The sequence below is a fragment of the Sphingomonas turrisvirgatae genome, assembly GCF_001721295.1.
In the GTDB taxonomy this organism is placed as follows: Bacteria; Pseudomonadota; Alphaproteobacteria; order Sphingomonadales; family Sphingomonadaceae; genus Sphingomonas; species Sphingomonas turrisvirgatae.
The window spans coordinates 52,444-109,150 of sequence record NZ_MDDS01000006.1; the positions used below are offsets into that span (position 1 = coordinate 52,444).

At 66.4% G+C, this 56,707-nt stretch carries 54 protein-coding genes (2 of these 54 running past the window's edge); 25 read left to right on the top strand and 29 right to left on the bottom strand.

The annotated features are described in order from the left end of the window. The 9 genes from BFL28_RS02485 to BFL28_RS02525 form a co-directional block, all read right to left on the bottom strand. Positions 1 to 33: the 5' end (the start) of a class I SAM-dependent RNA methyltransferase gene (locus BFL28_RS02485; protein ID WP_069319071.1), read on the bottom strand. 1,164 nt of this gene lie to the left of the window's left edge; the window shows 33 of its 1,197 coding nt (coding positions 1-33); it begins with the start codon at positions 31 to 33; its stop codon lies beyond the left edge, outside the window. Further along, a complete protein-coding gene (locus tag BFL28_RS02490) occupies positions 30 to 1,424 on the bottom strand; it encodes an NAD(P)H-hydrate dehydratase (RefSeq protein ID WP_069319072.1) in 1,395 nt (464 codons plus the stop codon). Before BFL28_RS02490 ends, BFL28_RS02485 begins: the two co-directional genes overlap by 4 nt. After that, entirely contained in the window at positions 1,421 to 1,825 is a 405-nt protein-coding gene (locus BFL28_RS02495; RefSeq protein ID WP_069319073.1) for a hypothetical protein, read from the bottom strand. The genes BFL28_RS02490 and BFL28_RS02495 overlap by 4 nt, the downstream gene beginning before the upstream one ends. Then, complete coding sequence (gene ilvD, locus BFL28_RS02500) at positions 1,806 to 3,527, bottom strand: dihydroxy-acid dehydratase (RefSeq protein ID WP_069319074.1); 1,722 nt, start codon at positions 3,525 to 3,527, stop codon at positions 1,806 to 1,808. The genes BFL28_RS02495 and ilvD overlap by 20 nt, the downstream gene beginning before the upstream one ends. Positions 3,528 to 3,534: 7 nt before the next feature. Continuing rightward, positions 3,535 to 4,266 carry an N-formylglutamate amidohydrolase gene (locus BFL28_RS02505; protein WP_069319075.1) on the bottom strand — a complete coding sequence of 244 codons (732 nt, stop codon included), beginning with the start codon at positions 4,264 to 4,266 and terminating at the stop codon, positions 3,535 to 3,537. After that, entirely contained in the window at positions 4,263 to 4,991 is a 729-nt protein-coding gene (locus BFL28_RS02510) for an enoyl-CoA hydratase/isomerase family protein (RefSeq protein WP_069319076.1), read from the bottom strand. The genes BFL28_RS02505 and BFL28_RS02510 overlap by 4 nt, the downstream gene beginning before the upstream one ends. Before the next feature lie 184 nt (positions 4,992 to 5,175). Beyond that, entirely contained in the window at positions 5,176 to 6,003 is an 828-nt protein-coding gene (locus tag BFL28_RS02515) for a 4-(cytidine 5'-diphospho)-2-C-methyl-D-erythritol kinase (RefSeq protein ID WP_069319077.1), read from the bottom strand. Continuing rightward, positions 6,003 to 7,415, bottom strand: a complete 1,413-nt coding sequence (locus BFL28_RS02520) for a tetratricopeptide repeat protein (protein ID WP_069319078.1) — start codon at positions 7,413 to 7,415, stop codon at positions 6,003 to 6,005. The genes BFL28_RS02515 and BFL28_RS02520 overlap by 1 nt, the downstream gene beginning before the upstream one ends. 262 nt (positions 7,416 to 7,677) lie before the next feature. After that, a complete protein-coding gene (locus BFL28_RS02525) occupies positions 7,678 to 9,339 on the bottom strand; it encodes an electron transfer flavoprotein-ubiquinone oxidoreductase (RefSeq protein ID WP_069319079.1) in 1,662 nt (553 codons plus the stop codon). A gap of 85 nt (positions 9,340 to 9,424) precedes the next feature. Between BFL28_RS02525 and BFL28_RS02530 the strand changes: the two genes are divergently transcribed. The 3 genes from BFL28_RS02530 to moaB are packed head-to-tail and all read left to right on the top strand — an operon-like array spanning position 9,425 to position 12,479. After that, the gene (locus BFL28_RS02530) at positions 9,425 to 10,177 is read left to right on the top strand and encodes a uracil-DNA glycosylase (protein WP_241527190.1); all 753 of its coding nucleotides are present in this window, start codon (positions 9,425 to 9,427) and stop codon (positions 10,175 to 10,177) included. Positions 10,178 to 10,200: 23 nt separating this feature from the next. Beyond that, positions 10,201 to 11,946: a lytic transglycosylase domain-containing protein gene (locus tag BFL28_RS02535; protein WP_069319081.1), complete on the top strand. Its 1,746-nt coding sequence runs from the start codon at positions 10,201 to 10,203 to the stop codon at positions 11,944 to 11,946. A gap of 5 nt (positions 11,947 to 11,951) precedes the next feature. Beyond that, on the top strand, positions 11,952 to 12,479 hold the full coding sequence (gene moaB, locus BFL28_RS02540) for a molybdenum cofactor biosynthesis protein B (protein WP_069319082.1): 528 nt from the start codon (positions 11,952 to 11,954) through the stop codon (positions 12,477 to 12,479). A gap of 114 nt (positions 12,480 to 12,593) precedes the next feature. Here moaB and BFL28_RS02545 read toward each other — a convergent pair whose 3' ends face one another. Beyond that, complete coding sequence (locus BFL28_RS02545; RefSeq protein WP_079246885.1) at positions 12,594 to 13,802, bottom strand: MFS transporter; 1,209 nt, start codon at positions 13,800 to 13,802, stop codon at positions 12,594 to 12,596. Between the two features lie 75 nt (positions 13,803 to 13,877). On the opposite strand from BFL28_RS02545, the gene BFL28_RS02550 reads away from it, so the two are divergent. Beyond that, positions 13,878 to 14,951, top strand: a complete 1,074-nt coding sequence (locus BFL28_RS02550; protein ID WP_069319083.1) for a PA0069 family radical SAM protein — start codon at positions 13,878 to 13,880, stop codon at positions 14,949 to 14,951. A gap of 46 nt (positions 14,952 to 14,997) precedes the next feature. Here BFL28_RS02550 and BFL28_RS02555 read toward each other — a convergent pair whose 3' ends face one another. The 6 genes from BFL28_RS02555 to BFL28_RS02580 form a co-directional block, all read right to left on the bottom strand. Beyond that, entirely contained in the window at positions 14,998 to 16,593 is a 1,596-nt protein-coding gene (locus BFL28_RS02555; protein ID WP_069319084.1) for a long-chain fatty acid--CoA ligase, read from the bottom strand. An 84-nt stretch (positions 16,594 to 16,677) separates the two neighbouring features. Then, positions 16,678 to 20,160, bottom strand: a complete 3,483-nt coding sequence (gene dnaE, locus BFL28_RS02560; protein WP_069319085.1) for a DNA polymerase III subunit alpha — start codon at positions 20,158 to 20,160, stop codon at positions 16,678 to 16,680. Between the two features lie 177 nt (positions 20,161 to 20,337). Then, the gene (locus BFL28_RS02565) at positions 20,338 to 20,817 is read right to left on the bottom strand and encodes a glutathione peroxidase (protein ID WP_069319086.1); all 480 of its coding nucleotides are present in this window, start codon (positions 20,815 to 20,817) and stop codon (positions 20,338 to 20,340) included. Next, positions 20,814 to 21,416 (bottom strand): GNAT family N-acetyltransferase, encoded by a 603-nt coding sequence (locus BFL28_RS02570; RefSeq protein WP_069319087.1) that lies wholly within the window; start codon positions 21,414 to 21,416, stop codon positions 20,814 to 20,816. Before BFL28_RS02570 ends, BFL28_RS02565 begins: the two co-directional genes overlap by 4 nt. After that, positions 21,413 to 22,087: an ABC transporter ATP-binding protein gene (locus BFL28_RS02575; RefSeq protein WP_069319088.1), complete on the bottom strand. Its 675-nt coding sequence runs from the start codon at positions 22,085 to 22,087 to the stop codon at positions 21,413 to 21,415. Before BFL28_RS02575 ends, BFL28_RS02570 begins: the two co-directional genes overlap by 4 nt. After that, the gene (locus BFL28_RS02580; protein ID WP_069319089.1) at positions 22,080 to 23,330 is read right to left on the bottom strand and encodes a lipoprotein-releasing ABC transporter permease subunit; all 1,251 of its coding nucleotides are present in this window, start codon (positions 23,328 to 23,330) and stop codon (positions 22,080 to 22,082) included. Before BFL28_RS02580 ends, BFL28_RS02575 begins: the two co-directional genes overlap by 8 nt. 445 nt (positions 23,331 to 23,775) lie before the next feature. On the opposite strand from BFL28_RS02580, the gene BFL28_RS02585 reads away from it, so the two are divergent. Beyond that, on the top strand, positions 23,776 to 24,240 hold the full coding sequence (locus tag BFL28_RS02585; protein WP_069319090.1) for an Hsp20 family protein: 465 nt from the start codon (positions 23,776 to 23,778) through the stop codon (positions 24,238 to 24,240). Positions 24,241 to 24,319: 79 nt separating this feature from the next. Here BFL28_RS02585 and BFL28_RS02590 read toward each other — a convergent pair whose 3' ends face one another. Next, positions 24,320 to 25,543, bottom strand: a complete 1,224-nt coding sequence (locus BFL28_RS02590) for an NAD(P)/FAD-dependent oxidoreductase (RefSeq protein WP_069319091.1) — start codon at positions 25,541 to 25,543, stop codon at positions 24,320 to 24,322. A gap of 95 nt (positions 25,544 to 25,638) precedes the next feature. Then, on the bottom strand, positions 25,639 to 29,238 hold the full coding sequence (putA, locus tag BFL28_RS02595; protein ID WP_069319092.1) for a trifunctional transcriptional regulator/proline dehydrogenase/L-glutamate gamma-semialdehyde dehydrogenase: 3,600 nt from the start codon (positions 29,236 to 29,238) through the stop codon (positions 25,639 to 25,641). 119 nt (positions 29,239 to 29,357) lie between these two features. Between putA and BFL28_RS02600 the strand changes: the two genes are divergently transcribed. From BFL28_RS02600 to BFL28_RS02610, 3 genes are read left to right on the top strand one after another with little or no spacing between them, the layout of a single operon-like run. After that, entirely contained in the window at positions 29,358 to 29,831 is a 474-nt protein-coding gene (locus BFL28_RS02600; RefSeq protein ID WP_119184524.1) for an Lrp/AsnC family transcriptional regulator, read from the top strand. Positions 29,832 to 29,876: 45 nt separating this feature from the next. Then, positions 29,877 to 31,340: an ABC transporter substrate-binding protein gene (locus BFL28_RS02605; protein WP_069319094.1), complete on the top strand. Its 1,464-nt coding sequence runs from the start codon at positions 29,877 to 29,879 to the stop codon at positions 31,338 to 31,340. Between the two features lie 9 nt (positions 31,341 to 31,349). Then, a complete protein-coding gene (locus tag BFL28_RS02610; RefSeq protein ID WP_069319095.1) occupies positions 31,350 to 31,778 on the top strand; it encodes a DUF4112 domain-containing protein in 429 nt (142 codons plus the stop codon). Here BFL28_RS02610 and BFL28_RS02615 read toward each other — a convergent pair. The 3 genes from BFL28_RS02615 to nadC are packed head-to-tail and all read right to left on the bottom strand — an operon-like array spanning position 31,775 to position 33,786. Continuing rightward, the gene (locus tag BFL28_RS02615; RefSeq protein ID WP_069319096.1) at positions 31,775 to 32,455 is read right to left on the bottom strand and encodes a ribonuclease T2 family protein; all 681 of its coding nucleotides are present in this window, start codon (positions 32,453 to 32,455) and stop codon (positions 31,775 to 31,777) included. The two genes, BFL28_RS02610 and BFL28_RS02615, sit on opposite strands and share 4 nt — an antisense overlap. Beyond that, entirely contained in the window at positions 32,452 to 32,907 is a 456-nt protein-coding gene (locus tag BFL28_RS02620; RefSeq protein ID WP_069319097.1) for a hypothetical protein, read from the bottom strand. The genes BFL28_RS02615 and BFL28_RS02620 overlap by 4 nt, the downstream gene beginning before the upstream one ends. A gap of 33 nt (positions 32,908 to 32,940) precedes the next feature. Continuing rightward, positions 32,941 to 33,786: a carboxylating nicotinate-nucleotide diphosphorylase gene (gene nadC / locus BFL28_RS02625; protein WP_069319098.1), complete on the bottom strand. Its 846-nt coding sequence runs from the start codon at positions 33,784 to 33,786 to the stop codon at positions 32,941 to 32,943. A gap of 137 nt (positions 33,787 to 33,923) precedes the next feature. Here nadC and BFL28_RS02630 point away from each other — a divergent pair, with 137 nt between their 5' ends. The 10 genes from BFL28_RS02630 (at position 33,924) to nadA (ending at position 42,013) form a co-directional block, all read left to right on the top strand. After that, complete coding sequence (locus tag BFL28_RS02630) at positions 33,924 to 34,247, top strand: DUF1476 domain-containing protein (protein ID WP_069319099.1); 324 nt, start codon at positions 33,924 to 33,926, stop codon at positions 34,245 to 34,247. Between the two features lies 1 nt (position 34,248). Continuing rightward, positions 34,249 to 34,500 carry a BolA/IbaG family iron-sulfur metabolism protein gene (locus BFL28_RS02635; RefSeq protein ID WP_069319100.1) on the top strand — a complete coding sequence of 84 codons (252 nt, stop codon included), beginning with the start codon at positions 34,249 to 34,251 and terminating at the stop codon, positions 34,498 to 34,500. 5 nt (positions 34,501 to 34,505) lie between these two features. Continuing rightward, positions 34,506 to 34,835, top strand: a complete 330-nt coding sequence (gene grxD / locus BFL28_RS02640; RefSeq protein WP_069319101.1) for a Grx4 family monothiol glutaredoxin — start codon at positions 34,506 to 34,508, stop codon at positions 34,833 to 34,835. 33 nt (positions 34,836 to 34,868) lie between these two features. Further along, complete coding sequence (locus BFL28_RS02645) at positions 34,869 to 36,170, top strand: glycosyltransferase (protein WP_069319102.1); 1,302 nt, start codon at positions 34,869 to 34,871, stop codon at positions 36,168 to 36,170. Between the two features lie 272 nt (positions 36,171 to 36,442). Beyond that, positions 36,443 to 36,811 carry a BlaI/MecI/CopY family transcriptional regulator gene (locus BFL28_RS02650; protein WP_069319103.1) on the top strand — a complete coding sequence of 123 codons (369 nt, stop codon included), beginning with the start codon at positions 36,443 to 36,445 and terminating at the stop codon, positions 36,809 to 36,811. Continuing rightward, positions 36,808 to 38,415, top strand: coding sequence for a M56 family metallopeptidase (locus BFL28_RS02655; RefSeq protein WP_069319104.1), 1,608 nt, complete (start codon positions 36,808 to 36,810; stop codon positions 38,413 to 38,415). Before BFL28_RS02650 ends, BFL28_RS02655 begins: the two co-directional genes overlap by 4 nt. A 150-nt stretch (positions 38,416 to 38,565) precedes the next feature. Further along, complete coding sequence (locus BFL28_RS02660) at positions 38,566 to 39,420, top strand: MBL fold metallo-hydrolase (RefSeq protein WP_069319144.1); 855 nt, start codon at positions 38,566 to 38,568, stop codon at positions 39,418 to 39,420. After that, complete coding sequence (locus tag BFL28_RS02665; protein ID WP_241527191.1) at positions 39,405 to 40,136, top strand: DUF4230 domain-containing protein; 732 nt, start codon at positions 39,405 to 39,407, stop codon at positions 40,134 to 40,136. Before BFL28_RS02660 ends, BFL28_RS02665 begins: the two co-directional genes overlap by 16 nt. Positions 40,137 to 40,193: 57 nt before the next feature. After that, on the top strand, positions 40,194 to 40,964 hold the full coding sequence (locus BFL28_RS02670; protein WP_079246886.1) for a hypothetical protein: 771 nt from the start codon (positions 40,194 to 40,196) through the stop codon (positions 40,962 to 40,964). 50 nt (positions 40,965 to 41,014) lie between these two features. Then, positions 41,015 to 42,013: a quinolinate synthase NadA gene (gene nadA / locus BFL28_RS02675; RefSeq protein WP_069319106.1), complete on the top strand. Its 999-nt coding sequence runs from the start codon at positions 41,015 to 41,017 to the stop codon at positions 42,011 to 42,013. Between the two features lie 43 nt (positions 42,014 to 42,056). Here the strand turns inward: nadA and ettA are convergent, their stop codons facing one another. Next, positions 42,057 to 43,736 (bottom strand): energy-dependent translational throttle protein EttA, encoded by a 1,680-nt coding sequence (gene ettA / locus BFL28_RS02680; RefSeq protein WP_069319146.1) that lies wholly within the window; start codon positions 43,734 to 43,736, stop codon positions 42,057 to 42,059. Positions 43,737 to 43,839: 103 nt separating this feature from the next. Between ettA and BFL28_RS02685 the strand changes: the two genes are divergently transcribed. From BFL28_RS02685 to BFL28_RS02715, 7 genes are all read left to right on the top strand, one after another. Next, positions 43,840 to 45,198 (top strand): M28 family peptidase, encoded by a 1,359-nt coding sequence (locus tag BFL28_RS02685; RefSeq protein WP_069319107.1) that lies wholly within the window; start codon positions 43,840 to 43,842, stop codon positions 45,196 to 45,198. Between the two features lie 140 nt (positions 45,199 to 45,338). Then, positions 45,339 to 45,575 (top strand): hypothetical protein, encoded by a 237-nt coding sequence (locus BFL28_RS02690; protein ID WP_069319108.1) that lies wholly within the window; start codon positions 45,339 to 45,341, stop codon positions 45,573 to 45,575. A 174-nt stretch (positions 45,576 to 45,749) separates the two neighbouring features. Continuing rightward, entirely contained in the window at positions 45,750 to 46,235 is a 486-nt protein-coding gene (locus BFL28_RS02695) for a pyridoxamine 5'-phosphate oxidase family protein (protein ID WP_069319109.1), read from the top strand. 40 nt (positions 46,236 to 46,275) lie between these two features. Further along, positions 46,276 to 47,181 (top strand): alpha/beta fold hydrolase, encoded by a 906-nt coding sequence (locus BFL28_RS02700; protein ID WP_079246887.1) that lies wholly within the window; start codon positions 46,276 to 46,278, stop codon positions 47,179 to 47,181. A 43-nt stretch (positions 47,182 to 47,224) separates the two neighbouring features. After that, the gene (locus BFL28_RS02705) at positions 47,225 to 48,550 is read left to right on the top strand and encodes an MFS transporter (protein WP_069319110.1); all 1,326 of its coding nucleotides are present in this window, start codon (positions 47,225 to 47,227) and stop codon (positions 48,548 to 48,550) included. Beyond that, the gene (gene cysK, locus BFL28_RS02710) at positions 48,547 to 49,467 is read left to right on the top strand and encodes a cysteine synthase A (protein ID WP_069319111.1); all 921 of its coding nucleotides are present in this window, start codon (positions 48,547 to 48,549) and stop codon (positions 49,465 to 49,467) included. The genes BFL28_RS02705 and cysK overlap by 4 nt, the downstream gene beginning before the upstream one ends. A gap of 126 nt (positions 49,468 to 49,593) precedes the next feature. After that, positions 49,594 to 50,940: a cell wall hydrolase gene (locus BFL28_RS02715; RefSeq protein WP_069319112.1), complete on the top strand. Its 1,347-nt coding sequence runs from the start codon at positions 49,594 to 49,596 to the stop codon at positions 50,938 to 50,940. On the opposite strand, the gene BFL28_RS02720 is transcribed toward BFL28_RS02715, so the two are convergent. The 7 genes from BFL28_RS02720 to katG form a co-directional block, all read right to left on the bottom strand. Next, a complete protein-coding gene (locus tag BFL28_RS02720) occupies positions 50,937 to 52,388 on the bottom strand; it encodes a PH domain-containing protein (RefSeq protein WP_069319113.1) in 1,452 nt (483 codons plus the stop codon). The two genes, BFL28_RS02715 and BFL28_RS02720, sit on opposite strands and share 4 nt — an antisense overlap. Then, positions 52,382 to 52,867: a PH domain-containing protein gene (locus BFL28_RS02725; protein ID WP_069319114.1), complete on the bottom strand. Its 486-nt coding sequence runs from the start codon at positions 52,865 to 52,867 to the stop codon at positions 52,382 to 52,384. The genes BFL28_RS02720 and BFL28_RS02725 overlap by 7 nt, the downstream gene beginning before the upstream one ends. A gap of 43 nt (positions 52,868 to 52,910) precedes the next feature. Further along, entirely contained in the window at positions 52,911 to 54,713 is a 1,803-nt protein-coding gene (locus tag BFL28_RS02730) for an acyl-CoA dehydrogenase C-terminal domain-containing protein (protein WP_069319115.1), read from the bottom strand. A 9-nt stretch (positions 54,714 to 54,722) separates the two neighbouring features. Further along, positions 54,723 to 55,154 (bottom strand): MerR family transcriptional regulator, encoded by a 432-nt coding sequence (locus BFL28_RS02735; protein WP_069319116.1) that lies wholly within the window; start codon positions 55,152 to 55,154, stop codon positions 54,723 to 54,725. Between the two features lie 31 nt (positions 55,155 to 55,185). Beyond that, on the bottom strand, positions 55,186 to 55,692 hold the full coding sequence (locus tag BFL28_RS02740) for a hypothetical protein (RefSeq protein WP_069319117.1): 507 nt from the start codon (positions 55,690 to 55,692) through the stop codon (positions 55,186 to 55,188). Beyond that, on the bottom strand, positions 55,689 to 56,051 hold the full coding sequence (gene hisI / locus BFL28_RS02745) for a phosphoribosyl-AMP cyclohydrolase (RefSeq protein WP_069319118.1): 363 nt from the start codon (positions 56,049 to 56,051) through the stop codon (positions 55,689 to 55,691). Before hisI ends, BFL28_RS02740 begins: the two co-directional genes overlap by 4 nt. Before the next feature lie 76 nt (positions 56,052 to 56,127). Then, positions 56,128 to 56,707, bottom strand: partial view of a catalase/peroxidase HPI gene (katG, locus tag BFL28_RS02750; RefSeq protein ID WP_069319119.1) — the end only. Its footprint extends 1,637 nt past the window's final position; the window shows 580 of its 2,217 coding nt (coding positions 1,638-2,217); its start codon lies beyond the right edge, outside the window; it ends in the stop codon at positions 56,128 to 56,130.

A 56,707-nucleotide genomic window follows, 5' to 3' on the forward strand; every position in this document is an offset into this window, starting at 1 on the left:
TGCAACCTGAAGGATGAGACCCGATTCGTTCATCGGCTGGCCCCAAGCACGATCGGCAGCGCGGCGGCAAGCTCGTCGGCCAGGAACGGCCGGCCGATCTGCCGCGCGGCTTCACCGTGCAGCCACACGCCGGCTGCGGCGGCTTCAAACGGCGAGGCCTGGTTTTGAGCGAGCATCGCGCCAATCGCGCCGGCGAGCACGTCGCCGGTCCCGGCGACCGCCAGATCGAAGGGCGCGCCGCTCGCAACCTGTACGTGGCCGGATGGATCGGCGATCACCGTGTCCGCGCCCTTGAAGACGACGACGGCCGGGGCCTGTTCGGCGGCTTCCTGCGCCCGGACGATCTTGCTGGCAGACCCGTGGCCGAACAGCGCGCCGAACTCCCCGGCATGTGGGGTCAGAACGGTCGCGACCGCGCGATTGCGCAACTCTGCGCGATCGATCAGGTGCAGCGCGTCGCCATCGATCACCAGCGGATGGGAGCTGCCGAGCGCCGTCGCAAGCTTGGCCCGCGCATGATCGTCACGGCCAAGCCCGGGTCCCACGATCACGGCGCCGATCCGCGTATCCGCCAGCGCATCCGGGCTCCAGCGCCGCCGGACGATCGCATGCGGGGGATGCGGCAAGGCGCCGCTCAGCAGCACGACATAGCCCGCCCCCGCGCCATAGGCGGCACGCGCGGCAAGTTCAGCGGCGCCATGCATGGGACCGCCGATGATGGCGACGATCCCGCGGCTGTATTTATGCGAGCAATATTGCGGCTGCGCGATGCCAGGCGCGCCAAGGGTGCGGACGGAATGCACGGTTTCCGGCAGGCCAAGGTCGATGACGCGCACCGTGCCGCATTGCGCGGCCATCGGGTAAAGGACATGCGCCGGCTTGCGCGCGCCCAGCGCCAGCGTGATCCCGTAGCGCGGGACGGCGAGCGTGGCGCGGTCACCGCCATGATCGGCATCGGCGCCGCTCGGGACATCGACGGCGATCGCCAGCTGCGCTGCTTCGACCAGCCGTCGGAGCGACGAAGCCAAGTCGTGATCGAGCGGGCGTGTAAGCCCGGTGCCGAACAGCGCGTCGACGAGGATGGGTTCGGCGGGAAGGTCCGCGGTGAAAGGCTCGACCGGGCCGGTCCACCGGCCACGCGCCGCGATCGCCGCCGGTGTCCGTGGTTCTGCCAGCGCGGCGACTCGCACGCCGAGACCGCGCGCCGCCAGCAAGCGTGCCGCGAGATAGCCGTCGCCGCCATTATTGCCCGGGCCGCACAGGATCAGGACGGGCGCGCCGAACGCCAGCCGCTGTACCCAGTCGGCGATCCCCCGCCCCGCGCGTTCCATCAATTCCTCGACGCTCGCGCCGGCCGCGATGGCGGCTGCTTCCGCCGCGCGCATCTGCCCGGCGGTGAGGATCGGATCGCCCCGATCGTTCATCGCGCCGCGCCGGGTCGGATCGTCGCCGGGAGCCGATAGCGCGCTTCGTCGATCGCCACCTCGATCGCGTCCTGATCGATCACCCTGACCACGGCCTGCGCCGCGCCGTCGGCGGCAACGACGCCGCGACCATCGCCGGTGATGCGCAGGCGGTGGAAGCCGCCATCGGGGTGGCGGATGGTGAGGATCAGGCCGTCCTGCGTCTGGCTGCGGTCGATCGTGCAGGTGAGGTCGAAGGCCGTGCCGGCACCGAGCGCGCAGGGAATGCGCCCCTCGGCCAGCGCGCGCGCTTCCTCGCCCCGCTCGATCGCGACGGCTTCGGCCTTGGTCTCAATCTTCTGCTCACAGCCTGCAAGCAGCAGGGCCGCGAGCGCAAACCCCTTAAATATCCGCGTAGACATGCGTCTCAGACTTGGCCCCAGGATGCGTGACCGCTCCCTGATAGGCCGGGCCGACCGTCTGCGCAAAGCGCCACAGCGCGCCGGACTGATAGTCGTTGACGCGCGGCTGCCATTTGGCGCGGCGTTCGGTCAGCGTGGCTTCGTCGACAAGCAGGTCGATCGTGCCGGCTTCGGCATCGATGCGGATGGTGTCGCCGTCCTCGACCAGCGCGATCGGCCCACCCTCGGCGGCTTCCGGCCCAACATGGCCGATGCAGAAGCCCCGCGTCGCGCCCGAGAAGCGCCCGTCGGTGATCAGCGCGACCTGTTCGCCCATGCCAAGGCCATAGAGCGCGGCAGTGGTCGAGAGCATCTCGCGCATCCCGGGACCGCCCTTGGGTCCTTCGTAGCGGATCACGACGACCTCGCCGGGCTGGATCGCGCGCGCCTCGACCGCGGCGAAGGCGTCTTCCTCGCAGTCGAAGCAGCGCGCCGGCCCTTCGAACTGAAGCCGCGCCATGCCGGCGACCTTCACGATCGCGCCATTGGGGGCAAGGCTGCCGCGCAGACCGACGACGCCGCCGGTGGGCGTGATCGGCGACTTGACGTCGTAGATCACCTTCTGATCGGGGTTCCAGGTGACCTGGTCGATATTCTCGCCAAGCGTCTTGCCGGTGACGGTCATGCAATCGCCGTTGAGGAGGTCATTGGCGAGCAGCGTCTTCATCAGCATGTAGACGCCGCCGGCCTCGTACATGTCCTTTGCGACATACTTCCCGCCGGGTTTAAGATCGGCGATGTAAGGCGTTGATTTGAATATCTCGGCAACGTCGAACAGGTCGAAGTCGATGCCTGCTTCATTCGCCATGGCCGGCAGATGCAGCGCGCCGTTGGTCGAGCCGCCGGTCGCCGCGACGATGCGCGCGGCGTTGACGAAGGCGTCGCGCGTGCAGATGTCGCGCGGGCGGATGTTCTTTTCCAGCAGGTCCATGACCTGATAGCCGGCCGCGACGGCGATCTGCTCGCGGCTGGTATAGGGCGCCGGCACCATGTTGCTGTTAGGCAGGCTGAGCCCGATCGCTTCACCGACACAGGCCATGGTGTTGGCGGTATATTGCCCGCCGCACGCGCCGTGGCCGGGACATGCGACCTTTTCGAGCGCATGGACTTCGCTGATCGGGCAAGTGCCGGCGGCGAACTTGCCGACCACCTCGAACACATCGACCACGGTGACGTCGCGGTCCTGATACCGCCCGGGCAGGATCGAGCCGCCATAGACGAAGATCGACGGGATATTCAGGCGCAGCATCGCCATCATCATGCCGGGCAGTGACTTGTCGCAGCCGGCAAAGCCGACCAGCGCGTCATAGCAATGTCCGCGCACGCTGAGCTCGACCGAGTCGGCGATGACTTCGCGGCTGGCGAGCGAGGACTTCATGCCCTGGTGCCCCATGGCGATGCCGTCCGTCACCGTGATCGTATTGAAGCGGCGCGGCATGCCCCCATTGTCGATCACGCCCTTGCGCGCGGCATCGGCCTGCGCGTCGAGCGTGGTGTTGCAGGGAGCCGAGTCGTTGCCGGCGCTGGCGAGTGCGACGAACGGGCGCGCAATCTCCTCCTCCGACAAGCCCATGGCGTAGTAATAGCTGCGGTGCGGCGCCCGCTCGGGTCCGACGGAGACATGGCGGGACGGCAGGCGGGATTTGTCGAAACGGTCGGTCATGCGGAGCCTATGGCTCCCGCCCTGCCCCTTCCGCAAGGTGATCGCGCACGGATGATACTATCTGTGAACAAATTTCAGCCCAGTGCGCGACGCCGGCAGGGTTACCGATCAGGTCATTGCGGATTTCGATGCCGATATACGGGATGCCATTCGCCTCGGCATGGCGGTTCATCGTCGCGTTGAGGATGCGGCCGGAATAGGGTTCATTGTCGCCGGTGACCACGCCGGCGGCGGTAAAGGCAGCAATCGCCCGTCGCGCGGCTCGCGCATCGCGATTGTAGAGAATGCCGATCTCCCACGGCCGATCCGGCCCGTCATGGCGTTCGAGCCGCTGGGTGAAGCTGTGCACCGAGACGAGCAGCCTGGGGCGGCACGCGCGGATCGCGCTGGCGATCGCGGCATGATAGGGCGCGTGGAAGCGAGCGATGCGGTCGGTGCGATCGGCAGCCTGGTTGCCGGGAATTGCGTGGCCGTCGCTGACCAGCGGGATTAGCCCGGCGCTGTCAGGCTCACGGTTCAGGTCGATCACGAGGCGCGAAACGGTGGCGAGGATCGCGGGCGCATCGAGCAGCGTCGCCATTGCTTCACTGACGGCGCCGGCACCGATGTCGATGGCGATATGCTTGTTCAGCAGCATGGGATCGATGCCGAGGTCGATCCCGGCGGGAACGCCGTTCGATGCATGATCGCACAAGATCAGCAGATCGGCGGCGCCATCGATGCGATGGGGCATGGTCATCGATTGCCATCCAGGAAGGCGTTGAGGCGCGCGGCGAACTCGGGTGAGGCAAAGGAGTCGTCGAACGCCTGATCGTGTTGCGATGCGGCGGGATCGCGAAGGACCGCCTTGAGCGACCGCAGCGCGCCATCGGCGTTCCGAACGACACCTTCCGCCCAGGCAGTGGCGACCGCGAGCGCCTGTTCGGCCCGGCGATGGGCGAGGCCGATGCGCAGTGCGGCATCGGCGTCCACGGGACCGCCGCTGAACAGCATGAGCGAGGCTTGGCCCCGACCGACCCGGTCGATGAGTCGCGAGACGTCGGTGGCAGGATAGCTGAGCCCCAGCTTGGCCGGCGTCGTCGCGAAGACGGCGTCGTCGCCGGCGAAGACGATATCGCAGGCCAGCGTCAGGGCCACTGCAGCGCCGAAGCATGCGCCGTCCACCGCCGCGACGACGGGGACCGGCAGGGCCGCGACAGCCTCGATCCCCGCGCGCATGGCTTCGCGGAACCGCACCCGCATCCTGGGATCGTCGATCAACTGGCGAAACTCGCCAAGGTCGGCGCCGGCCGAGAAGATGCCGGGCATGGCGGAGCTGAGGATGACGAGCCGCGCATCGCTGCGCGCAATCTCGCCTGCGGCCTCGGCCAGCGCTTCCCAGCCAGCAATCGGAATCGCATTGCGAGCACTACCACGGTCGAGGACGAGATGCGCGACCTGGTCGCGCTGTTCCCAGTGGATCATGCCGGCCACCGCAGGTCGGGATGGCGCCCGCGCCCGCCTTGCGAGCGCGGGGGCCATCCGCGGACGTTTCGCTCCCGGCGCCTGGCCCGCACCGCCGCCGTCGCAAGATCGGGGCCAATCGGATTTCCCCAGCGCGCAGCCGAAGCGCGGAAGACTAGCCGTTCCAATGCGGCACATTCATGTGTCACAACAGCACCGTTTCGAGACACCACCAGTTAGGATGCGAGCGCCGGACAGCCGCCGCAGCGGCGGCGCGGTCATGCGCATCCGCGAAGAGCGCGAAGCAGGTCGCGCCCGAGCCGGACATGCGAGCCACCATGACGCCGGATCGCGAATTCAGCAGATCGAGCACGTCGCCGATGACCGGCGCAATTGCTTTGGCGGGCGCTTCGAGATCGTTGCGACCGTCGCGCGCGATGGTGAGCAGGTCACCATCGGGAAGTGGCCCGCGATCCTGGCCGTCCCAGCCGGCAAAGACCGGCGCAGTGGCGACGGCGACGCGGGGATTGACCAGCAGCACCGGCGTCCCGGCCGCGCCAGCGATGGGCGTCAGCGATTCACCCCGCCCCGACCCCAGCGCGGTGCGGCTGTACAGGCAGGCCGGCACGTCCGAGCCCAGGCGATCGGCGCAGTCGAACAGGCGGGGGTCATCGAGCGCGATGCCATGACGACGCGCCAGCAGCCGCAGCGTGGCCGCGGCATCGGCCGAGCCGCCGCCAAGACCGGAAGCGACCGGCAGGCATTTGGTCAGCGTGATGCCTCCCCCATGAGGGATGCCGAACGTCTCTGCAAACCGGGCGGCGGCGCGCGGGACGAGGTTGTCGCCATCGCCATCGAGCGCGCCGGCGAAGGGGCCGGCGATGGCGCACCCCGACGCGGTATCGTCCAGCGCGACCGTGTCACCATCGGCGACGAACGCGAACAGCGTCTCAAGCGAATGATAGCCGTCCTCCCGCCGCTGCCGCACATGCAGGGCGAGGTTGAGTTTGGCCGGCGCAGGTTCGGTGAAGATCAGGGTGCCGCCATCCGTTGCTGGTCGGTGAGATCGCGGGCAGCGACGCGGCGCTGTGCCCGCGCGCCGAGCCAGCGGCTCGTCTCGACGCCGTTACCGACTTTCGGCGAATTGCGCGTCAGGCCGTTAGCGAGCTTGCCGGCGATGCGCGCCTGCTGCTCCCCCTCGGCATGGAGCGCGGCGGCGCGCCAGGCATAGCGCGCCTCGAACCGGCGGCCTGCGGTCCAATAGGCATCGCCGAGATGTTCGTTGATCGTCGCACTGGCCGGATTGCCCTGTGCCGCGCGTTCCAGCAGCGGCAGCGCGCGGGCATTGTCGCCGGTACGGAAATAAGACCAGCCAAGCGAATCGGTAATCGAGGGATCGTCCGGGCGCAGCTTGCTGGCACGTTCGAGCAGTTGCCGTCCGGCGGCGACATCCTGTCCGCGATCGACCAGCGCATAGCCGAGATAATTGAGCGCGACCGGCTGATTGGGGCCGAGTTCGACCGCGCGGCGCAGGTGCGGCAGTGCCTGGTCCCACCGGCCGGCGCGTCCCGGCGCGCCGCCGAGCTGGAGGTGGATCGTCCAGTCGGGCGCGTCATCCCGCCGATCCAGCAGTTGCGCGTAGACAGTCGCGGCTTCCGCATCCCGCCCGGCTTCGACCAGCATGTCGGCATAAAGCTGTCGGTCGCCCGGTACCGCATCGGGCAGGGCCGCGCGGGCGGCGGCGCTGTCGAGCGCGACCTTTTCCTCGCCGCGCGCCTGGATCAGCCGGATTCGTTCGCCTTGCGCGGCGGCGTAAGCGGGGCTGCCAGATGGCACCGACGCCAGCGTGGCGAGCGCGCTGTCGATCGCGCCGTCGGCCTTCAGCGCCTCGGCAAGCAGCAGACGGGAACGATCGTCGGCGGGGTCGAGCAGCAATGTCGCGCGCATCAGGGCGATCGTCAGCGTCTCGGCATTCTGGCCCGCAAGGTCGCTGCCAAGCCGAGCGAACAGACGGCTGGCCCCGAACGCCGCGCCGAGCCTGACCTTGCGGATCCTGGTCTGAGCCGCGTCCTCACCCAGCAGGTCGCGGGCGGCGCTGCGCTGTCCCCGGGCCGCAAGCGCCATGGCGGCGGTGGTGCGCAGGTCCTGCGGTTCGCCATCCAGTGCCGCCTGCGCGCGGATTGCCGCCAGCCCCTCATCGGTGCGGCGCGTGGCGATCAGCAACAGGGCGCGATGTTCAACGATATAGCGGCGGGCCAGGCCATCGGTGCGTGCGGCGTCGAGCAGCGCCACCGGATCGCCGCCAGCGTCCGCCGCCATCCAGGCACGCACGATGGGCACCACGAAATCGAGCGGGCCGGCACCAAGCTTGCCCAGGGCATCGCCGGCCATGACGCGATTGCCGGTTCGCAGCGCTTCGGCAAGGTCGAGGATCGCAACGTCCATAGGGGCGACATCGGCACGTTTCAGCACCGCGGCCGCGCGGCGTGCCAGTACCAGATCGCCCGCGGCGAGCGCGTTGCGATAGGCGCGGATCGCTACGACGGGGTCGTCGGGCGATTGCGTCAGGACTGTACCATAGCCCGATGCCGCCGCGCTGACCGCGCCGTTCGCAGCCGCGGCGCGCGCGCGGACATAGGCACCAGCGTCCGCCCGCGCCGCGCCGGGCAGGCCGATCGCCAGGGCGGCGAGCGGCAGCAGCAGGCGCTTACATGTTGGGATAGTTCGGTCCCCCGCCGCCCTCCGGCACCACCCAGTTGATGTTCTGGGTCGGGTCCTTGATGTCGCAGGTCTTGCAGTGCACGCAGTTCTGCGCGTTGATCACGAATTTGGGATCGCCGGTATCTTCGCCCACAATCTCGTACACGCCGGCCGGACAATAGCGCTGCGCCGGCTCGTCATAGAGCGGCAGGTCGTATTCGACCGGAATGTCCGGGTCCGCCAGCGTCAGGTGGACCGGCTGATCCTCCTCGTGGTTCGTGTTCGACAGGAACACCGAGGAGAGGCGGTCGAAGGTCAGCACGCCGTCGGGCTTGGGATAGTCGATCGGCTTGACCATGTCCTTGCGCCACAGGCTTTCGTGATCGGGATGATGGCCCATGGTGAAGGGCATCTTGATGCCCCAGTTCTCGAGCCACATCGTGACGTTGGCGAGGCCCGATCCGACGAGATCTCCGAACTTCTTTACCAGCGGCACGACGTTGCGCACGATGCTGAGCTCGCGATGCATCCAGCTCGCCTCGAACGCCGCGGGATAAGCAGTCAGCTCGTCGCTGGTGCGATCGGCCTGAACTGCCTCGAATGCGGCTTCGGCGGCGAGCATGCCGCTCTTCATCGCCGTATGCGTGCCCTTGATGCGCGGCACGTTGAGGAAGCCGGCGCTGTCGCCGATCAGCACGCCGCCCGGGAAGGTCAGCTTCGGGATCGACTGCAGCCCGCCGTCGCTGATCGCGCGCGCGCCATAGCTGATGCGCTTGCCGCCCCTCAGGATCTCGGCGATCGCCGGATGGGTCTTCCAGCGCTGCATTTCCTGGAACGGCGAGAGATAGGGGTTGGTGTAGTTGAGCCAGGTGACGAAGCCCAAGGCGACCTGACCGTTGGCCTGGTGATAGAGGAAGCCGCCGCCGTTCGACCCTTCGGTCTCATTGAGCGGCCAGCCCTGGGTATGGATCACGCGGCCGGGCTGATGTTGTGCCGGATCTATGTCCCACAGTTCCTTGATGCCAAGGCCGTAGACTTGCGGCTCGACGCCCTGGCACAGGCCGAACTGGCGCTGGACCTGCTTGGACAGATGTCCGCGGACGCCTTCGCCGAAGAAGGTGTAGCGCGCGTGGAGTTCGAGGCCGGGCTGATAGTCGGGCTTGCGCGTGCCGTCGCGCGCGACGCCCATGTCGCCGGTTGCGACGCCCTTTACCGAGCCATCGTCGTTATAGAGGATTTCGGCGGCGGCGAAGCCCGGGAATATCTCGACCCCCAGCCCCTCGGCCTGTTCGGCGAGCCAGCGGCACAGGCTGCCGAGGCTGCCGGTATAGGTGCCCTTGTTGTGCATGAAGCCGGGCGTGATGAAGTGGGGGACGCCGATCTTGCCCTGCTTCGTCAGCATCCAGTGCTGGTTGTCGGTGACCGGCACCTGCGCCAGCGGGCAACCCATGTCGCGCCACTCGGGCAGCAATTCGTCGAGCGCCTTGGGATCGATGACCGCACCCGAGAGGATGTGCGCGCCGACTTCCGAACCCTTTTCGAGGATGCAGACGCTGATCTCCCCGCCCTTTTCGGCGGCAAGCTGCTTGAGACGGATCGCGGCAGACAGCCCGGCCGGGCCGGCGCCGACGATCACGACGTCATAGGGCATCGAGTCGCGTTCGCTCACTTTTCTTCTCCTCCGGGCTTCTGTCGCACGTGGCGCGCGCCCTGTCCGCATCCCGATGAAAGCAGATTGACGCCGGCGTCAAGGCATGACTCTTAGAGCCATGGGTATCGAGGGGGTGACAGACTGGCGCGAAGCCATGGTCAGCGCGCTGGCATGGTGGGACGAGGTCGGGGTCGACACGCTGGTCGATGAAGCGCCGCGCGACTGGACCGCGCGCGAGACGTCCCTGCCCGCCAAGGGCGAGGCCCCGGCCCCGGTGGCGCCAAGCGAACCTGAAGCGATCCCCCTGCCCGCGACGCTTGAGGCGTTCGTCGACTGGCGGTTCGGCGGCGATGCGCCCGAGGCGGCGTGGGGCGAACCGATCGTGCATGCGATGGGTGACCCTGCTTCGCCGCTGATGATCCTGACCGACATGCCCGAGGCCGGCGATTGCGACCTTGGCACATTGCTGACCGGCGATGCCGGGCGACTGTTCGACCGGATGCTCGCGGCCATCGGGCAGACCCGCGCTTCGGTCTATATCGCGGCGCTGTGCATCGCGCGGCCGGTCACCGCGCAGGTCCCGCGCGAACTGGAACAGCGGCTGGGCGAACTTGCGCTGCATCATGTCGCGCTGGCCGCGCCCAAGCGGCTGCTGCTGCTCGGACAGACGGTGAGCCGTTCGCTACTCGGGTCGAATGCGGGCGCGGGGCGTGGTCGTTTACAGCCCATTAACTATCAGGGTGGACAATCGGAGGTGGTTGCGACCTTCCACCCGCGGTTTCTGTTGAACAAGCCTGCGGTGAAGGCCGACGCCTGGAAAGACCTGCAGTTGCTTATCGGGGGGCAGAACCAGTGAAAGCTCGACTTCTTCTCGCCGCAATGGCGATCATCGCACCGCTTGCCGCGCAAGCCGAGGATCGCGGCACCGACCGCGCGACGCAGCGCGAGGCCGGCGACGGCGTTCCCGCGCAGCTCGATGAGATGCAGCGCGCCGGCTATCGCACCGTCTTCACGGCCATACGCGAAAGCCGCTGGACCGACGCGCAGATCGCGCTCGACTCGATCAAGCCGGGACCGCTTCACGCCATCGCCCGCGCCGAACTTTACCTGGCCAAGGGTTCGCCCAAGGTCGAGCTTCCGCAGATCATGGCCTTGCTGGCCGAAGCGCCCGAGCTGCCGCAAGGCGAGCAGCTGGCGCGCCTTGCCAAGCTGCGCGGGGCGACCGAGCTGCCCATGCTGCCTTCGACCCAGCGGCTGATCTGGCACGAAGCGCCGGCGGTGCGCACGCGTGCCAAGTCGATCCGATCCGATGCGGCCTCGGCGCAGATCGCAACCGAAATGCAGCCGCTGATCAAGGCCGACGATGCCCCCACCGCTGAAGCACTGGTCGAAGCGAAGGCCGGCGAACTGACGCCCGAGGCGCTGACCGAATGGCGGCAGAAGGTCGCCTGGATGTACTATACGCTTGGCCGCGACGCCGATGCCCGCCGCGTTGCCGCGCTTGCTCAGGCCGGCAGCGGCGAGTTCGCGCCGCTGGCCGACTGGGTGCAGGGGCTGGCGGCGTTCCGGCAGAAGGATTGCGCCGGCGCGCAGAACGCCTTTGCCGCCGTTGCGCAGCGCGCCAGCGATACCGAGAAGCGTTCGGCCGGACTGTACTGGGCATCGCGCGCCGACATGGCGTGCGGCCGCCCCGACCTGGTCGGCCAGCGGCTGAAGATCGCGGCCCAGCATGGCGAGACCTTCTATGGGTTGCTCGCCCGGCAGGCGCTGGGGATCAAGGAAATGCCGAGCAAGGCCGAGAAGTTCGTCCATGCCGACTGGCGTGCGTTGGAGCGTCGCCCCAATGTCCGGGTTGCCGCCGCGCTGGTAGAGATTGGCGAAGACGACCTTGCCGCCGCGGTCATCCGGCAGCAGGCGAAGATCGGCGATGCCGGCGAGCATGCGTCGCTCACTCGCCTGTCGGGCCGGCTGGGGCTGCCGGGGACGCAGCTGTGGCTCACGCACAACTGCCCGCAGGGCGCGCGTCCGATCAGCGAGGCGCGGTATCCTACCCCCGACTGGACGCCGGACCGCGGCTGGCGCGTCGACAAGAGCCTGGTCTTTGCCCACACGCTCCAGGAATCGCGCTTCAACCCCACCGTTCAAAGCCCCGCCGGCGCCTATGGGCTGATGCAGATCATGCCTGCCGCCGCGACCGACATCGGGCGCAAGCAAGGCCGGGTGATCGCCCGGACCGACCTCTCGCGTCCATCGGTCAACATGGAGGTCGGGCAAAGCTATATCGAGCAGCTGCGCGACCAGCCGTTCACCAGCGGCCTGCTGCCCAAGGTGATCGCGGCCTATAATGCCGGGCCGACGCCGGTCAGCAACTGGAATTACCAGATCCGGGACAATGGCGACCCGCTGCTGTACATCGAGAGCATCCCCTATTGGGAGACGCGCGGTTACGTCATGACGGTGCTGCGCAACTACTGGATGTACGAGAAGAAGGACGGGCGCGACAGTTCGAGCCGCGCGGCGCTGAGCCAAGGCCTGTGGCCCAAGGTGCCGGGCACGAGCGGCGGGACGGCGGTGCGGATGCAAGCGTCGGTCGCCGGGATGACGAGCACCGTGCGTGCCAACTGACGCTTATGCCAATTGACGAAGCCGCCGCGTTCCGCCCGGTGCGGATTGCGGTGCTCACCATATCGGACACGCGATCCTTCGCGGACGATCGCTCGGGCGACACGCTGGTCGGTCGGCTGATGTCGGCCGGTCACGAGCTGGCCGATCGCGCGATCGTGCCGGATGACCCCGAGCTGATCATGGGCAAGCTTCACGCCTGGATCGACGACCCGCTGGTCGACTGCATCATCACCACCGGCGGCACCGGCGTGACCGGGCGCGACGTCACGCCCGAGGCGCTGGAGCGCGTGGCGGACAAGATGATCCCCGGCTTTGGCGAGCTGTTCCGCTGGCTGAGCTATGCCAAGATCGGCACCTCCACCATCCAGTCGCGCGCAACCGCCTGTGTCGCGCGCGGGACCTATATTTTTGCCCTGCCCGGGTCGACCGGCGCGGTGAAGGACGGGTGGGACGACATTCTGGCGCACCAGCTCGACAGCCGCTTTCGGCCGTGCAACTTGGTCGAGCTGATGCCGCGACTGATGGAGCGCTGACGCTTCAGCCGCACCATTGCAGGGCAACGTTAAGCAGCACGTCGGGGCCGACACGCTGCCATAGCCACCAGCCCGCACCCAGCACCGCGACAAGTGCGATGATGCCGACTGCCTTCATGCCGGTTGCAGCCGCGCCACCGGCGCTTCGCGGATCGGCAGATGAACCAGCGCCGCGAACAGTCCGAGCGCGACCGACGCGGTCCAGATGCTGTCGTAGCTGCCGGTGAGGTCGAACATCAGCCCGGCGCTCCACGCGCCGAAGAAGCTGCCGACCTGATGGCTGAGGAACACGATGCCGTAGAGCATCGAGAGGTAACGGATGCCGAAGATGCCGCCGATCAGACCGCTCGTCAGCGGGACGGTGCCAAGCCACAGGAATCCCATCGCCCCGGCAAAGGCGAGCGCCGTCACTGGCGTCAGCGGCAGGGCGAGGAAAGCCAGCATGACCGCACTTCGCGCGGCGTAGAGCCCGGCAAGCAGCCCCTTCTTGCTCCACCGATCGCCCATGATGCCGAAGAACCACGAGCCGGCGATGTTGAACAGTCCGACCAGCGCCAGCGCATTGGCGCCAGTCGCGAGGCTCAGCCCCTTGTCGGTCAGATAGGCCGGAAAGTGCGTGCCGATGAACGCGATATGGAATCCGCAGACGAAGAAGCCGGCGTTGAGCAGCCAGAAGCTGCGTTCGCCGGAGGCTTCCCGCAGCGCGTCGCGCACGCTTTGGTCGCGCCCGGATTCCGCCGGTAGCTGCGGCCGCCCTGCAACGCCGAGCGACAGGATCACCATGACCGAAATCAGTCCGGCAAGCCCGATCAGCGCCATCCGCCAGCCAAGTTCGGCAATCATCAGCTGTCCACCCGGAACCACCAGGAACTGGCCAAGCGACCCCCCGGCAGTGACAAGCCCGAACGCCAGGCTGCGCCGTTCCGGCGGCACCACCCGGCCGACGGCGCCCAGCACGGTGACAAAGGTGCAGGCCGACATGGCAAGCCCGACGAGCACGCCGAACGAGAGATAAAGGCCCAGGGCTCCGCTCGCCAGCGACGCGCCGACAAGACCGAGCGCATAAACGACCGCACCCGCCACGACGAGCCGCCCGGCACCATATTTGTCCCCCAGTGCGCCGGTGATCGGCTGAAGCAAGCCGAACAGCAGGTTCTGCAGCGCCAGCGCCAGGCCGAAATCGCTGCGGCCGATGCCCAGCCCCATGCTCATGTCGGGCAGGAACAACCCGAACGCCTGCCGCACGCCCATCGAGATCGTGACGATCGCGGCGGCGCAGAAGATGACGATCGAGGGGCGACGCATGGCCATGATCGGTTCCATGCGCCCGCCATGGCGGCTTGTCACCCCCGGGGCATATGTTCTTGTATTGTTCCTGTCCGGCGCTACGCTGGGCGCATGGCGAAGACTCGTCCGGTGCGCGGCGCCACGCTCAATTGCGAAAGCAGCCGCTTCAACCTGCTGCAACGCGAAGCGGAGGGGGACTGGCTCGATGCGCGGACAGTGATCGACGGCGAGCTGCCTGCGGTGCGGACGAGTGTTACGGTGGAGAAGCCGCGAACGATCATCGCTCGCAACAACTCGCCCGACATTGCCTTCGATCGTTCGGTGAACCCCTATCGCGGGTGCGAACATGGCTGCATCTACTGCTTCGCGCGGCCGAGCCATGCCTATCATGACCTGTCGCCAGGACTGGACTTCGAAACCAAGCTGTTCGCCAAGCCCGACGCCCCCGCCCTGCTGCGCGAGGCGTTGGGCAAGCGCGGCTATGTCTGCCAGCCGATCGCGTTCGGGACGAACACCGACCCATATCAGCCGATCGAGGCGACGTGGCGGATCACGCGTGGGTGCATCGAGGTGCTGGCCGCTTGCGACCATCCGATCACCATGACAACCAAGTCGAACCGCGTGGTGCGCGACATCGACCTGCTGGCACCGATGGCGGCGCGGGGGCTTGCGGCGGTGATGATCTCGATCACCTCGCTCGACCCGAAGATCGCGGGCACGGTCGAGCCGCGCGCGCCGCACCCGGAGCGGCGGTTGGAGGCGGTGGCGAAGCTGCGCGCTGCGGGGATCCCGACCTATGTCTCGCTCTCACCGGTCATCCCGCAGATCACCGATCACGAGATGGAACATATCATGGAACGCGCGGCGGAGGCGGGCGCGCTCGGCTGCTTCTTCCTGCCGGTGCGCCTGCCGCATGAAGTCGCGCCACTGTTTCGCGCCTGGCTGGACACGCACTTCCCCGATCGCGCGGCCAAGGTGATGGCGACGATCCAGTCGATCCGCGGCGGTCGCGACAATGACCCCAACTTCCATACCAGGATGAAGGGACAAGGGCCGTGGGCCGACCTGTTGCGCACGCGGTTCAAGATCGCGGCGAGACGCCATGGGCTCGATCGGCCCTATATCGCGCTGCGGCGCGACCTGTTCCGACCGCCCGCGGGAGCGCAAGGCGAGCTGTTCGGCTAAGGCGGTCGTCGCAATGGCAGTGCTACACGCGGTGCGCGCGTTTCACTCAAGCCGGGGCGAAGCGAAAATCCTTGAACTGTTCGCGCAGCGCCGTCTTGAGCAGCTTGCCCGTCGCGGTGTGCGGCAGGGAATCGACGAACACGATCTCGTCCGGCAGCCACCATTTGGCGACCTGAGTCGCCAGATGCGCGCGGATCTGGTCCGGGGTGACGTCACTGTCGGGCTTGCGGACGACGACCAGCAGCGGACGCTCGTCCCATTTGGGGTGCGCGATACCGATCGCCGCCGCCTCGGCAACGCCGGCACATCCCACCGCCGCATTTTCAAGATCAACCGAACTGATCCATTCGCCGCCCGACTTGATGACGTCCTTCGCGCGGTCGGTAATCTGCATAACGCCATCGGGATGCAGCGCGGCGACGTCGCCCGTGTCGAAAAAGCCGTCGTCGGTCAGGCAGGGCCCCGCCTCGTCCTTGAAATATTGTTTGATGACCCATGGCCCCCTGACCTGCAGGCGGCCCGAGCTTTGGCCATCGCGGGGCAGGACGCGGCCTTCATCGTCGACCGTCCGCATCTCGACACCGAAGGGCGAGCGGCCCTGATACACGGTGCGATCAACCTTCTGATCGAAGGACAGCTCGTCCCAGTTCCAGCTGGGGGCACCGGCCGTCCCCATCGGCGATGTTTCAGTCATCCCCCAGGCATGGTTGACGCGCGCACCCATCTTCATGATCCGCTCGATCATCGATCGCGGCGCGGCCGAGCCGCCGATCGTCACCAGTTTCAGATGCTGCGGCGCCTCGCCGGTCGCGTCGATATGTTGGAACATGGCGAGCCAGACGGTCGGCACGCCAGCGGTATGCGTCACCTTCTCACGGTTCATCAGCTCGCACAGCACCTTGCCGTCGTAGCTCGCCGAGAAGACGAGCTTCAGGCCGACCATCGGCGAGGCGAACGGCATGCCCCAGCCGACCGCGTGGAACATCGGCACGATCGGGAGCGACACGGCCTTGCCGGAAAGTTCGAACACGTCCGGCTGGATGATGCCGAACGCATGCAGCAGCGACGAGCGATGGGTGTACAGCACCCCCTTCGGATTGCCGGTGGTGCCCGAGGTGTAGCAGAGCATGCAGGGTTCACGCTCGTCACCTTCGACCCAGGCATAATCGCCATCCTCGCGGCCGATCACGGCCTCGAAGCTGTCTTCACCCTCCCCGTCATAGACAATGTAATGCTCGATGCTGGTCCAGTGCGGCTTCAGCCGATCGACAATGGGCTGGAACAGCTTGTCATAGATGAGGACGCGGTCTTCGGCATGGTTGGCGATGTAGACGAGCTGGTCGTCGAACAGACGCGGGTTGATGGTGTGGACGATGCCGCCCAAGCCGATCGTGCCGTACCAGGTGACAAGATGGCGGCTGTGATTCATCGCCAGCGTCGCCACGCGATCGCCCCGCTTGAGCCCCATCCGCTCCAATGCCTGGGCAAGCTTGCGCGCGTCGCGGGCGACCTCGGCCCAATTGGTCCGCGTCTCGCTCCCATCAGCCCAGCGGCTGACGATTTCCCGGCTGCCATGTTCGCGCTCGGCATGTTCGACGACCCGGGGTACCCGAAGCTCGAAATCCTGCATCGCGCCAAGCATCGCACTCTCCTGTAACCGCACGGGTTTCCGTAGCCGGAAACCATCCTGCGGGTTCGAGGCGCGCGATGCAAGAGGCGGCCAGCGTCAGCTGGCGAGCGCGAGCCTGGGTTGTTCGGTGGGCTTGAGATCGGCGCTGGCGACACCCGGCACGCCCTCGATCCGCGTGGCAATCTCGCCATCCAGGCGGAAGTTGCGGCCAAGCACCAACTCGGCCTCGCCACCGCCAGGCAGCGGTGCATCGACGATCACCTCACACCGCCCGCCGCGCGCGTCGCCAAGCAGGCTTGCCACCTGCGCCAGCGCCGAGGGTTCGCTGATCGAGAGGCGCAAGGTCAGGCGCACGTCCTTTGCCATCCCCTCGAAAGGCTGCACCTTACGCACCGTGACGCGCGGCGTGTCCTCACCGGGACGGCGATCGAGTTCGATGGTCAGGATGCCGCAACCGCCAACGCGAGCAGCCTCCTCCATCTCCTTTGCCGTGAACTCCTCGAAACAGGTGCAGGGCACCATGCCGCTCGAGTCAGAGAGCGTCGCCATCATGTAACGCTTGCCGCGCGCCGAGGTGCGCCAGCGCGCATCCTCGATCAACGCGGCGATGGTCGCGCCGGCGCGCCCGCCCTCGGCGATCTGGATTTCACCGAGCGTGGCGATCGCGCGCGCCGAATGCAGCTTGGCAAGGTGCTGGTAGCGATCGAGCGGGTGCGCGGAGAAGAAGAAGCCAAAGCTGTCCTTCTCCGCCTCGATCCGCTGGCCCAGCGTCCATTGCGCGCTCTTGGGCAGCTGGATGGCACTGCCGACCGGCTCGGCATCGCCGAACAGGCCGCCCTGCCCGCTCGTGCGGTTGGCATGGGTGCGCTGCGCGACGGCCAGGATCGTCTCGGCGGCAGCGTATACGCCGGCGCGATTGGGCGCGACGCTGTCGAACGCCCCGGCACCGGCCAGCGCCTCGACCTGCCGCTTGTTCAGCATGCGCGGATCGACGCGGTGCGCGAAGTCGTCCAGGTTCTGGAAGCGACCCTTGGCGGTTCGCTCGTCGACGATCTCTTCCATCGCCTTTTCGCCGACCCCCTTAAGGCCAGCGAGCGCGTAGCGGACGGCGAACCCGTCATCGACCGCTTCGACCGAGAACTCGGCTTCGCTGGCGTTGATGTCGGGCGGCAGGCAGGCGACGCCCAGCCGCTTCATATCGTCGACAAAGACGGCGAGCTTTTCGGTCTGGCCGAGTTCGAAGCACATCGACGCGGCGAAGAATTCGTGCGGGTAGTGCGCCTTGAACCAGGCGGTATGATAGGCGAGCAGCGCATAGGCGGCGGCGTGCGACTTGTTGAAGCCATAGCCGGCAAACTTGTCGATCAAGTCGAACAACTCGTTGGCTTTCGCCTCCGAAATGCCGTTCACCTTCGCGCAGCCCTCCACGAACAGCGCGCGCTGCGCGTCCATCTCGGCCTTGATCTTCTTGCCCATCGCGCGGCGCAGCAAGTCCGCGCCACCGAGCGAATAGCCGGCCAGGATCTGCGCGGCCTGCATCACCTGTTCCTGATAGACGAAGATGCCGTAGGTTTCCTTCAGGATGCCTTCGAGCAGCGGGTGCGGATATTCGATCGGCTCCTGCCCCTGCTTGCGTCGACCGAACATCGGGATGTTGTCCATCGGGCCAGGGCGGTAGAGCGAGACGAGCGCGATGATGTCGCCGAAATTCGTCGGGCGCACCGCGGTCAGTGTGCGGCGCATCCCTTCGGATTCCAGCTGAAACACGCCCACCGTGTCGCCGCGCTGGAGGAGTTCGTAGACCGCCGGATCGTCCCAGCCGAGCGCACCCAGATCGATATCGATGTTGCGCGCGGACAGAAGCTCGACCGCCTTTTGCAGCACCGACAGCGTCTTGAGGCCGAGGAAGTCGAACTTCACCAGCCCGGCACCCTCGACATATTTCATGTCGAACTGGGTGACCGGCATGTCCGAGCGCGGGTCGCGATAGAGCGGCACCAACTGCGCCAGCGGACGGTCGCCGATCACCACGCCCGCCGCGTGGGTGGACGAGTGGCGCGGCAGCCCCTCTAGCCGCATGGCAAGGTCGATCAGGTAGCGGACGCCGTCGTCACTGTCATATTCGGCCTTGAACTCGCTGACGCCGTTCAGCGAGCGCGGCAGGGTCCAGGGGTCGGTCGGATGGTTCGGGACGAGCTTGGCGAGCCGATCGACCTGGCCATAGCTCATCTGGAGCACGCGCCCCGTGTCCTTCAGCACGGCGCGCGCCTTCATCGTTCCGAAGGTGATGATCTGCGCCACCTGATCGCGCCCGTATTTCTGCTGGACGTAGCGGATCACCTCGCCGCGCCGCGTTTCGCAGAAGTCGATGTCGAAGTCGGGCATCGACACGCGTTCGGGATTGAGGAAGCGCTCGAACAGCAGCCCCAGCGCCAACGGGTCCAGATCGGTGATGGTGAGCGCCCAGGCGACCACGCTGCCAGCGCCCGATCCGCGCCCCGGTCCCACGGGGATGCCGTTCGCCTTGGCCCATTTGATGAAGTCGGCGACGATCAGGAAGTAGCCAGGAAACCCCATTTGGACGATGATGTCGGTTTCGAACGTCAGCCGGTCGAAATATTCCTGGCGTTTTTCGGGGTCGGTGATGCCGGCATAGGCAAGCCGATCCTCCAACCCCGCCCGGGCATCCTCACGCAGCTGCCGCGCCTCACCCTCGATATCGCCGGCGAGACTGGGCAGGATCGGCTTGCGCTTCGGCGCGGCAAAGGCGCAACGCTGCGCGACGACGAGCGTGTTGTCGATCGCCTCGGGCAGGTCGTCGAACAACCGCTTCATCTCGGTCGCGGACTTCACCCAAGCGTCGGGCGAGGAGCGCGGCCGATCGTCACTGGCGACATAGGCGGAGTTTGCAATGCACAGCATCGCGTCATGCGCTTCGTGGAAGGTCGGTTCGGCATAGCAGGCCGGATTGGTCGCCACGATCGGCAGGTTGCGCTCATAGGCAAGGTCGAGCAGCCTGGGCTCGGCCGCGCCCTCCACCGGATCAAGGCGCCGAACGATTTCGATATAGAGCCGCCCATCGAACAGGCGTTGCAGCCGGTCGGCATAGCTGGAAGCAGCGCCGTCCTGCTCCTCCGCGAAGAGCCTTGCCAGCGCGCCCTCACGGCCTGCGGTGAGCGCAATCACGCCCTCGGTACGGCCTTCCAGATCCTCGAACCGGACATGCGCGTCCTTTTCGATGGGCCGATCGAGATGCGCCCGCGAAACAAGATCGCATAGATTGTTGTAGCCGGTTTCGTCCTGCGCGAAGAGGGCGAGCCAATCCAGCGGCGGCTCGACGCCATCAGGCATGTCGGGGCGCTGAACGCACAGCAGCGTGCCGATGACCGGCTGAACCCCCGCCTTCTTCGCCGCGTCGGAATAAGACATGGCGGCATAGAGCCCATTGCGGTCGCACAGGCCCGCGGCAGGAAAGCCGAGTTCGCGCGCGCGCGCGGCGATCGCCTTGGGCTCGATCGCCCCTTCGAGCATGGTGTAGGCGGAGAAGATGCGGAGGGGCACGAAGCCGGAATGGGGCATGGCGCGACTATAGGTTCGCCGGTGCGCGGGGGTCAAAGCGGCTTGGCGCGTTTTCCACAGCAAAGTGCGCAGAACGAGTGCAATGCAGTGATCTCGGCGAAAACCGGGATTTCAGGCGATCGCAGGGAGGAGCCGCACGAGATGCCGGCTTTCGCCGGGATGACGGATAAGGCGGCCTTAAAGCAGTTTTTCGATATCCTTCGCGATGTCCTCAGGCTTGGTCTGCGGCGCGTACCGCTCGACGACCTGGCCATCGCGGTCGATCAGGAACTTGGTGAAGTTCCACTTGATCCCCTCAGTGCCGAACAGCCCCGGTGCGGCCTTTTTGAGATAGCGATAGAGCGGCGCCGCGTCGGGCCCATTCACCTCGACCTTGCCATAGACGGGGAAGGTGACGTCGTACGTCAGCGAGCAGAAATTGGCGATCTCGTCCGCGTCGCCGGGCTCCTGCTCGCCGAACTGGTTGCAGGGAAATCCCAGGACCTCGAATCCCCGGTCGCCATAGTTGCGGTGAAGCGCCTCAAGCCCGGTATATTGCGGGGTAAAGCCGCACTGCGACGCGACGTTCACGATCAGCAGCACCTTGCCTGCATAGTTCGACAAGTCAGTGTCGCTGCCGTCTGGCGCTTTCACTGGAATGCTCGCGATCTGGCTCATTTCGCTCTCCCGCCGCGCGCCAGCATGGTTTCAAGGTTCAGTTTCACGCCCTGCCATTCATGTGCCAGCACCGAATAGACCATGGTGTCGCGTACGCGCCCATCGGGCATGATCCGCTGTCCGCGCAGCACGCCGTCGAGCTTCACGCCGAGCCGTTCGATCGCACGTTGTGAGGGCTTGTTGAACCAGTCGGTGCGGAACTGGACGCAAACACAGTCGAGCAATTCGAAGGCGTGGGTGAGCAGCAGCAGCTTGGCCTCGGTGTTGAGGCCGGTGCGCTGGGCGCGGGCGGCGTAGAAGGTACCGCCGATCTCGACGCGACGATGCGCGCGGTTCATGCGCAGGTAGCGTGTCGTGCCCACCACGCTACCCCCGGCATCGAGCACGGCGAACGGCATCCCCCGGCCCTCGCCACGCTCGCGAAACGCATGAGCGAACCAGTCGTCGATCGTCTCAGGCCCGGGCGCGACGGTGTAGAACAATTCCCACAATCGCCCGTCGGCTGCGGCGGACAACAGCGCGTCGCGATCCTCAGGCGCAAGCGGGCGCAGCGTTACGTGCCCGCCCTCCAGCGTCGGCGGGTCGGTCCAGTTGCTCATTCGAGGATGCCGTCGTGCAGCCGGACCACTCGATCCATGCGATCGGCCAGCCGCTCGTTATGCGTCGCAATCAACGCGGCGGAGCCTTCGCCGCGCACAAGGCGAAGGAACTCGGCCAGCACGATGTCCGCGGTCTTCTCGTCCAGATTGCCGGTCGGCTCGTCGGCCAGCACCAGTGCCGGGCGGGTGGACAGCGCGCGGGCGACAGCGACGCGCTGTTGCTCGCCACCCGACAACTGGTTGGGACGATGGGTGAGTCGGGTGCCGAGGCCAAGCGCGGTCAGCAGCGCTTCGGCCCGCGCCTTCGCGTCCTCGAACGTTGCGCCCTGGATCAGTCGCGGAAGCTCGACATTCTCCGTCGCATTGAAGTCGGGCAGCAAGTGGTGGAACTGATACACGAAGCCCAGCTTGTCGCGCCGCGTGAGCGTGCGCTCATGGCTTTCCAGCTTGCCGACCTCCGCCCCGTCGATGCGGATCGACCCGTCGAACCCGCCCTCGAGCAGGCCGACTGCCTGAAGCAAGGTCGACTTGCCGGAGCCCGAAGCGCCGAGCAGCGCGACGATCTCACCCGGAGCGATGGCAAGGTCGACGCCGCGCAGGACGTGGATCGTGGTTTCGCCCTGGGTGAACGATCGGCGCAGATCCCTGGTTTGCAGGACAGGCTCACTCATAGCGCAGCACCTGGACGGGATCGGTGCTCGCCGCCTTGAATGCGGGATACAAGGTCGCGAGGAAGCTGAAGAACAACGCCATCAGCGCGATGCCGGTCACTTCGACCGGATCGGTCTTGGCCGGCAGTTCGGTCAGATAGCGCATGGACGGGTCCCATATGTTTTGGCCGGTGATGAACCCGATCCCGCTCAGCACCCCCTGCCGGAAATACAGCAGGACAAAGCCGAGGATCAGTCCGGCCGCTATACCGAGCGAGCCGATCGTTGTGCCGACCGTGACGAAGATCTTGATCAGCCCCGCCCGGGTCGCACCCATCGTACGCAATATCGCGATGTCGCGCGTCTTGGCTCGAACCAGCATGATCAGCGACGACAGGATGTTGAACACCGCAACCAGGATCAGGATCGACAGCACGGTGAAGGTGACCACGCGATCGACCTGCAAGGCCTCGAACAAGGTGGCGTTGAGCGTGCGCCAGTCCGTCAGTTGACCTACCCGCGCAACCTTCTGCGCGAGCGGCGCGGTGATCTCACCCACCTTGTCCGGATCGACCGTGTCGAGTTCGATCATGCCGACCGAATCGCCCATCAGGAGCAACGTCTGCGCTTCCTCCATCGGCATGACGACGAACGCCTTGTCGTAATCATAGACGCCCACTTCAAAGATCGCGGTCACGCGATAGGCGACGATGCGCGGCACGGTGCCGAACGGACTGGTCAGCCCTTGAGGGCTGAGCAGCGACACGCTGCTGCCGACCGAAGCGCCGAGCGAATGGGCGAGGCGCGAGCCGATGGCGATACATTCGCAGCCGGCCGTCAGCCCTTTGAAATTACCCAGCAGGACGTTCTTGTTGATCGTCGGATTGGCCCGGATGTCCGCGACCGTCATGCCGCGCACCAGCACGCCCTCGACCCGCCCCTGGAAGCTGGCCATCAGCGGCTGCTCGATCAGCGGTGTTGCGCTTGTGACACCCGGCGTCTTGCGCGCTTCCGCCACGATCTGGCGCCAGTCGCGCAGCTGGCCGCCATAGCCTTGCACCACCGCATGGCCGTTCAGCCCCGTGATCTTGTCGAACAGTTCGGCGCGAAATCCGTTCATCACGCTCATCACGATCACCAGGGCGGCGACGCCCAGCATGACGGCGACCAGGCTGATCCCGGCGACCAGAAAGATGAACGCCTCTCCCCGCCCGGGCAACAGGTAGCGGCGGGCGATCGTGCGCTCGTAGCGGTTAAGCAGCATGGGCGGGGTGTTAGGGGGTGAAGAGAAAGCGCGCAATCCGCGCTGTTGCCGATTCAACACAGGGTCGTTGCAAACGCTTGATTGAGGTCGATGGTCTGATGACATTGGCCGCAACGCTGCCTAGGCAGAATTCACGAAGCGCAGGCAATGGCCGTGGTTCGGGGAGGCTCTTCAGCCCCGCCTGTCAAAGGGCGTGCGGGCGAAGTGGCCACAAGGGGGCTGACGAGGCATCGTCACGCAGGGGCCCGGGTCGGAAACGGCCCGGGCCTTTGCCGTTTCCGGGCCGGTCTGCAGCGATTGCGGCAGCAATTTCCACCCCTCTTGAAACGTCGGGAAGCGATCCCAAATCAGCGATGCACGGCGCCATTCGGGTCGTGCTGGCACTTGCGTCGCGAAGGTTCGGGCGCAGCCAAGACGTTGAAATTGCTCATTGGAGGATATCGCCATGCGTCAGATCGACTTGACCCCCTTCCGCCGCTCCGCAATCGGCTTCGACCGGCTGTTCGACATGCTCGAATCGACCGCGCGCCAGCAGAGCAGCGAGAACTACCCCCCGTTCAACCTCGAGCGCGTGTCCGACGACCGCTACCGGATCACGATCGCCGTTGCCGGCTTCAAGCCCGACGAGATCGATATCACCGCGCAACAGAACCTGCTGCTGGTGACCGGCAAGAAGGCCGAATCGCAGGACAACAACCCGGCGCAGATGCTGCACCTTGGCATCGCCAATCGCGGGTTCGAGCGTCGCTTCGAGCTGGCCGACTTCGTCCTGGTCGAGCGCGCCGACCTCAATGATGGCCTGCTGGTCATCGAGCTGGTGCGCGAAGTGCCCGAGGCGATGAAGCCCAAGAAGATCGCGATCGGCGGCGGCCAGGAGCCGGAAGCCATCGAGCACCGCTCGGTCGCGTAAACTGACGACGGCGCGGCGCGCCATCCCCCTCGCGCGCCGTGGCCGAGAGGCGCCCGGACGACGAGTTCGGGCGCCTTTTTTATGAGGCGGCCAGTTCCTTGAGCGGCGTCGCCGCATCCGCCAGCTTCGCGGCATCGATCGACAGCCGCTCGACCACCAGCTTGCGGCCCTGGACGTAATCCTTGGTCGCATTGACGCAGTCGAGCGCGATCACGCGGCCTTCCTTGAGGTAGATGACACTGAAGCTGCGGCTGGCCGGATCGCCGCGCGTCACCGTGGCGTCGTGACCGGTCGATAGCCCGACGGTCTGCAGCCTGAGGTCATATTGGGTCGACCAGAACCACGGCACCGCATCGTACGCCAGATCCTGTCCCATGATCGTCCTGGCCACCAGCGTCGCCTGGTCGTTGGCGTTCTGCACGGATTCGAGCCGGATCGGCAGGCCATCGGCAAAGCCATTGGCGTGCAGCGCGCAATCGCCGATCGCGAAGATATCCGGCAGCGAGGTGCGGCACTGGTGATCGACCGCCACGCCGTTACCCCCTTCGGCCCCTGCGGCGATCAGCGGCTCGACCGCCGGAACGATGCCGATGCCCACGATCACCATCTGCGCCGGGATCACCTCGCCGCTCGCCATGCGGACGCCGCTCACCCTGCCCTCGCCCTCAATGCACTCGACCGCCGCCTCCAGCCGGACATCGACGCCATGCGCGCGATGCTCGGCTTCGTAGAAGCGCGACAGATCCTCGCCCGCGACACGCGCGAGCACGCGATCAAGCGCTTCGAGCAACACGACCTTCTTGCCGAACTTGGCAAGCACCGCTGCAGCTTCGAGGCCGATATAGCCGCCACCGATCACCACGGCCTGGCTCACACCATCCAGCTCGCCGAGCATGCGGTCGGCATCGGCGCGGGTGCGAACGGTGTGGACGCCAGCGAGGTCGTTGCCCGCGCAGGCAAGCCGCCGCGGGCTGCCACCGGTGGCCCAGATCAGCTGGCCATAACCGATCGTCGCGCCGTCCGCCGTGGTCACGCTGTGCGCTTCGGCGTCGACCGATACGACGCGGCGGCCCAGCAGCATCTCGACCTTGCGCTCTTCCCAAAATGCGGCTGGGCGGATCAGGATGCGCTCGAACGCCTTCTCGCCCGAGAAATACTCCTTGGAGAGCGGCGGACGCTCGTAAGGCAGTTCAGGCTCGTCCCCGATGACGGCGATGCTGCCCTCGAACTTCGCCTGCCGCAGCGCGATCGCTGCCTGGGCGCCGCCATGCCCTGCCCCAACGATAACTACGTCATACCGCATCCGCGCGCTCTCCCCGGTTCGCGGGAGCGGTTAGCAGCGGCGCGCGCGCATCGCAAAGTCGATCGGCATCGGCGTCCGATCCGCAGACTTCGCCGTCAGGCCATCGCCATCAGGCTGGCATTGCCACCGGCCGCCGTCGTGTTGATCGACATCGACACTTCCTCGACCAGCCAGTCGAGCCGCGGCGCGCCCGCTTGGGGCAGGACGATCGGCCCGGGCAGCTCGGCAAGATCCTGCAGGACGGCACGGCGGGTCGCCGCGTCGCCTTCGATCAATGCCCCGCTATACGGGCCAGCGCTGCGCCAGTCGTTCACCCAGACGATGCGCTCCGCAACGCGGCGCGGCAGGTCGGCCAGTTCGCCTTGCAAAACCGAAGTGCCGATCACGACATGGTTCCCGGTCGCCAGCGCCGCGCTCAGTTGCTCGATCAGTCCCTGCCGGCTTTGCGGCAGCAGCAGCACGCGGCCACGCGGATGAAGGCTGTAGAGGTTCCGCTCACCCACTGGCCCAGGCAATTCGACTTCGGCACCCAGCAGCGAACGCGCCGCAGCATCGCGCGCGACGTCGCCGGCACCGTTCAGCCACACCGCCAAGTCGCGCACCGCCGGATCGGCGGACGCCGATGCGATGCCGGGCGGCATCGTCGCCTCCCGCACTAGTCGTCCAAGATATAGCGGCCCGCCCGCCTTGGGTCCCGTACCGGACAAGCCCCGACCGCCAAATGGCTGGACGCCGACGACAGCGCCAATGACGTTGCGATTGATATACAGGTTGCCCGCTTCGATCCGCGCGCTGACATGCGCGATCGTCTCGTCGAGCCGCGTATGCAGGCCAAAGGTCAGGCCATAGCCCGTGGCGTTGATCGCATCGATCAGCTTGTCCAGGTCACGGCGGCGATAGCGCACGACGTGCAGCACCGGACCGAACACCTCGCGCGTCAGGTCGGCTATGTCGTCAAGCTCGATGATTGTCGGGGGAACGAACGTGCCGTGCTGGGTCTCGCCGGCCAGCGCGATCTGCTCAACGCGCCGGCCCATGCTCCGCATCCGCTCGATATGCTGCTCGATCGTCGCCTGCGCCTCGGCCGTGATGACCGGGCCGATATCGGTGCTCAGGCGATCGGTGCGGCCGATCGACAATTCGTGCAGCGCGCCCTTCAGCATCGCCAGGATCCGGTCGGCGACGTCCTCTTGCACGCACAGGATGCGCAGCGCCGAGCAACGTTGCCCCGCGCTGTCGAAGGCCGACGCAATGACATCGGCAACGACTTGCTCGGCAAGCGCTGAACTGTCGACGATCATCGCGTTCTGCCCACCAGTTTCGGCGACGAACGGGATTGGCAGTCCGTCGACCGTCAGGCGCTTGGCGAGTTCCTTCTGAATGATCCGAGCCACTTCGGTCGATCCGGTAAACATCACGCCCTGCACGTCGGGCGCGGAGACCAGCGCCGCGCCAATCGCGCCATCGCCCGGAACCAGCTGCAATGCTGCGTGCGGAATGCCCGCTTCGTGCAGGATGGCGACACCCTGCGCCGCAATCAGCGGCGTCTCCTCGGCCGGCTTGGCCAGCACGGTGTTCCCAGCGACCAGCGCCGCCGCGACCTGTCCGGTAAAGATCGCCAGCGGGAAATTCCACGGGCTGATGCAGACGACCGGCCCCAATGGCCGATGCGCTGGCCCCAGCGTCGCACGGGCTTGCTGCGCGTAATAGCGCAGGAAATCGACCGCCTCGCGCACTTCCGCGATGGCGTTCGCGGCCGACTTGCCCGCCTCGCGCATAATGAGGCCCATCAACGGCCCCATACGGTCCTGCATCAGGTCCGCAGCGCGGTCGAGATAGGTCGCGCGCTGCGCGGGGGGCGTGGTTGCCCAGTCGTCCGCGGCCGCACGAGCGGCAACGACGGCAGCCACCGCCGCTTCCGGCGCCACTTCGACCACCGTGCCGACAACATCGCGGCGATCGGCCGGGTTATAGACCGGGCGCGCCGTGCCCTGCTCGTCGGCGGGCGCCGCCGCCCAGCCCGCTTCGGCGCTTTCGCGCAACGCGCTCGCAAGCCCCTCCAACGCGGTCTCGTCCGACAGATCGATGCCGTGCGAATTGCGCCGCTCACCATACAAGTCGGCCGGCAGCGCGATCAGCGGGTGCCGCGCACCCACCACATCCATCGAACGCACCTGATCGACCGGGTCGGCGACAAGATCGGCGATCGACACCTCAGGATCGGCGATGCGGTTGACGAAGGACGAGTTTGCCCCGTTTTCGAGCAGGCGGCGAACGAGGTAGGCGAGCAGCGTCTCGTGCGTGCCGACCGGCGCATAGATGCGGCAGGGGCGGTTCAGCTTGTCCGGCCCGACGACCTCGTCGTAGAGCGGCTCGCCCATGCCGTGCAGGCACTGGAACTCATAGTCACCGATGCTGAAATCCGGCCCGGCAAGCTGATAGATCGTCGCGAGCGACTGTGCGTTGTGCGTCGCGAATTGCGGGAAGACGTGCGCGCGTGCCGCCAGCAGCTTGCGCGCGCAGGCGACGTACGCGACATCGGTATGGATCTTTCGCGTATAGACCGGGAAGTCGGCCAGCCCGTCGACCTGCGCGCGTTTGATCTCTGCATCCCAATAAGCGCCCTTGACCAGCCGCACCATGATGCGCCGATCGGCCCGATGCGCCAGATCGACGATCCAGTCGATGACGAACGGACAGCGCTTGCCATAGGCCTGAACGACGAAACCCAGTCCGTTCCACCGCGCCAGTTCAGGATCGAGCGCAAGACTTTCGAGTATGTCGAGCGAGAGTTCGAGGCGATCGGCCTCTTCGGCATCGATGTTGAAGCCGATGCCGTAGCCCTTGGCGAGCAGCGCCAGCGCCTTCACCTTCGGTAACAGCTCGCCCATGACCCGCGCCGCCTGCAAGCGCGCATAACGCGGATGCAGCGCGGACAGCTTGATCGAGATGCCGGGTCCGCCATAGACGCCGCGTCCCGCCGACGCGCGGCCGATCGCGTTCACCGCATTCTCGTAATCGCGATAATAGCGGTCGGCATCGGCCATGGTCGTCGCCGCTTCGCCAAGCATGTCGTAGCTGTACTGGAAACCACGCGCCTCAAGCTTGCGGGCGCGGGCCAGCGCTTCATCGATCGTCTCGCCCGTGACGAACTGCTCGCCCATCATGCGCATCGCCATGTCGACGCCGCGCCGGATCACCGGCTCGCCAGCGCGTGCGATCAGTCGCGTCAATGCGGCACCCAGCCCCGCGTCATTGACGCTGCCGGTCAGCTTGCCGGTCACCACCAGGCCCCAGGTCGCGGCGTTCACGAACAGCGAACGGCCATCACCGACATGGGACTTCCAGTCGCCCTCCGCGATCTTGTCGCGGATCAACGCATCGCGCGTGTCGTTGTCGGGGATGCGCAGCAACGCCTCGGCCAGGCACATCAGCGCCACACCCTCCTGGCTGGACAGCGCATATTCCTGAACCAGTCCTTCGACGCCGGTGCCCTTATGCTTGGCGCGCAGCGCGGTGATCAGCGCCGATGCCGTCGCGCGCGCCGTAGCGCGCATGTCGTCCGGCAGGGTCGCCTGCTCGACCAGCGGGGCCACACAGTCCGGCTCGGGGCGGCGATACGCTGCGGTGATCGCGGCGCGCAGCGGTGTGGCCGGACGGATCCGGGGAGCGAAGTCGGCGAACGGCGTGGTCATGGCGGGCCTGCTGCAACTGGAGGTACGGCGCATGCTATCAAAGATGGGCTGTGCGGATCGACTTTTCAGCGGCGCGCGCTATACCGATCGAACTTGATTGAGCGGGCATAGCAGGACAATTGGCTGATAATCGCACACCAGCTAGTCAGATCGACGTGTTCGATCGCAAGATCATCGACGTGCTTCGGCAGGACGGCCGCATCTCGTTCACCGACCTTGCCCAACGAGTCGGCCTGTCGAAGACGCCGTGCCAGATCCGCGTCAGACGACTGATCGCCAACGGCACGATCCGCGGCTTTCGCGCGGTAGTCGATCCGGCGCGGCTGGGCCTCGATCATGTCGCTTTTGCCGAGGTGAAGCTGTCCGATACGCGCGAGGAGGCGCTCGACGCCTTCCGACGCGCGGTGCTGAAAATCCCGGAGGTCGAGGAGTGCCACATGATCGCCAGCAGCTTCGACTATCTGCTCAAGGTGCGCACCGCCGACATCCGCCGCTATCGCGAAGTGCTGGGCGAGCGCATCTCGAGCCTGCCGCACGTCGCCAGCACGTCCACCTTCGTCGCGATGGAAACGATCCGCGACAGCTCGACCTGACCTCCCGGGCTTGGCACTCACGCCGCCGGCCCATAAGACGGGGCCATGCGCCACCTTCGTTTGCTGACCGCGGCCTTGATCGCCCTTGCGACGCCCGGCTGCGAGCGACGTCCTGATGACCTGGCGGTTACGGTGAGCGTGATCGGCGGCAACCCGGGACTTCGCAGCTCGGCCGAGGGACGCCTGCCCGAACCCTCTCGCGTCTATACCGCCGCCATCGCCCAGGGGCTGGTCCGCTATGACGGGGCCGGCGGGGTGGTGCCGGGGCTGGCCGAGCGGTGGATCGTCACCGACGGCGGACGCAGCTACATCTTTCGCCTGCGTCCCGCACAATGGGCAGACGCATCGCCCGTCACCGCAAAGCAGGTGGTCGACAGCCTGACCCGCACCATCGGCCCGCGCAGCCGCACGCCGCTCGAGCCTTTCCTCGCCGTCATAGACGAGGTGGTGGAAATGACGCCGCAAGTGATCGAGGTCCGGCTGAAGCGGCCGCGGCCCGATCTGCTGAAACTGTTCGCCCAGCCCGAACTCGCCATCGTTCGCGCTGGCGATCCGTCGGGCACTGGACCGTTCCGAACCGTGCCCGGCCGGCCAGGCTGGCGAGCGCTGCGCCCGGCGGACGACATGGCGGAGGCGGGCGCAGAAGAACCTGCAGCGGACGAGAATGAAACCGTGCTGCTGCGCGGCGAGCGGGCGGCCAGTGCGATCGTGCGGTTCGTGGCGCGTCAGTCCGACCTGGTGCTCGGCGGCAGTTTCCGTGACTTGCCGCTGCTGACGCACGCGCAGGTTCCGCCGGCCAATATCCGCATCGATCCGGCCGCGGGGCTGTTCGGGCTTGCCATCGTATCGCGCGAAGGTTTCCTGGCGACGGCAGAAAACCGCCGCGCCATCGCCATGGCGATCGATCGCCCGGCACTGACGGCATTGTTCCGGCCGGACTGGCAGCCGGTAGAAACGCTGTTGTCAGGCCGGCTGGATTCAGCGGCCGAGCCCACCATTCCGCAGTGGCAGGCGTTGCCGTTCGCGGAGCGGCAGGCGCTGGCGCGCAGCCGTGTCGATGCCTGGCGCGCGGATCATCGCGACGGATCGCTCGCGATCCGGATCGCCATGCCCGACGGGCCGGGCGCCACGCTGGCTTGGGGTCGTATCGCGCGCGACCTGCGCGATATCGGTCTGCAACCCTATCGCGTTGGCATGCGAGCGCCGGCCGAACTGCGGCTGATCGACGAGGTCGCTCCGTACGACAGCGGGCGCTGGTACCTGGTGACTGCCTGCCGCTCGTGCCCTGATGATCTCACCACGCTGATCGATGCGGCGCGCGACGCCGAAACGCTGCCCGAGCGGTCGGCGCGGATCGCAGCGGCCGATCTGGCGGTGAGCGAGGACGGTGCCTATATTCCAATCGCCCAGCCGCTGCGCTGGTCGCTGGTCGCGGTGCGGCTTCAGGCCTGGCAGGAAAACGGCCCGGCATGGCATCCGCTGACGCACCTGCGAAGCGCGCAGCCATAGGAGATAGCGATGGCGCGAGCGACACGGATGCGGGACGATATGCGGGGCATGGCCGCGAGCCTGCCGGTCGGCCGCGACGCGCATGCCGCCAGGCGACGGGTCGAGGCGCTGGAAAAGCTGCTGGAACGAAGCTTCACTATTCCCGGCACGCGCCAGACGGTCGGGTTGGACGCGCTGCTCGGCCTGGTGCCCGTGGGCGGCGACGTCATTGCCGCGGCGATGGGCGCGTACATGGTGTGGGAGGCGCGTAATCTGGGCATTTCCAAAGCACAGATGGCGCGCATGGCGGGGAATGTCGGTTTCGACTGGCTGATCGGCCTGATCCCGGTCGTCGGCGACGCGGCGGATTTCTTCTATCGCTCAAACTCACGCAACTTGCGCATCATCCGGCGGCATCTGGACCGGCATCACCCCGCGACCGCGACGATCGACAACTAGACGCCGCGCCAGATCCTCAGCCGCTGCGATCCGGGCTTGCCGCCTGCACAGCTGCGCGGCTGAAAGCGAGTGTCGAGACACAGCCGCACCTCGTCGAGCCAGCCGTCGCGGCCGGCGATGACGCGAACCGAGGCGGGTGGCAAGCCGGGGTTGGCGCGGGCGAATGCGCTGGCAAAGCGCGCCGCCGTCAAACCGGGCTGACGCGACAGGGCCGCCATGTCGGGCCAGCGCACTGCCCCGTAAAGCTGCCGCGCGCGGGCGAAATAGGCGGCCGGAGCCATGCCCGAGCATGTCCCATGCTTGGCATATTGCTGCCACTGCAGCCGGGGGGAAGGCATGGCGCAGAGCGTCTGACGCACCACGGGGGCGGGGATCGTCTGCGGCGCGGCGCAATATTGCGGCCATCGTCCGTCTCGCCCATCCGGCCAAAGCCCATGGAGCACGAAGCCGAAGCGGTTGCCGCCGCCGCACTGGAAGCGCGAACGCCCGTTCGACTGGCGGCAGAAGCCGGGACTCCAGCTCAGCGCCAGCGTATAGCCGGTGACCGGCACGATCCGCCGCTCGCCACCGTCCTGCCCCGTTGCTGCGGGCACGTCGCGTGGCAGTGCGCAGGACAGCGCCTGTGCGCCAGCCGTAGCAGGCACCAACAGCGCGGCGAGCGCCAGCGCAAGCTTCATTCGAATGGCTGGGCGGCGGCTTCGGCGGATGGTTTGCCGCCCAGCCACGCAACCGCATCGGCGCGGAACAGCATCGCGACGGCAACGGCGTTGAGCAGGAACGCGAGCAAGCCGACCATCGTGCCGACGGCGCCGATCACGCCCATGTTCAGCAGCGCGAACGGGACGCTGAGCGCCGAGATGGCGAGAAACGCGACCAGTACCCATTTTGCCCAGGCCGCGCCGCGTCGCGCCACGAAATACCAGAGCAGCACCCAGATCGCGAGGCCGAGCACCGCCGATCCGATCATGGTCCATTCGGCAAACTGGATCATCTGCGGATTGCCGCCGAACCGCGCGTCGCGCTCGATCGCGCCAAGCCGCGTGTTCCAGTTCAACGCCAGACCGATAATCCACAGAACGATGGAGGCAAGATAAGCCTGTTCGAAACGGACGATCGATTGCGGACGCATGGCTGTTCCCCCAGAATTCGGGTCAGCTAAGGTTCAAACCGCCGTGAAGTCCAGCCCGATATCCGCAGCTGGCGCCGATTGGGTGAGCCGTCCCACGCTGACATAGGTGACGCCGGTAGCAGCGATGTCGCGGACTGTGTCGAGCCGCACGCCACCCGACGCCTCGGCCGGCATGCGCCCGTCGATCAGCTTGACCGCCGCGCGCAGCCGCTCGACATCCATATTGTCGAGCAGCAGGTGCGTGGCGCCCGCCGCCAGGGCGGGTTCGATCTGATCGAGATGATCCACCTCGACGATGACCCGCTCGATGCCGGCGGTCACGGCACGGCGGACTGCCTCACCGATCGATCCAGCCACGGCGACATGGTTGTCCTTGATCATCGCCGCATCCCACAACCCCATACGGTGGTTGGTCGCACCGCCCATGCGCGTTGCGTATTTTTCCAGACGCCGCAGTCCGGGGATGGTCTTGCGCGTGTCGAGCAGCGTCGCGCCCGTGCCCGCCATCGCCTCGACATAGCTGCGCGTCATCGTCGCGATGCCGGAGAGATGCTGCACGGTGTTGAGCGCGGCGCGCTCGGCGGTCAGCAGCGATCGGGCATTGCCGCGCAGGCGCATCAGGTCGGTGCTGGCCGGCACGCTCGCACCCTCCTCCACCAGAATCTCGATCTCGGCCGTGGGATCGAGGGCGCGGAAGAATGCCGCCGCGATCGGTAGTCCGGCAACGGTGATCGCATCGCGACTGTCCATCATGCCGGTGAATTCAGCGTCCGCCGGGATGACCGTGGCAGAGGTGACGTCGCCGCCCTGCACGTCTTCGTCCAGCGTCGCGGCGACGAAGGCGGCAAGGTCGAAACCCTCGATCTCGAACGATGTCATGGCGGCGATCCTCTTGGCGTGGACGGTGCGGCTATCGCCGAATGACGGCACCCGCAACGCCGAATGACGCCACCCGTTGTCATGCCGCTACGGCGAACCTATCTCCCAACCGAAACGGTATAGCTAAGGGGACAGTGATGACGACCTTCGACGATCGCGAACGCGCTTTTGAAACCAAGTTCGCGAGAGACGAGGAAATGGCGTTCCGCGTGATCGCCCGTCGTAATCGGCTGCTGGGCCAGTGGGCGGCGGCGAAGATGGGCCTGACCCCCGAAGAGACCGACGCCTATGCCAAGGCGGTTGTGCAGGCCGATTTCGAGGAAGCGGGCGACGAGGACGTGATTCGAAAGCTGCTGGGCGACCTGACCGCCGCCGGCGTAGACACCGACGAGGCCGCCGTGCGCCAGGCGCTCGAGGCGCAGACGGTCGAAGCGCGCCGCCAGCTGATCGAGGCGCAGTAACATGCCGATGGCCGCCGCCGAGATCGAGGCGATGATTGTCGCGGGCATCCCCGATGCGCGCGTCGAGATCACCGACCTTGCCGGAGACGGCGACCATTACGCCGCGCGGGTCGTGAGCGAGAGCTTTCGCGGCCTGTCGAGGCTTGCCCAACAGCGCGCGGTCTATGCCGCGCTCGGCGGCAATATGGGCGGGGTGCTCCACGCACTGCAATTGACCACCGCGGTACCGGCCGCGAACGAACCGGCGGAGTAAGTGACATGACCGATGACACCCAGGCGCGGCTGCAGCAGCTGGTCGATGGCAACGACGTGTTGCTGTTCATGAAGGGCACGCCGCTGTTCCCCCAGTGCGGCTTCTCCAATCGCGCGGTCTCGATCCTCAGCCATCTGGGCGTCGAGTTCGAGAGTGTCGATGTGCTTCAGGACCAGGCGGTGCGTCAGGGGATCAAGGCGTTTTCCGACTGGCCGACGATTCCCCAACTCTACGTGAAGGGCGAATTCGTCGGCGGATCGGACATCATGATGGAGATGTACGAATCGGGCGAGTTGGCGCAACTCCTCGAAGAAAAGGGCGTTTCCGCCGCGTAACGAGACGCGGAGCGGTTCAAGAAGGTTGGTGCCATGTTCCTGCAACCCGTGACCGCCGCGCCTGGCGCGGCGGCAAGGGACGATTCGTCCCTGCTGATCTGCGACTTGACGCAAAGCTATTCGCCCGCAGGCGGTGGCGGCATCAGCACTTATCTGCGCGAGAAGCGCGACTATGTGCTGAACCACACGCCCCATACGCTGTTGCAGATCGTGCCCGGCCCGCAGGACCGCATCACCGTCAACGGCCGGCACATCTTCGCCGAGATCGGGGCAGAGCCCGTGCGTGGCAGCCCCAATTACCGGTTCATCCTGCGCACCGACGCTGTTCGCGACGTGCTTGATGAGTATCGGCCCGACATCGTTGAATCGCTCTGCCCCTGGGTGCTGCCCTGGACCGCGATCAACTTCCGCAAGGACTTTCCGGAGACGGCGCTGGTCGCGGGCTATCGCACCGACTTCCCCAATGCGCATGTCTACCGTGTCGGCCAGGCGATCGGCGGCGAGGCGTTCGCGCGCTTCATGCGGCTGCTCGCCTATGGCTATGCCGAAGTGACCTATCGCGAGTTCGACCGGGTCTATACGCTGAGTGAGGACGCGCGAGCCATTCTGGCGCGCAAGACGATCACGCGTACCGACATACTGCCGCTTGGTGTCGACACGACGATGTTCGCTCCGGGGAAGCGGGACCCCGGCTACCGCGCCTCGCTCGGCCTGCCGGGCGATGGACCGCTGCTGATCTATGCCGGCCGCATCGACAATGAAAAGCGCGCCGACCGGCTGGTCGACATGTTCCGGAAACTACCTTCCGACCTGGGCGCGGCCATGGTGATGGTCGGCGACGGCAAGCTGCGCGAGCGGCTGGCGAGCGAAGCGTCAAACCTGCCGATCGCCTTTACCGGCTTCGAGCAGGATCGCGGCGAGCTTGCCAGGGCGCTGGCCTCTTCGGACATCTATGTCTCGGCAATGGCCGACGAGACCTTCGGCATTTCGGTGCTCGAAGCGCAGTCGAGCGGTCTGCCCGTCGTCGGCGTCGCCAGCGGCGCCATGCCTGACCGCGTGCCAGAAGGGCTGGGTCTGCTCGGCCCGGTCGATGATACGGCCGCGATGGCAGCGAATGTCGCCGCCGTCTGGCGCAACGGCGCGGAGCTGATGGGCGCACGCGCGCGAGCGATGGTGGTCGAGCGCTATGGCTGGAACCGCACGTTCGACCGGCTGTTCGACGAAATCTATCCCAAGGCGATCGAGCGAGCGCGCGTGCGATTCGAAGAGGATGGCATGAAGCTGCTGCGTCGTCGTCGTCGTCGCGATGGACAACCGGTCCGCTATACCGCCTGAATGACGGGCGGGCGGGCGACCATTGATCGCCCGCCCTGAAGCGTCACACGCCGAGACGGCATGTGCCAGACTTGTCGCAACCACCGTGCCAATCGGTGCAACTCGCGGTTTCTTGCGGGTCCGCATGGTTGACGCGCGTTAACACCAGTCCTGATTGTAAAGCTTCCCGACAGGACGCTGCGGCGGACGCTCGTCTGCCGTTCACAAGCCGTTCAGCCGGTTGTTTACAGATGTGGTCGTAACGATTACAGGCGTAGTCGAAAGGGACCAAGATGACCGAACGCATCAGCGACGCCGAACATGCCGTGATGGAGGTGCTGTGGGACGATGCGCCGCTCACCGCCAATGATGTCGCCGAACGCGTGGCCCCGGCGCGCGGCTGGAGCGCCAATACAGTCAAGACGCTGCTGGGCCGCTTGCTGGCCAAGAACATCATCGCCGCCGACGAAGACGGGCGCCGCTACCTCTATCGTCCGATGGTCGAACGCGGCGACTATGTCGAAGGCGAATCGCGCCGGTTGATCGACCGCCTGTTCGGCGGCAAGCTCACCCCGCTGGTCGCGCATCTTGCCGAGCGCGACGCGCTGACTGACGACGACATCGCCGAAATCGAAGCCCTGCTGAAGGAGATCAAGTCATGATCGCCCCCGCTCTTACTGGCTTTATTGTCGAGACTTTCGTCGCAACCACCGTGCTGATGCTGCTGATCCTGGCGGTGCGAAAGCCGGTCAGCCGCCATTTCGGCCCCAACATTGCCTATGCCCTGTGGCTGCTGCCGGTGTTGCGCATGGCGCTACCGCCCCTCCCCGCCAGCTGGCGCGCCACCGCGGAAGCACCCGTCGCGACCGCAAGCGAGGTGATCACCTATTACATCGTCGATCCGATTTCGGTGCCGCAGGCCGCAGCCAGCGCACCGGCCGCTATGGACGCAGCCCCGATCGACTGGCTGCCGATCATGGCCGGACTGTGGGCGGTCGGCGCTATCGGCTTCCTCGCCTATCACCTGATCGCGCATCGCCGCTTTTGCGCCAATCTGATGCGTCGCGCCCGGATCGAGCGCACGGTGGCGGAAGGTCGTGTGCACGTCATCGAAACCGACGCTGCGACCGGGCCGCTCGCCTTTGGCATCTGGCGCAAATATGTCGCCTTTCCGCGCGACTTTTCGGAACGCTACGATCCGCTCGAGCGCAACCTCGCGCTCGCTCACGAACTCGGCCACCACCTTCGTGGTGACCTGATCGCCAACTGGATCGCGCTGATCGTGCTCGCGCTCCATTGGTTCAACCCGGTCGCATGGCGGGCGTTCCGCGCTTTCCGTGCCGACCAGGAGATGGCCTGCGATGCCCTGGTGCTTTCAGGCCGCGCCCCCGCGCTGCGCCATGCTTACGGCCGCGCGATCGTCAAGTCCGCGCATGGGGGCGCGGTCTCGGCAGCATGTCACCTGCATACCATCAATGAACTCAAAGGGAGGTTGAGAATGCTTTCGAAGCACGACCGAAAGTCGCGCACCCGGATCACCGCGGGCGTGGCGGGCGCGATGACGCTGACGCTGGCCGGCCTTGCGCTGACCGCGTCAGGCACTCAGGCCGCTGCCAATCTGCGCGCCGATGTGGGCGAGGCGATGGGCGTCGATCTTCAGGATACGCCCGCGGTGCCGGCCGCGCCAGCCGCGCCGGCCGTGCTGGATGCCCCGGACGCGGCCAGGGCGCCTACCGTCGGCAAGGACGAGAAGAAGACCGTGAAGGTCATCCGCATCGTCACCAAGGACAAGGATGGCAAAGTTACGGTCACGCAGGAAGGCGACGGCCCCGCCCCGCGCGTCTTCACCCATCGCCTGGTGATGAAGGACGGCAAGGTTATCATCCCGCCCGCACCGCCGGCAGCCCCGGGCATGCCGAACGTCCCGACCGTGCTCTCCGCCATGTGCGGCGGCGGCAAGGACGATGAGGTCAAGATCGAACGGCGCGACGGCGACAAGCGCAAGATCATCATCTGCACCGACCGGATCGAAATGCGCGCCGCCGATGCCGAGACCCGTGCGAAGTTCGCCGAGCGGATGGCAGACAAGCATCGCGTGATGGCGATCGCCAGTGCCGACATGGGCAAGCGCCAGGCAATGCTGAGCCTTAAAATGGCGCGTCGCTCGATCGAATCGCAGCAGGACCTGACTCACGACCAAAAGACCAATGCGCTGCAGGGCATCGACGAAGCCATTCGCGAACTCGAGAGCAGCAACGAGGATTGATCCACCATCCCTGAGGGAGGGAGAGGACGCCGTCGGCAGCATGCCCATCGCTGTCGATGACGCCCCGACGGGCCGGTCGCTTACCCCTAGGCGGCCGGCCCGTTTTGCTGTGCCCTTGCCATGCGCAGCTGCCACCGCCATCTCGCAGGCATGACCGATGCACCCACCGGCCAGGCAATTCAGCTGGAACCTCTGGTCGCCCGCGTGCTGGCCGCCAATCCCTCGCCGTTCACCTATACGGGCACCCAGACCTATCTGGTGGGCACGAGCGACCTGGCCATCATCGATCCCGGCCCCGACTTGCCCGAACATCTCGAAGCGCTGGTTGCCGCCATCGCCGGACGGCCGGTCGTCGCGATCGCCTGCACGCACACCCATCGCGACCACAGCCCGGCCAGCCGGCCGCTTGCCGCGCTGACTGGCGCGCCGATCGTTGGATGCGCCCAGCTCGTGCTCGATGACGACGGCCCGCGCGCCGATGCGGCGTTCGATCGGGACTATGCCCCCGACGACGTGCTGGCCGATGGCGACTGCATCGGCGGCACCGGCTGGACGCTGCGAGCGGTTGCGACGCCGGGGCATACATCCAATCACCTGTGCTTCGCGCTGGAGGAAAGCGGCGCGATGTTCACTGGCGATCATATCATGGGCTGGTCGACCAGCGTGGTTGCGCCGCCTGACGGCGATATGGGGGCCTATATGGCTAGCCTGGACAAACTGCTCGGCCGCGAGGATCGCATCTACTACCCCGCGCATGGCAAGCCGGTGGAGAAGCCGCAACGACTGGTGCGTGGCATGATGGGCCACCGCAAACAGCGCGAGGGCCAGATCCTGCGGCTGCTGGGCACAGGCGTCGGCGCGATACCCGCGATGGTCGAGCGAATGTATGTCGGCCTTGATCCACGACTGACCGGCGCGGCAGGCCGATCCGTTCTGGCGCATCTGCTCGACCTGCAAAATCGTGGCATCGTGCAGCAGGAGGGCGAGGCGTGGAAGGCAGCATGAAGCCGCGCGCGCTGCTCGCCCTGCTCGTCGCCGCCACGCTGGTGATCGCCGGCCTGATCGGATGGATCGTCTGGGACCGCTTTTCCGAAACGCGGCTGGCGACGCTGCCCGACGACGGCGGATCGCCGGTGACGCAGATCGTCACTGCCAGGCTCAACGGCGCGAGCGCGCTCAAGGTCGCCGAGCTGACGGGCATCGTCCAGGCGACTGCTGAGGACACGCGCGGGCTCGGCATGCTCAAGAGCGGCCAGACGGTGAAAATGCCTTATTCGGTCGACTATTTCGTCGATCTTTCCCGGCTGACCGACGCGGACCTGCAATGGAATGCGCAGCGGCGGACGCTGATCGTCGATGCCCCCGATGTCCGCCCCGCCCCCGCCAATACCGACGAAGGGCGCCGCACGCTGGTCGAGACCAGCGGCCTGTTCGTGACCCGGCAAGCGGGCGAGGCGCTGAGCCAACGCACGTCGGCGCGCGCTGCGGCCGTCGCGGAGCGGGAGGCGAACAGCCCCGAGCGTATGGCGCAGGCACGCGAGCTCGCCCGCGGCGCGGTCGCCCGCCTGCTGGGCCGGCCGCTGACCGCCGCCGGACTTGGCGAAGTTCGCGTCGTCGTCACCTTCCCGTCAGAACGCGACGGCCAGAATCGCGAGCAATGGGACGTCTCGCGTTCCCCGGGCCAAGTCGTGAAGGACATCGAGGCGCGCGAGAAGAACTAGTTCGTTTCGCGCCGAAATGTGGTAAAGCGAGTCGCTGGAACAGCGGGGGCTGATCACATGGCGACACTTGCATCGAGGCGGGCTGGACTTGCGCCCGACACCGGCTTCTTCATGGCGATGGCGATCGTCATGGCAGCGATCAACGTGCTGGCCTTTTCCGTCTTCGCATTGATGGGCATTTCGAGCTTCGGCGCGCCGCTCTACGTTCACGTGCACGCCATCACTTTCTTCGGCTGGGTGGCCATTTACGTGACGCAGACTGCGCTTGCGGCGACCGGTTCGCTGGCGCTGCATCGCAAGCTGGGTTGGTTCGCCACCGGCTACACGCTCTGGATGGTCGTGATGGGGACGCTGACCACGGTCTATACTTCGCAGCGCGGCCTCACCCCGCCAATCTTCACTCCGGTTTACTTCCTCGTCATGAACCCGCTTGGCGTCTTGTGCTTTGCGACCATGATCTTCGCTGCGGTCGCGGTGCGCGCGAACACCGGCTGGCACCGCCGGCTGATCTATTGCGCGATGGCGTCGATCATGGGTCCCGCCTTCGGGCGTTTGCTCCCGCCCCAGCTGACCATGTCGCCCAACGGCATCGTCATCCTGGTCGCGGCGCTCTGCTCGTTCATCGTTATCGGCATGGTGCGTGACCTGGTCGCGCATCGCCGGGTTCATCCGGCTTGGGTGGTCGGGCTGGCGGTCGTGAGCCTGCAATGGTTCGCCTTCGACCTGATCGCGAAAAGCCCGCTTGGCGTTTCGATCTATGATTCGGTGGTGGCCGGCACGCCCGGCGCGGCCAAGCCCGCTTTGGAAAAGGCGAGCTTCCCCGGTTGATCCCGTCGCTCACCGGGGCCAAATGGGACCAAAGAGCGAGGGTCCCTTAAATGAACGCACCTGCCAGCCTTACCGGCGTCGACGTCCGCGCCGAGATCGACCGTCTGCGCAAGGAGCGCAACGCGGTCATCCTGGCGCATTACTATCAAAAGCCCGAAATTCAGGATCTTGCGGACTTTGTCGGCGACAGCCTCGAGCTCTCGCGCAAGGCGGCGGAAACCGATGCCGAAGTCATCGCATTCTGCGGCGTGCGCTTCATGGCCGAAACGGCGAAGATCCTCTCGCCCGACAAGGTCGTCGTGCTGCCCGACATGAATGCCGGATGCAGCCTTGAGGACAGCTGCCCGCCACAGCAGTTCGCCGCCTTCCGCGCGCAGCATCCCGATCACATCGCGCTGACCTACATCAACTGCTCGGTCGAGGTGAAGGCGCTCAGCGACATCATCGTCACCAGCTCGTCGGCCGAAAAGATCCTGAGCCAGATCCCGAAGGACCAGAAGATCATCTTCGGCCCGGACAAGCATCTTGGCGGCTATATCAACCGCAAGATGGGCCGCGACATGCTGCTGTGGCCGGGCGTGTGCATCGTGCACGAGGCATTCAGCGAGACCGAACTGCTGAAGCTCAAGGCACAGCATCCGACCGCGCCAGTGGCGGCACATCCCGAATGCCCGCCGCACGTGCTGGATCATGCCGATTATGTCGGCTCGACCAGCGGCATCCTCGCCTTCGCCAAGGATTTCGACGGCGACACGATGATCGTCGCGACCGAGCCGCACATCATCCATCAGATGGAAAAGGCGGTGCCGCACAAGAACTTCATCGGCGCGCCCGGTGCGGACGGGAACTGCAACTGCAACATCTGCCCGTACATGGCGATGAACACGCTGGAGAAGCTTTACGTCGCGCTGCGCGACCTTGAGCCGAGGATCGAGATCGAGGAGGAGATCCGGCTCAAGGCGAAGAAGTCGCTCGACCGTATGCTGGCGATGGCCAGCGGCACGGTGGGTCTGGGTGATCTCGGGCCGCTGCGGGTGACCGGAGACTAAGCCAGATAAAAAAGGGCGGGATCATCTCCCGCCCTTTTTCGCATCAGCGCGTCAGCTTTTTGTAAGCCAGCCGGGTCGGCCGGTCGGCCGCATCGCCCAGACGACGGCGCTTGTCTTCCTCATACGCCTCGAAGTTCCCCTCGAACCACTCGACATGGCTGTCGCCCTCGAACGCCAGGATGTGCGTCGCGAGCCGGTCGAGGAAGAAGCGGTCGTGGCTGATGACCACGGCGCAGCCCGCAAAGTTCTCGATCGCCTCTTCCAGTGCACCCAGCGTCTCGACGTCGAGGTCGTTGGTCGGTTCGTCGAGCAGCAGCACGTTGCCGCCACGCTTCAGCATCTTGGCGATGTTGACGCGGTTGCGCTCACCGCCCGACAGCTTGCCGACATTCTTCTGCTGGTCCTGGCCCTTGAAGTTGAACGCGCCGACATAGGCGCGGGTCGACTGATCGTGGCCGTTGACCTTCATGTAATCCAGGCCGTCGGAGATTTCCTCCCAGACGTTCTTGCTCGGATCGAGGTGGTCGCGGCTCTGGTCGACATAGCCCAGGCGCACGGTGGTCCCCATCTCGATCGTGCCGCTGTCCGGCGCCTCCTGCCCGGTGATCAGCTTGAACAGCGTCGACTTGCCCGCGCCGTTCGGCCCGATCACGCCGACGATGCCGCCCGCCGGCAACGTGAACGACAGGTTCTCGAACAGCAGCTTGTCGCCATAGGCCTTGGAGACATTCTCGACCTCGATCACCTTGCCGCCTAGCCGCTCGGGCACCTGGATGACGATCTGCGCCTTGCCGGGCGCGCGGTTCTTCGAAGCCTCGACCAGCTGATCAAACTTGGCGATGCGCGCCTTTGACTTGGTCTGACGCGCCTTCGCCCCCTGTCGAATCCACTCCAGCTCGTTGCGGATCGCGGTCTGGCGGCCGGATTCCTCGCGGTCCTCCTGCTCCAGCCGCTTGGCCTTCTTTTCCAGATAGGTCGAATAATTGCCCTCGTACGGGAAATACTTCCCGCGATCGAGCTCGAGAATCCAATCCACCACATTGTCCAGGAAATAGCGGTCATGGGTGATCATCAGCACCGCGCCGGCATATTCCTTGAGGTGGTTTTCCAGCCACTTGACGCTTTCCGCGTCGAGATGGTTGGTCGGTTCGTCGAGCAGCAGGATCGAGGGTTTCTGGATCAGCAGCCGGGTCAGCGCCACGCGGCGCTTTTCACCGCCCGACAGATTTTCCACCGCCCAGTCGCCCGGCGGGCAGCGCAGCGCTTCCATCGCGATCTCGAGCTGGTTGTCCAGGCTCCAGCCATCGACTGCGTCGATCTTGGCCTGAAGGTCGCCCATCTCTTCCATCAGCGCATCGAAATCGGTGTCGTCCTTGGGGTCGCCCATCTCGGCCGAGATCGCATTGAACCGGTCGACCAGATCGGCTGTTTCGCGCGCGCCGTCCTTGACGTTCTCAAGCACCGACTTGGTGGGATCGAGCTGCGGCTCCTGCTCCAGATAGCCGACGGTGATGTTCTCGCCCGGCCAGGCTTCGCCGCTGAAATCCTTGTCGATCCCGGCCATGATCTTGATCAGCGTCGACTTGCCGGCGCCGTTCGGGCCGACGATGCCGATCTTGGCGCCTTGGTAGAACTGCAGGTTGATGTTGCTCAGCACCGGCTTGGACGCGCCGGGGAAGGTCTTGGTCATGTCCTTCATCACGAAGGCGTATTGGGCGGCCACGATGCGGTCTCCATCAGCGAAATTGAGGTCGGGAAGTATGGCCGCGCATGTAGCGCTGGCGCTGCCGGTTGGCAAACGCGCGGCCACGCAATAGCGTGGTGACATGCGCAACTTCATGCTCGCGGCCATCGCCGCCACCGCCCTCCCGACCGCTGCCCTGGCGCAGATCGACCCCGACGCCCTGCGCGATGCCGCGTTGAAGGACGAGATCGCGTGGGACATCACCGAAGGGATCACGACCGAGATCGGCCCGCGTCTCGCCGGGACCGAGGCCGAAGCTCGCGCCCGTGCCTGGGCGGTAAAGAAGCTCGCCGCGCTCGGCTTCAGCAACGTGCGAAACGAGCCGTTCCCGATGAAAACCTGGGTGCGTGGCGAGGAACGGCTTGAGGTCCTCGCGCCCTTTGCCCAACCGCTTACGCTGACCGCGCTCGGCAACAGCGGCGCGACCGGCTCGCGGGGGCTTGAGGCGGAGGTCGTCTACTTCCCTGATCTGGCGGCACTGCAGGCTGCGCCCGACGGCAGCCTCAAGGGCAAGATCGCCTTCGTCAGCCATTCGATGACTCGCACACAGGACGGCTCGCAATATGGCGCGTTCGGTGCCGTGCGTCGTTCGGGACCTGCTACCGCCTCGCGCAAGGGGGCGGCGGCAATCCTGATCCGCTCGGTCGGCACCGACTATCACCGCAACCCGCATGCCGGCGGCACCAATTTCCCTGCCGGTGTGGCGCCGATCCCCGCCGCGGCACTCTCGCTGCCCGATGCCGAGCAGCTTGAACGCATCGTAAAGCGCGGTCAGCCGGTGAAGGTGAAACTGACGCTGACCCCGCGGCAGATCGGCACGACTCAGTCGGGCAACGTTATAGCGGAGGTGCCGGGCAGCGATCCGGCGGCCGGCATCGTGCTGGTTGCCTGCCATCTCGACAGCTGGGACCTTGGCACCGGCGCGTTCGACGATGCCGCGGGCTGCGGGATCGTCACCGCCGCGGCAAAGCGGATCATGGACGCCGGACAGCCGCGTCGCACAATCCGCATCCTGTGGGCAGGCGCCGAGGAAGTCGGCGTGTTCGGCGGCACGGCTTATTTCGAGAAGCACAAGGTCGAACGCCATGCCGCCGCGGCCGAATCCGACTTCGGCGCGGACCGCATCTGGCGGGTCGATTTCAAGTTCCCGGCCGCTGCCAAGCCGGTCGCCGACCGTGTCGCCACCGCCCTCTCCCCGCTCGGCATCGCGCGCGGCAAGGATCCCGCGAGTGGCGGTGCCGACGTTTCCGCGCTGGTCGCCTCAGGCGTGCCGGGCATCGACCTTCAGCAGGACGGCACCCGCTATTTCGACCTTCACCACACGCCCGACGACACGCTGGACAAGGTCGATCCCGTCCAGTTGCGGCAGAATGTCGCGGCGTGGACCGCGATGCTCGCCGTCGTTGCAAATGCGCCGGAACCACTGGGTGCAGCGCAATAAACGCTGCCACATTTCCGTCGCATTTCACCTTGCTGCTCGATGAATACCCATTGACGGGGGCGTAACGGGCGTTATTCCGACTAACTCGCACGGCAATTGCGCCGCGGCGAACCGATATAGTTTTGCTTGGGAGCAAACGAATGAAGAAGATCCTCCTCGTCGCTGCCGCGACCGGCCTGATGTCGCTCGCCGCCTGCAACAACGCCGAGACCACGAACAACACCGCCGAGAACGTTGCCGAGGCTCTGGAAGAGAGCGCGGACAACCTCGAAGCGGCCGCTGACAACGCGACCAACGAAGTGGTCGAGGACGCGCTCGAGAACGCTGCGGACGCGACCGAAGAGCGCGCTGACGAGGTCGGCAACTCGGTCGAGTAATCGACCGGCGCTCGGCCTGCCCGTCAGGCCGAAGTCATTGAAAGGGCGTCCTGCGGGGCGCCCTTTTTTGTGCCTCGCGCGGCCGGCTTCGCGCATGCGCCGTTACGCCGGTGCCGGCGGGAACTACGCCTGACGCTACCCGTTCGGCTGCAACACAGGTTAGTGGAGCAGCGCATGCCGACCCCAAGCGAACTCGAGGCGAAATTCTGGAAAGCGCTGAAAAGCGACCGCACGATCTTTCTCGGCCTGGCCGGCGTGGACGAGGGGCACGCACAGCCCATGACTGCGCTGACCGAGGGCGATCACGGGCCGCTCTGGTTCTTCACGACCAAGGACAACGGACTGGTCGAATCACTGGCCCAGAACAGCAGCGCGGTCGCCCATTTCGCATCCAAGGGCCACGACGTCTGGGCGACGCTGCACGGCACGCTGACCCCCGACAACGATCCTGCCGTCATCGACCGATTGTGGAACCCCTTCGTCGCGGCATGGTATGAAGGCGGCAAGGACGATCCCAAGCTGCAACTGCTGCGCATGGATGCCGATCGCGCGCAGATCTGGCTGAACGAGAACAGCATGTTCGCCGGGATCAAGATGCTGATCGGGATCGATCCCAAGCGCGACTATGCCGACAAGGTCGCTGAAGTCTCGCTCCGCTGAATGCCACCACTTCCGATCCCTTGTGCAAAGGAGACAGGTCATGCCCTACGTGAAAACTGACGACGGCACCGACATCTACGTCAAGGACTGGGACGGTGGCGGCCGCCCGGTCGTGCTGATCCATGGCTGGCCGCTGTCCGCCGACAGCTGGGATCCGCAGGCCATCGCACTGGCAGAGGCCGGGTTTCGCGTGATCGCCTATGACCGGCGCGGCTTCGGCCGCTCGTCCCAGCCATGGTCCGGCTATAATTACGATACGTTCAGCGACGATCTTGCCGCGGTCATGAACGCTGCCGGCGCGATCAGCGACGTCAGCCTGGTCGGCTTCTCGATGGGCGGCGGCGAAGTCGCACGCTACATGTCGCGCCATGGCGGCAAGGGCGTGGTATCGGCCGCGCTGATCGGCTCAGTCGTGCCCTATCTGCTGAAGACCGACGACAATCCGCATGGCGTGCCGCAGGCGCAGCTCGATGAGATCGGCCAGTCGGTGAAGCAGGACCGCGCGGCGTTCTTCCGCAACACCTTCTTCAAGCAGTTCTTCGGCGTCGGCCTGATCTCGCACCCGGTCAGCGACGAGGTGATCCACTGGGCGTGGAACATCGCCATGCAGGCGAGCCTTCGCTCGACGCTCGAAGCTGCGAAGGCATTCGGCTCGACCGACTTTCGTCCCGACCTTGCCGCGTTTGACGTGCCGACGCTGGTGCTCCACGGAACGGCCGACGCGACGGTGCCGATTGACGCGACCGGCCGTGCCGCCGCCGCAGGTATCCGCAACGCCCAATTGGTCGAATATGATGGCGCACCGCATGGCCTGTTCGCGACCGAAAGCGACCGGCTGACCAAGGATCTACTCACCTTCCTCGGCAGCCCGACAAAGGGCAGCGCTGGAGAGGCGAGCGAATCCTCCATTGCGCGGCGCGATACGGACCCCCTACAGACCCGCTGAACACCGCGATTCCCGGTTGGGGTGAGCGGCCGATCAGGACCCGATGACCGCTCACCCCTTTACCATCCACAATTACCGCGCCTACTGGATCGCGCGCTTCGCCTCGACGCTCGCCAGCCTGTCGATGGTGGTGGTGATTGGCTGGCAGGTCTATGACATCGCCCGGCAGACGATGGGCGTCCAGCAGGCCGCGCTTCAGTTGGGTCTGGTCGGGCTGGCGCAGTTCCTGCCGCTGCTGATCCTGTCCCTGGTGGCGGGCTGGGTCGCCGACCGGATCGACCGGCGCTGGATCATTCGCGCGGCCATCTTGCTCGAAGTGGTCTGCGCGTCGCTCCTCGCCTGGCTGACGGCGAGTGATGCGATCACCCTGCCCGCGCTGTTCGGTATCGCCGCGCTGCTGGGCGTCGGCCGCGCCTTTGCCGGTCCGGCACTCTCGGCGCTCGCCCCCAATCTGGTGCCGAAGGATGCGCTGCCGACCGCAATCGCGTTAAGCGCGCTCGCGTGGCAGGTCGGCTCGATCGGCGGGCCGGCGCTGGGCGGTTATCTCTACGCCGCGGACCGTGCGCTGCCCTATCAGGTGTCGGCCGCGATGTTCGTCCTGTCGCTGACGATGATGCTGCTGGTGACGCGCGTGCCTCGTGCGAACATGAAGAGCGGTGCCAATCCCTTTGCCCAGATGGCCGACGGCCTGCGCTATGTGAAGCAGAACCGCCTGGTCCTTGGCGCAATCTCGCTCGATATGTTTGCCGTGCTGCTGGGCGGCGCGACCGCGATGCTCCCCATCTACGCCAGGGACATCCTGCACATCGGCGCCGACGGCCTTGGCCATCTGCGCGCCGCGCCGGCGGTCGGCGCGGTCGCGGTGGCGCTCGTCCTGTCGTGGCGGCCGTTGAAGACCAATGTCGGAACCAAGATGCTGTGGTCGGTCGTCGGCTTTGGGCTCGCCACAGCGGTCTTTGGCTGGGCCGGTCCGGTGATGACCGCATGGTGGGGACCGGCCATGGTCGGCAGCGACACCGCGCCCGCCGTCCTCGTCTCGCTCGTGGCACTGGCCGCACTCGGCGCGTTCGACATGATTTCGGTCTATGTTCGCGGTTCGCTGATCCAGCTTTATACGCCCGATGCCATGCGCGGGCGGGTCGGCGCAGTCTCGACCTTGTTCATCTCCAGCTCGAACGAGCTGGGTGAAGCGCGCGCGGGATTTCTGGCCGCGGCGATCGGCCCGGTCATCGCGACCGCCGGCGGCGGCGTGCTTGCGGTCTTGGTAACGGCGCTGTGGGCGCGTATCTTCCCTGAATTGCAGCGGGCACGAACCTTCGACCCGCCCGTTGAGTTAGTGGAGCCTATGCCTGAGGAGACGAAGACGTGAAGGCCAACACCATCCTCGAGACGATCGGCAACACGCCGCACATCCGCATCCAGCGCCTGTTCCCGGGTACGGAGGTGTGGATCAAGTCCGAACGTTCCAATCCCGGCGGATCGATCAAGGATCGCATCGCGCTCGCCATGATCGAGGCGGCGGAAGCCGACGGCAGCCTGCAACCGGGCGGCACGATCGTCGAGCCGACCAGCGGCAACACGGGCGTGGGCCTGGCGATGGTCGCGGCGGTCAAGGGCTATAGGCTGATCCTGGTGATGCCCGAGAGCATGAGCATCGAGCGGCGCCGCCTGATGCTGGCCTATGGCGCCAGCTTCGACCTGACCCCGCGTGAAAAGGGGATGAAGGGCGCGATCGAGCGCGCACTCGAGATCGTCGAATCGACCCCCGGGGCCTGGATGCCGCAGCAGTTCGAAAACCCTGCGAACATCGATGTCCATGTCCGTACGACCGCACAGGAAATCCTGAACGACTTCGCCGACTCGCCACCCGACGCCATCATCACCGGCGTCGGCACGGGGGGGCACATCACGGGCGTGGCCGAAACACTCAAAAAGGCCTGGCCGGACCTCAAGGTCTATGCCGTCGAGCCCGAACTCTCGCCGGTTATTTCCGGCGGGCAGCCGGGGCCGCACCCCATTCAGGGAATAGGCGCAGGCTTCGTCCCACGGAACCTGCACACCGACGCGATCGATGGTGCGATCCAGGTCGATGCCAACGACGCTAAGGAGTTCGCCCGCCGCGCTGCGCGTGAGGAAGGATTGCTGGTCGGCATCAGCTCGGGCGCGACCCTGGCAGCGATTGGCAAGAAACTGGGCGACCTTCCCCCCGGCTCGCGCGTGCTGGGCTTCAACTACGATACGGGCGAGCGCTATCTGAGCGTTCCCGACTTCCTGCCCGAAAGCTGACCTTCGACGCGCGGCGGCTCGTTCCAGCGCGATGCTGGCGCGAGTCGCCGCCGACCGATGGTTCCAACCGCGTCACGACTGCGTTAAGCGCGGCGACCGTTTTGCCGTCAGGACCGTTCCTCCCGCGTGACCAACGATACCCCATCAAGTCAGCCACCCACGATCGCTCGCGGTCTTTGGGCAGCGCTCGCGATCATCGCGCTGGCGGCGATCGTCGCGCCGTTGCTGGTCGTCCTGAACGCACCGCGGGTCGTCGTGACCGATCCGGTGCTGGCGAAGATCACCGGGCCCAAGCGCGTCGTGCCGAAGGCCGAATTGCCGGCGGTCGAACCGGTCGAACTCGCCGCCCTGCCGGCTGCAACGGCGCGAGAGATCAACGCCGCCGTCCCCTTCTCGACCGCGCCCAATCCTGCCGCGCGCGCCTTTTCGTTGCGCGCGTCGGCGGCGGATCAGGCACGGGCGATCGACTGCCTGGCCGCGGCGACATGGTATGAGGCTGGCGACGACGCGGTCGGTCAACGCGCAGTGGCTCAGGTCATCATCAACCGCATGCGGCATCCGGCCTTCCCCAAATCGATCTGCGGCGTGGTGTTCCAGGGGCAGGAACGACGCACCGGCTGCCAGTTCACCTTCACCTGCGACGGCGCGATGGCCCGAACCCCCTCGCCCGCGGCGTGGGCACGCGCGCGCGACATTGCCCGGATGGCGCTGAACGGCACCGTCTATGCCAAGGTCGGACATTCGACTCATTATCACACCGACTGGGTCGTGCCCTATTGGAGCGCCAGCCGCGACAAGGTGGCCGAAGTCAACACGCACCTCTTCTTCCGGTGGACCGGCTGGTGGGGCACCCCGCCCGCCTTCCGCCGCAGCTATGCCGGTGCCGAGCCGGTGATCGCCAAGATGGCGCGCCTGTCCCCCGCTCATGCCGTCGCCGGCGCGGCACTAGACCCGGCCATCTCAGGCGTCGATGGTGTTATCGACCCAGCTTCCATCCCAGAGGCCGCGGTCCCCAAGCCCGTCGCGGCGGCCGAGCCGGACACCTTCTACGTCGCCCTCGACCGCAAGTTGGGAGAAGACGGCTTTGCCGCACTGGCGATCCGCACCTGTGGCGATCGGCCTTATTGCAAGTTCCTGGGCTGGAGCGATCCGCGCAGGGTGCCTTCGGCCGGCGCGCAACTGACGCCTGCGCAGCTTGAAAGCATGTCGTTCAGCTATCTGCGCGATTCAGCGCAAGGCTATGGCCGGGCATTGTGGAACTGCGCCGAGTACAAGCGGCCAAGCCCGCTGCAATGCATGCGCCGCGCCGTCCCGGCAGCGCCGGCCTCCAGCGTGGGCGCAGGCGATCCAGCGACGGCAGCCAGGCGCACGGCCCCTCCCGATGGGCTGGCCGGCGTCCGGCGAAAGGGCCAGTTCACGCCCGCGCCGGCGGCGTCGCCTTCACCCTCGCCGGCGGCGACGCCGGCGGACTAATCCAGCTTCGCGATCAGCCCGGCAATCAGCTCGCGCGCATCGGGAAGGTTGATATCGATCACATCGGGCGCGCCCTGCCCCTTGGCCCCCGCCGTATCGATCGCGACGCTCGCGATGCCGAGCGCGCGCTGCAACGGCCCCTGGCGCACTGTCAGCACCTGCACATTGTCCACCGGCACGATCCAGTCGCGCTGAACGATGACGCCGCGCATCACCTGCAGGCTCGTCTCCAGAAGCGCAAAGCGATGGAAGCGCCGCTGCAGCAGCGCGGAGACGATCAGGGGCGGCAGGATGACGAGCCCAACCAGCGTCAGCGGGGTGACAAAAATTGCGGCGGCCACGATGGCGATCAGCGGCGCAGGCACCGTGCGCAACAGCGCGCGTACCACATGCCCGCCATCGACCGAGCGCAGCGGCAAGCGCTCGAACGGCGGCAGGCCGGCCATCGACACGATCTGCGCCACCTCATCCTCGCGCGCCAGCGGGGCGAGCGACTGCCGCCCGGACGGATCGTTGCTGCCGCCCAACGTCTGCACGCTCAGCGCATTCCAGCCCAGCCAGCCGCGCAGCGGGCCACGCTGGACCAGCGCCAGCTGAACCCGGCGCATCGCCACCACCACTTCGCTTCGAGTCAACAGCCCCCGGGTCCGGCGGAACCGCCCCTCGCCGGCGCGCAGCGTGAAGTTCCAGTCGCGCAGAATCGTGCTGACCACGCCGCTGGCCACGCCCAGCGCGATCGCGATTCCGGCCACCATCAGCACGGCAGCGACGCTGAACCGCGCCTGTGCCTGTTCGCGCGCCGTGCCGGCATAGTCGCGCAACTGGTCCCATCCCAGGTCGACGAACTGATCGAGCGACTGGATGATGCCGAACAGCGCCGCCAGCCAGACCAGGGAGAAGCTGAACAGGCCGAGCAGCAGGACTCGCCCGGGTGTCATCGCGAAAACCACGGGCAGGACGTGCGGCCCAGTGACGGTCGCCTCGTCGCCAGCCTGGTGCGCGGCGACATGCCGGCCGCGAAGCGCCGCGCGCAACCGCGCGGCCTCGCCCAGGGACACGCTGTCCAGCACGGCCTCGTCCGCATCGCCGCCGCCGGTCTCGATCCGCACCTCGGCAAGGCCGAACAGCCGGTGCAGCGGCTTGCGCTCGATCGACACGTCCTGGATCCGCTCCAGCGGGATCGACCGCCGGCTCAGGCTGAACACGCCCCGCTCGACCACCAGCTCGTCCGGGCCGACAGCATAGGTGAAGCGCCGCCAGTTCAGCCAGGTGAAGAACAGCGCGACGGCCGCGGCAACGCCCGCGATGAGCAACGCCCAGTCAAGGCCGCGGCCGGACATCCAGCCGGCAAAGACGGGTATCGCGAAGACGTTCTGCGGTGCCTTGCGAAGAAAGGCGACTGCCATCGTCCCCGGGTGGACGCGCCGCGGCGTGCCCGCGTCTACCACGGCTCGCTGCTCAGCTTTTCACGGATCGCATCCCGGATCGTCTCGGCAGTGTCGCGCGAAACCCCGGGCAAATGGACTTCGCTGTGTGCTGTGCCGGCGGTGTGCAGGACCAGGGTCGCCACGCCGAACATCCGTTCGACCGGCCCTTGCGTCACGTCGATATGCTGGACGCGTATTGCCGGCACGATCGTGTGGCTGCGCGTCAACCATCCGTGCGCCACGTGCAGCTCACGCCCGGTCCACGCCCAGCCCCAGCGCGACCAGCGACGGGGCGCGGCAATCAGCACGGACCACAGTCCGGCCAGAACGAGCAGCGCCGGCGCGGCCCACACCGGCAACCAGTCCAGACTTCGGCCCAGCGCATAGCTCGGGATCGCCGATCCCACCGCAAGCGCAGCGAAGAACACAGCGCCGTTCAGGCGCATGGCATTGAGCTGACCGCGTTCGAGCGGCTGAAGCGGGACATCCGGCAAAAGCATGCGCCGGTTATGCCGCCCCTCGCCGGCCGCTCAAGCGAAACCGTTACGCCGCGCGGAACATCTCGGGCGACAGCGCCATGATCGACTCCGCACCGCCCTCGATCTTGCGGCGCAGCGCGCCGGCATCGGGCATGATCCGCTCGGCATAGAAGCGCGCCGTCACCAGCTTGGCTTCCAGGAACGCGCGATCATCGCCACCTTCGGCCAGCGCCGTCGCCGCCGCGTCGGCCATGCGCAGCCACATCAGGCCGATCGCGACGATGCCCATCAACTGCATGTAGGAATAGGCGCCCGCTGCGACCTGATTGGGATCCTTCATGCCGTTCGCCATGAACCACATCGTGGCCGCTTGCAGTTGGCCATTCGCCTTTTCAAGGGCTTCGGCAAGGCTTGCCAGCTCGGGCTTGCCCTTGGCCGCTGCGACCTCTTCACCGACGATGCGGAACAGCGCCTGCACCGCGCGTCCGCCATTCGCCGCCAGCTTCCGGCCGACCAGATCCATAGCCTGAACGCCGTTGGTGCCTTCATAGATCATGGCGATCCGCGCATCGCGGACATATTGCTCCATGCCCCACTCGGCGATGTAGCCATGCCCGCCATAGACTTGCTGGCTGTCAGTCGCGACCTTGTAACCGGCATCGGTACCGACGCCCTTGATCACCGGAGTCAGCAGGCCGACCAGGTCGTCCGCCAGCTGCCGTTCCTCTTCGCTCTCAGCCGCATGCGCCAGGTCGACCTGCAACCCGCCCCACAGGCACAGTGCGCGAAGCCCTTCGGTCATCGCCTTGGCTTCCATCAGCATCCGGCGCACGTCGGGATGGACGAACAGCGTGTCGGCCTTCTCCTCAGGCTCCGCCGCACCGGTCAGCGCACGGCCCTGCCGCCGGTCGCCGGCATATTGCACCGCATTCTGATAGGCGACTTCACCCACGCCCAGGCCCTGAAGGCCGACGCCCAGCCGCGCCGCGTTCATCATGATGAACATCGCGGCCAGGCCCTTCATCTCCTCGCCGACCAGCCAGCCGGTCGCGCCGTCATAGTTCATGACGCAGGTCGAGTTGCCATGGATGCCCATCTTGTGCTCGATCGAGCCGCACGACACCGCGTTGCGCGCGCCCAGCGATCCGTCCTCGTTGACCAGCACCTTGGGCACCACGAACAGCGAAATGCCCTTGCTGCTGTCCGGCGCGCCCGGCGTCTTCGCCAGCACCAGGTGGATGATGTTTTCGGTCAGGTCGTGCTCGCCGGCCGAAATGAAGATCTTGGTGCCGGTGATCGACCAGCTGCCGTCGGCGTTCGGCTCGGCGCGGGTCTTGATGAGGCCAAGGTCCGTGCCGCACTGCGGCTCGGTCAGGTTCATGGTCCCGCCCCACTCGCCCGAGATCATCTTGGGCAGGTATTTGGCCTGCTGCTCGGGCGACCCCTTGACCAGCAGCGCGGAGATCGCGCCGTGAGTCAGGCCGGGATACATGGCGAACGCCATGTTGGCGCTGATCATATATTCCTGGAAAGCGGTCGAAATGACGTGCGGCATGCCCTGCCCGCCGAATTGCTCGGGCGCGGACAACGTGCCCCAGCCGCTCTCGACGAACTGGCTATAGGCTTCCTTGAACCCGTCCGGCGTCGTGACGCTGCCATCGGCATTGCGCGTGCAGCCTTGCTGGTCGCCGCTATGGTTGATCGGGAACAGGACTTCGGCGACGAAGCGGCCGCCTTCTTCCAGCACGGCGTTCACCACGTCCGGAGTCGCGGGGGCGAAGGCCGGCAGCCCGGCATAGCGGTCGAGCTTCAGCACCTTGTCGAGCACGAAGCGGGTGTCGCGCACGGGCGGGGTATATTGCGGCATCTCTCGTCCTTATTTGGATGGGGTCGCCCGGCCCTCCAGGACCGCGACGAAATCGTTCAGTTCGGCGATCGCGGCGTCGAGATCGACTTTCTGCCGCTCAAGCAGCTCGATCCGCGCGCGGCATTTGTCGAGCGTTACCTGATGCTGCGTGCGTCGTTCGTCGCCGACATCGTACAGGTCGATCATCTCGCGGATCTCGGCCAGGCTGAACCCGACTCGCTTGCCGCGAAGGATCCACGCCAACCGCGAACGATCGCGATGCGAATAGATACGCGACAGGCCCCGCCGCTCGGGCGAGATCAGCCCTTCATCCTCATAGAATCGCAGCGCCCGCGCGGTGACTTCGAACTCGGCGCAAAGGTCCGAGATCGAAAAACTCTCCTTGTCGGGCCGGGCTTCGGTCGGCGCAAAGCTGGCCACCGGCTTCATGGTCGTCGCCATGCCGCCTGCTTACGCCGACCTTACGTTAACGTCAATCGCCGCAAAGCTTCTTTCCGTTTGCCGTGCGCAGCGTCGCCGCCTCGTCGCGCAAACCGCTGACGCGCTCGACATCCAGCGCGGCGAACGACGCCCGCTGCGCGCACAGTCTCGCGCACGTCTCCGGCAGCGCTGCGGGAAAGGTGATGCGCTCACCATCGAAACCGGCGTCGAAGGCGCACGTCGAACCATTGCCTGCCGAAAACTCGATCGCCAGCCTGTTTCCGACCAGCGTCGCGACGCCCCTGCCCGCGCAGCTCAGCCCCTCGCCATAATCGACGAACGCGCCGATCCGGTATCCGCCGGGACCACGTACGATGCACACGCGATCCGTGTCGCGGGTATAGAGGCCGCTGATATCACCGTCGCCGGGATCGCGGATCAGCCCCCGCTCGATCGCGGCGGTTTCCAGGTCGGGCGGGCCGGCGGCCGCCTGCTCGTCTGTTCCGTCGCCCGAACAGGCCGCCAGCATCAGCAGGGCGGTCGCGGCAGCGCGCCTCATGCGTCGCGAACCAGCTTCCCGTGCTCGATCCGGCGGAAGAAGCACGAACGCTCGCCCGTGTGACAGGCCGGCCCCGCCGCCTGGACCTTCAGCCACAGCGCATCCTGATCGCAGTCGATCCGCGCCTCGATCACGCGCAGCACATTGCCGCTGCTCTCGCCCTTCTTCCACAGCCGCCCCTTGCTGCGCGACCAGAACCACGCCTCGCCGCTTTCCAGCGTTCGAGCCAGCGCATCGTGGTTCATATGGGCGAGCATCAGCAATTCGCCGGTCGACGCATCGGTGGCGACGGCCGTGATCAGCCCGTTGGCATCGAATTTCGGGTCGAGGTCGAGCGTGGAGTCGCGGGCATCGGTCATGCCGCCGTGCCTACAATAGCGTTCCGGCCGAAGGAAGCGAGCCGCGGCAGGCCCTTGCCCGCCGCGGCCCGTCACCTCACTCGTGGTCGACCCAGCCCTTCAGGTCGAACCGGTCGGCATTCATCACCTTGGTCCAGGCCTTGACGAAATCCTTCACGAACTTTTCCTCATGCCCCTTCTCGGCATAGACTTCGCCCACCGCGCGCAGCTCCGAATTCGACCCAAAGATCAGGTCGGCGCGCGTCGCCCGCCATGTCTCGCCGCCAGCGGCGCGATCCTTGGCGATATACTCCTCGCCGTCCGAACCCTCGGCCGCTGACCAGACGTTGGTCATGTCATAGAGGTTGACGAAGAAGTCGTTGGTCAGCTGGCCCGATCGCTTGGTGAAGTGGCCATGCCCGCGCTCACCGTGATTGGCGCCGAGCACGCGCAGGCCGCCGATCAGCACCACCATCTCGGGCACCGACAGGCCGAGCAACGAGGCCTTGTCGAGCATCATCTCCTCGACCTTCACGGCCAGCTTCTTCTTGCCGACATAGTTGCGGAACGCGTCGGCTTCCGGCTCCATGACGGCAAAGCTGTCGCCATCGGTCCATTCTTCGCTTGCGTCGCCACGGCCGCCGGTGAACGGCACTTCGACGCCGAAGCCGGCGTCC

Bases quoted from the DNA above. Each gene is read 5' to 3' on its own strand.
- BFL28_RS02490 (WP_069319072.1), bottom strand. From the start codon at position 1,424: ATGAACGATCGGGGCGATCCGATCCTCACCGCCGGGCAGATGCGCGCG.
- BFL28_RS02495 (WP_069319073.1), bottom strand. From the start codon at position 1,825: ATGTCTACGCGGATATTTAAGGGGTTTGCGCTCGCGGCCCTGCTGCTT.
- ilvD (WP_069319074.1), bottom strand. From the start codon at position 3,527: ATGACCGACCGTTTCGACAAATCCCGCCTGCCGTCCCGCCATGTCTCC.
- BFL28_RS02505 (WP_069319075.1), bottom strand. From the start codon at position 4,266: ATGACCATGCCCCATCGCATCGATGGCGCCGCCGATCTGCTGATCTTG.
- BFL28_RS02510 (WP_069319076.1), bottom strand. From the start codon at position 4,991: ATGATCCACTGGGAACAGCGCGACCAGGTCGCGCATCTCGTCCTCGAC.
- BFL28_RS02520 (WP_069319078.1), bottom strand. From the start codon at position 7,415: ATGGACGTTGCGATCCTCGACCTTGCCGAAGCGCTGCGAACCGGCAAT.
- BFL28_RS02530 (WP_241527190.1), top strand. From the start codon at position 9,425: ATGACTCTTAGAGCCATGGGTATCGAGGGGGTGACAGACTGGCGCGAA.
- BFL28_RS02535 (WP_069319081.1), top strand. From the start codon at position 10,201: ATGGCGATCATCGCACCGCTTGCCGCGCAAGCCGAGGATCGCGGCACC.
- moaB (WP_069319082.1), top strand. From the start codon at position 11,952: ATGCCAATTGACGAAGCCGCCGCGTTCCGCCCGGTGCGGATTGCGGTG.
- BFL28_RS02545 (WP_079246885.1), bottom strand. From the start codon at position 13,802: ATGGAACCGATCATGGCCATGCGTCGCCCCTCGATCGTCATCTTCTGC.
- BFL28_RS02550 (WP_069319083.1), top strand. From the start codon at position 13,878: ATGGCGAAGACTCGTCCGGTGCGCGGCGCCACGCTCAATTGCGAAAGC.
- BFL28_RS02555 (WP_069319084.1), bottom strand. From the start codon at position 16,593: ATGCTTGGCGCGATGCAGGATTTCGAGCTTCGGGTACCCCGGGTCGTC.
- dnaE (WP_069319085.1), bottom strand. From the start codon at position 20,160: ATGCCCCATTCCGGCTTCGTGCCCCTCCGCATCTTCTCCGCCTACACC.
- BFL28_RS02565 (WP_069319086.1), bottom strand. From the start codon at position 20,817: ATGAGCCAGATCGCGAGCATTCCAGTGAAAGCGCCAGACGGCAGCGAC.
- BFL28_RS02570 (WP_069319087.1), bottom strand. From the start codon at position 21,416: ATGAGCAACTGGACCGACCCGCCGACGCTGGAGGGCGGGCACGTAACG.
- BFL28_RS02575 (WP_069319088.1), bottom strand. From the start codon at position 22,087: ATGAGTGAGCCTGTCCTGCAAACCAGGGATCTGCGCCGATCGTTCACC.
- BFL28_RS02580 (WP_069319089.1), bottom strand. From the start codon at position 23,330: ATGCTGCTTAACCGCTACGAGCGCACGATCGCCCGCCGCTACCTGTTG.
- BFL28_RS02585 (WP_069319090.1), top strand. From the start codon at position 23,776: ATGCGTCAGATCGACTTGACCCCCTTCCGCCGCTCCGCAATCGGCTTC.
- BFL28_RS02590 (WP_069319091.1), bottom strand. From the start codon at position 25,543: ATGCGGTATGACGTAGTTATCGTTGGGGCAGGGCATGGCGGCGCCCAG.
- putA (WP_069319092.1), bottom strand. From the start codon at position 29,238: ATGACCACGCCGTTCGCCGACTTCGCTCCCCGGATCCGTCCGGCCACA.
- BFL28_RS02605 (WP_069319094.1), top strand. From the start codon at position 29,877: ATGCGCCACCTTCGTTTGCTGACCGCGGCCTTGATCGCCCTTGCGACG.
- BFL28_RS02610 (WP_069319095.1), top strand. From the start codon at position 31,350: ATGGCGCGAGCGACACGGATGCGGGACGATATGCGGGGCATGGCCGCG.
- BFL28_RS02615 (WP_069319096.1), bottom strand. From the start codon at position 32,455: ATGAAGCTTGCGCTGGCGCTCGCCGCGCTGTTGGTGCCTGCTACGGCT.
- BFL28_RS02620 (WP_069319097.1), bottom strand. From the start codon at position 32,907: ATGCGTCCGCAATCGATCGTCCGTTTCGAACAGGCTTATCTTGCCTCC.
- nadC (WP_069319098.1), bottom strand. From the start codon at position 33,786: ATGACATCGTTCGAGATCGAGGGTTTCGACCTTGCCGCCTTCGTCGCC.
- BFL28_RS02630 (WP_069319099.1), top strand. From the start codon at position 33,924: ATGACGACCTTCGACGATCGCGAACGCGCTTTTGAAACCAAGTTCGCG.
- BFL28_RS02635 (WP_069319100.1), top strand. From the start codon at position 34,249: ATGCCGATGGCCGCCGCCGAGATCGAGGCGATGATTGTCGCGGGCATC.
- grxD (WP_069319101.1), top strand. From the start codon at position 34,506: ATGACCGATGACACCCAGGCGCGGCTGCAGCAGCTGGTCGATGGCAAC.
- BFL28_RS02645 (WP_069319102.1), top strand. From the start codon at position 34,869: ATGTTCCTGCAACCCGTGACCGCCGCGCCTGGCGCGGCGGCAAGGGAC.
- BFL28_RS02650 (WP_069319103.1), top strand. From the start codon at position 36,443: ATGACCGAACGCATCAGCGACGCCGAACATGCCGTGATGGAGGTGCTG.
- BFL28_RS02655 (WP_069319104.1), top strand. From the start codon at position 36,808: ATGATCGCCCCCGCTCTTACTGGCTTTATTGTCGAGACTTTCGTCGCA.
- BFL28_RS02660 (WP_069319144.1), top strand. From the start codon at position 38,566: ATGACCGATGCACCCACCGGCCAGGCAATTCAGCTGGAACCTCTGGTC.
- BFL28_RS02670 (WP_079246886.1), top strand. From the start codon at position 40,194: ATGGCGACACTTGCATCGAGGCGGGCTGGACTTGCGCCCGACACCGGC.
- nadA (WP_069319106.1), top strand. From the start codon at position 41,015: ATGAACGCACCTGCCAGCCTTACCGGCGTCGACGTCCGCGCCGAGATC.
- BFL28_RS02685 (WP_069319107.1), top strand. From the start codon at position 43,840: ATGCGCAACTTCATGCTCGCGGCCATCGCCGCCACCGCCCTCCCGACC.
- BFL28_RS02690 (WP_069319108.1), top strand. From the start codon at position 45,339: ATGAAGAAGATCCTCCTCGTCGCTGCCGCGACCGGCCTGATGTCGCTC.
- BFL28_RS02695 (WP_069319109.1), top strand. From the start codon at position 45,750: ATGCCGACCCCAAGCGAACTCGAGGCGAAATTCTGGAAAGCGCTGAAA.
- BFL28_RS02700 (WP_079246887.1), top strand. From the start codon at position 46,276: ATGCCCTACGTGAAAACTGACGACGGCACCGACATCTACGTCAAGGAC.
- BFL28_RS02705 (WP_069319110.1), top strand. From the start codon at position 47,225: ATGACCGCTCACCCCTTTACCATCCACAATTACCGCGCCTACTGGATC.
- BFL28_RS02725 (WP_069319114.1), bottom strand. From the start codon at position 52,867: ATGCTTTTGCCGGATGTCCCGCTTCAGCCGCTCGAACGCGGTCAGCTC.
- BFL28_RS02730 (WP_069319115.1), bottom strand. From the start codon at position 54,713: ATGCCGCAATATACCCCGCCCGTGCGCGACACCCGCTTCGTGCTCGAC.
- BFL28_RS02735 (WP_069319116.1), bottom strand. From the start codon at position 55,154: ATGGCGACGACCATGAAGCCGGTGGCCAGCTTTGCGCCGACCGAAGCC.
- BFL28_RS02740 (WP_069319117.1), bottom strand. From the start codon at position 55,692: ATGAGGCGCGCTGCCGCGACCGCCCTGCTGATGCTGGCGGCCTGTTCG.
- hisI (WP_069319118.1), bottom strand. From the start codon at position 56,051: ATGACCGATGCCCGCGACTCCACGCTCGACCTCGACCCGAAATTCGAT.